The organism is Anabaena sp. UHCC 0187, assembly GCF_009712035.1.
In the GTDB taxonomy this organism is placed as follows: domain Bacteria; phylum Cyanobacteriota; class Cyanobacteriia; order Cyanobacteriales; family Nostocaceae; genus Dolichospermum.
On sequence record NZ_VILB01000013.1, the window covers coordinates 655,769 to 713,439 of the forward strand.

At 37.8% G+C, this 57,671-nt stretch carries 47 protein-coding genes and 1 pseudogene (2 of these 48 running past the window's edge); 30 read left to right on the top strand and 18 right to left on the bottom strand.

The genetic code is table 11. The features are described from left to right. Both uvrC and FJR11_RS15925 read left to right on the top strand, forming a co-directional pair. Positions 1 to 1,603: the 3' portion of an excinuclease ABC subunit UvrC gene (uvrC, locus tag FJR11_RS15920; RefSeq protein ID WP_168505332.1), read on the top strand. 275 nt of this gene lie to the left of the window's left edge; only the last 1,603 of its 1,878 coding nucleotides appear in the window; the start codon falls outside the window, past its left edge; it ends in the stop codon at positions 1,601 to 1,603. A 136-nt stretch (positions 1,604 to 1,739) separates the two neighbouring features. Beyond that, the gene (locus FJR11_RS15925; protein WP_168505334.1) at positions 1,740 to 3,023 is read left to right on the top strand and encodes a glycosyltransferase; all 1,284 of its coding nucleotides are present in this window, start codon (positions 1,740 to 1,742) and stop codon (positions 3,021 to 3,023) included. A gap of 35 nt (positions 3,024 to 3,058) precedes the next feature. Here FJR11_RS15925 and FJR11_RS15930 read toward each other — a convergent pair whose 3' ends face one another. Next, positions 3,059 to 4,225, bottom strand: a complete 1,167-nt coding sequence (locus tag FJR11_RS15930) for a pyridoxal phosphate-dependent aminotransferase (RefSeq protein WP_168505336.1) — start codon at positions 4,223 to 4,225, stop codon at positions 3,059 to 3,061. A 526-nt stretch (positions 4,226 to 4,751) separates the two neighbouring features. Then, on the bottom strand, positions 4,752 to 5,600 hold the full coding sequence (locus tag FJR11_RS15935; RefSeq protein WP_168505338.1) for an Rpn family recombination-promoting nuclease/putative transposase: 849 nt from the start codon (positions 5,598 to 5,600) through the stop codon (positions 4,752 to 4,754). Between the two features lie 822 nt (positions 5,601 to 6,422). Here FJR11_RS15935 and FJR11_RS15940 point away from each other — a divergent pair. The 6 genes from FJR11_RS15940 (at position 6,423) to FJR11_RS15965 (ending at position 14,006) form a co-directional block, all read left to right on the top strand. After that, positions 6,423 to 7,229, top strand: coding sequence for an ADP-ribosylglycohydrolase family protein (locus FJR11_RS15940; RefSeq protein ID WP_168505340.1), 807 nt, complete (start codon positions 6,423 to 6,425; stop codon positions 7,227 to 7,229). A gap of 273 nt (positions 7,230 to 7,502) precedes the next feature. Continuing rightward, the gene (locus FJR11_RS15945) at positions 7,503 to 7,868 is read left to right on the top strand and encodes a VOC family protein (RefSeq protein ID WP_168505342.1); all 366 of its coding nucleotides are present in this window, start codon (positions 7,503 to 7,505) and stop codon (positions 7,866 to 7,868) included. A gap of 68 nt (positions 7,869 to 7,936) precedes the next feature. Continuing rightward, positions 7,937 to 8,818 (top strand): ribosome biogenesis GTPase YlqF, encoded by an 882-nt coding sequence (gene ylqF / locus FJR11_RS15950; protein ID WP_168505344.1) that lies wholly within the window; start codon positions 7,937 to 7,939, stop codon positions 8,816 to 8,818. A 207-nt stretch (positions 8,819 to 9,025) separates the two neighbouring features. Next, a complete protein-coding gene (locus FJR11_RS15955) occupies positions 9,026 to 10,681 on the top strand; it encodes an adenylate/guanylate cyclase domain-containing protein (RefSeq protein WP_168505346.1) in 1,656 nt (551 codons plus the stop codon). Between the two features lie 153 nt (positions 10,682 to 10,834). After that, positions 10,835 to 12,202, top strand: coding sequence for an NAD-dependent succinate-semialdehyde dehydrogenase (locus FJR11_RS15960; RefSeq protein ID WP_168505348.1), 1,368 nt, complete (start codon positions 10,835 to 10,837; stop codon positions 12,200 to 12,202). Positions 12,203 to 12,362: 160 nt separating this feature from the next. Continuing rightward, on the top strand, positions 12,363 to 14,006 hold the full coding sequence (locus FJR11_RS15965; RefSeq protein WP_168505350.1) for an acetolactate synthase large subunit: 1,644 nt from the start codon (positions 12,363 to 12,365) through the stop codon (positions 14,004 to 14,006). A 95-nt stretch (positions 14,007 to 14,101) separates the two neighbouring features. On the opposite strand, the gene FJR11_RS15970 is transcribed toward FJR11_RS15965, so the two are convergent. Then, positions 14,102 to 14,653 carry a protoglobin domain-containing protein gene (locus tag FJR11_RS15970; RefSeq protein ID WP_168505352.1) on the bottom strand — a complete coding sequence of 184 codons (552 nt, stop codon included), beginning with the start codon at positions 14,651 to 14,653 and terminating at the stop codon, positions 14,102 to 14,104. 425 nt (positions 14,654 to 15,078) lie between these two features. On the opposite strand from FJR11_RS15970, the gene FJR11_RS15975 reads away from it, so the two are divergent. Further along, positions 15,079 to 16,917 (top strand): bifunctional serine/threonine-protein kinase/formylglycine-generating enzyme family protein, encoded by a 1,839-nt coding sequence (locus tag FJR11_RS15975; protein ID WP_168505354.1) that lies wholly within the window; start codon positions 15,079 to 15,081, stop codon positions 16,915 to 16,917. 5 nt (positions 16,918 to 16,922) lie between these two features. Here the strand turns inward: FJR11_RS15975 and FJR11_RS15980 are convergent, their stop codons facing one another. From FJR11_RS15980 to FJR11_RS15990, 3 genes are all read right to left on the bottom strand, one after another. After that, positions 16,923 to 18,149, bottom strand: a complete 1,227-nt coding sequence (locus FJR11_RS15980) for an MFS transporter (protein ID WP_168505356.1) — start codon at positions 18,147 to 18,149, stop codon at positions 16,923 to 16,925. 44 nt (positions 18,150 to 18,193) lie between these two features. Continuing rightward, entirely contained in the window at positions 18,194 to 19,168 is a 975-nt protein-coding gene (locus FJR11_RS15985; protein ID WP_174763062.1) for a glycosyltransferase family 2 protein, read from the bottom strand. Between the two features lie 148 nt (positions 19,169 to 19,316). Beyond that, positions 19,317 to 20,021, bottom strand: coding sequence for a C40 family peptidase (locus tag FJR11_RS15990; RefSeq protein ID WP_168505360.1), 705 nt, complete (start codon positions 20,019 to 20,021; stop codon positions 19,317 to 19,319). A gap of 401 nt (positions 20,022 to 20,422) precedes the next feature. Between FJR11_RS15990 and FJR11_RS15995 the strand changes: the two genes are divergently transcribed. Together FJR11_RS15995 and FJR11_RS16000 are read left to right on the top strand one after the other, a co-directional pair. Then, on the top strand, positions 20,423 to 21,361 hold the full coding sequence (locus FJR11_RS15995) for a serine hydrolase (RefSeq protein WP_168505362.1): 939 nt from the start codon (positions 20,423 to 20,425) through the stop codon (positions 21,359 to 21,361). Between the two features lie 565 nt (positions 21,362 to 21,926). After that, entirely contained in the window at positions 21,927 to 22,799 is an 873-nt protein-coding gene (locus FJR11_RS16000) for a DUF4388 domain-containing protein (protein WP_168505364.1), read from the top strand. Positions 22,800 to 22,812: 13 nt separating this feature from the next. Here the strand turns inward: FJR11_RS16000 and FJR11_RS16005 are convergent, their stop codons facing one another. After that, positions 22,813 to 23,157, bottom strand: a complete 345-nt coding sequence (locus tag FJR11_RS16005; protein WP_168505366.1) for a type II toxin-antitoxin system PemK/MazF family toxin — start codon at positions 23,155 to 23,157, stop codon at positions 22,813 to 22,815. Beyond that, the gene (locus FJR11_RS16010; protein WP_168505368.1) at positions 23,154 to 23,429 is read right to left on the bottom strand and encodes a ribbon-helix-helix domain-containing protein; all 276 of its coding nucleotides are present in this window, start codon (positions 23,427 to 23,429) and stop codon (positions 23,154 to 23,156) included. Before FJR11_RS16010 ends, FJR11_RS16005 begins: the two co-directional genes overlap by 4 nt. Positions 23,430 to 23,679: 250 nt before the next feature. Between FJR11_RS16010 and ispG the strand changes: the two genes are divergently transcribed. Next, complete coding sequence (gene ispG / locus FJR11_RS16015; RefSeq protein ID WP_168505370.1) at positions 23,680 to 24,930, top strand: (E)-4-hydroxy-3-methylbut-2-enyl-diphosphate synthase; 1,251 nt, start codon at positions 23,680 to 23,682, stop codon at positions 24,928 to 24,930. Between the two features lie 131 nt (positions 24,931 to 25,061). Beyond that, complete coding sequence (ctpC, locus tag FJR11_RS16020; RefSeq protein ID WP_168505372.1) at positions 25,062 to 26,345, top strand: carboxyl-terminal processing protease CtpC; 1,284 nt, start codon at positions 25,062 to 25,064, stop codon at positions 26,343 to 26,345. A gap of 165 nt (positions 26,346 to 26,510) precedes the next feature. On the opposite strand, the gene FJR11_RS16025 is transcribed toward ctpC, so the two are convergent. Together FJR11_RS16025 and FJR11_RS16030 are read right to left on the bottom strand one after the other, a co-directional pair. Beyond that, positions 26,511 to 27,611: a serine/threonine-protein kinase gene (locus tag FJR11_RS16025; protein ID WP_168505374.1), complete on the bottom strand. Its 1,101-nt coding sequence runs from the start codon at positions 27,609 to 27,611 to the stop codon at positions 26,511 to 26,513. A gap of 818 nt (positions 27,612 to 28,429) precedes the next feature. Further along, positions 28,430 to 29,269, bottom strand: a complete 840-nt coding sequence (locus FJR11_RS16030) for an FAD-binding domain-containing protein (RefSeq protein WP_168505376.1) — start codon at positions 29,267 to 29,269, stop codon at positions 28,430 to 28,432. A gap of 82 nt (positions 29,270 to 29,351) precedes the next feature. Between FJR11_RS16030 and FJR11_RS16035 the strand changes: the two genes are divergently transcribed. Continuing rightward, positions 29,352 to 31,262 (top strand): lipoxygenase family protein, encoded by a 1,911-nt coding sequence (locus tag FJR11_RS16035; protein WP_168505378.1) that lies wholly within the window; start codon positions 29,352 to 29,354, stop codon positions 31,260 to 31,262. Between the two features lie 87 nt (positions 31,263 to 31,349). Here the strand turns inward: FJR11_RS16035 and FJR11_RS16040 are convergent, their stop codons facing one another. Then, positions 31,350 to 31,934, bottom strand: a complete 585-nt coding sequence (locus FJR11_RS16040) for a hypothetical protein (RefSeq protein ID WP_168505380.1) — start codon at positions 31,932 to 31,934, stop codon at positions 31,350 to 31,352. A gap of 110 nt (positions 31,935 to 32,044) precedes the next feature. Here FJR11_RS16040 and sipA point away from each other — a divergent pair, with 110 nt between their 5' ends. The 6 genes from sipA to FJR11_RS16070 all read left to right on the top strand — a co-directional run bounded on the left by sipA (position 32,045) and on the right by FJR11_RS16070 (position 38,568). Next, a complete protein-coding gene (sipA, locus tag FJR11_RS16045; protein WP_168505382.1) occupies positions 32,045 to 32,287 on the top strand; it encodes a regulatory protein SipA in 243 nt (80 codons plus the stop codon). Between the two features lie 57 nt (positions 32,288 to 32,344). Then, on the top strand, positions 32,345 to 32,902 hold the full coding sequence (locus FJR11_RS16050; protein WP_168505383.1) for a peroxiredoxin: 558 nt from the start codon (positions 32,345 to 32,347) through the stop codon (positions 32,900 to 32,902). Positions 32,903 to 33,021: 119 nt separating this feature from the next. Then, positions 33,022 to 33,891 carry a polyphosphate kinase 2 family protein gene (locus tag FJR11_RS16055; protein WP_168505385.1) on the top strand — a complete coding sequence of 290 codons (870 nt, stop codon included), beginning with the start codon at positions 33,022 to 33,024 and terminating at the stop codon, positions 33,889 to 33,891. 124 nt (positions 33,892 to 34,015) lie between these two features. Next, positions 34,016 to 34,606 carry a chemotaxis protein CheB gene (locus tag FJR11_RS16060; protein WP_254444762.1) on the top strand — a complete coding sequence of 197 codons (591 nt, stop codon included), beginning with the start codon at positions 34,016 to 34,018 and terminating at the stop codon, positions 34,604 to 34,606. A 519-nt stretch (positions 34,607 to 35,125) separates the two neighbouring features. Further along, positions 35,126 to 37,024, top strand: a complete 1,899-nt coding sequence (locus FJR11_RS16065) for a CheR family methyltransferase (protein WP_168505389.1) — start codon at positions 35,126 to 35,128, stop codon at positions 37,022 to 37,024. Positions 37,025 to 37,185: 161 nt separating this feature from the next. Next, entirely contained in the window at positions 37,186 to 38,568 is a 1,383-nt protein-coding gene (locus tag FJR11_RS16070; RefSeq protein WP_168505391.1) for a cobyrinate a,c-diamide synthase, read from the top strand. Here the strand turns inward: FJR11_RS16070 and FJR11_RS16075 are convergent. Beyond that, a complete protein-coding gene (locus FJR11_RS16075) occupies positions 38,565 to 38,987 on the bottom strand; it encodes a cyclic nucleotide-binding domain-containing protein (RefSeq protein WP_168505393.1) in 423 nt (140 codons plus the stop codon). The two genes, FJR11_RS16070 and FJR11_RS16075, sit on opposite strands and share 4 nt — an antisense overlap. A gap of 267 nt (positions 38,988 to 39,254) precedes the next feature. Between FJR11_RS16075 and FJR11_RS16080 the strand changes: the two genes are divergently transcribed. The 3 genes from FJR11_RS16080 (at position 39,255) to FJR11_RS16090 (ending at position 44,113) form a co-directional block, all read left to right on the top strand. Then, positions 39,255 to 42,209, top strand: a complete 2,955-nt coding sequence (locus FJR11_RS16080) for a UPF0182 family protein (RefSeq protein ID WP_168505395.1) — start codon at positions 39,255 to 39,257, stop codon at positions 42,207 to 42,209. 211 nt (positions 42,210 to 42,420) lie between these two features. After that, positions 42,421 to 43,299: an XDD3 family exosortase-dependent surface protein gene (locus tag FJR11_RS16085; protein ID WP_168505397.1), complete on the top strand. Its 879-nt coding sequence runs from the start codon at positions 42,421 to 42,423 to the stop codon at positions 43,297 to 43,299. 418 nt (positions 43,300 to 43,717) lie between these two features. Next, entirely contained in the window at positions 43,718 to 44,113 is a 396-nt protein-coding gene (locus FJR11_RS16090) for a hypothetical protein (RefSeq protein ID WP_168505399.1), read from the top strand. Positions 44,114 to 44,157: 44 nt separating this feature from the next. Here FJR11_RS16090 and crtH read toward each other — a convergent pair whose 3' ends face one another. Continuing rightward, positions 44,158 to 45,663 (bottom strand): carotenoid isomerase, encoded by a 1,506-nt coding sequence (crtH, locus tag FJR11_RS16095; RefSeq protein WP_168505593.1) that lies wholly within the window; start codon positions 45,661 to 45,663, stop codon positions 44,158 to 44,160. Between the two features lie 264 nt (positions 45,664 to 45,927). Between crtH and upp the strand changes: the two genes are divergently transcribed. The 3 genes from upp (at position 45,928) to FJR11_RS16110 (ending at position 47,375) form a co-directional block, all read left to right on the top strand. Beyond that, positions 45,928 to 46,581 (top strand): uracil phosphoribosyltransferase, encoded by a 654-nt coding sequence (gene upp / locus FJR11_RS16100; protein WP_168505401.1) that lies wholly within the window; start codon positions 45,928 to 45,930, stop codon positions 46,579 to 46,581. Positions 46,582 to 46,657: 76 nt separating this feature from the next. After that, positions 46,658 to 46,984, top strand: a complete 327-nt coding sequence (locus FJR11_RS16105; RefSeq protein ID WP_168505403.1) for a hypothetical protein — start codon at positions 46,658 to 46,660, stop codon at positions 46,982 to 46,984. Positions 46,985 to 47,096: 112 nt separating this feature from the next. Further along, positions 47,097 to 47,375 (top strand): YggT family protein, encoded by a 279-nt coding sequence (locus FJR11_RS16110; RefSeq protein WP_168505405.1) that lies wholly within the window; start codon positions 47,097 to 47,099, stop codon positions 47,373 to 47,375. 51 nt (positions 47,376 to 47,426) lie between these two features. On the opposite strand, the gene FJR11_RS16115 is transcribed toward FJR11_RS16110, so the two are convergent. From FJR11_RS16115 to FJR11_RS16135, 5 genes and pseudogenes are all read right to left on the bottom strand, one after another. Further along, the gene (locus tag FJR11_RS16115) at positions 47,427 to 47,858 is read right to left on the bottom strand and encodes a hypothetical protein (RefSeq protein WP_168505407.1); all 432 of its coding nucleotides are present in this window, start codon (positions 47,856 to 47,858) and stop codon (positions 47,427 to 47,429) included. 96 nt (positions 47,859 to 47,954) lie between these two features. After that, positions 47,955 to 49,196, bottom strand: a complete 1,242-nt coding sequence (gene argJ / locus FJR11_RS16120; protein WP_168505408.1) for a bifunctional ornithine acetyltransferase/N-acetylglutamate synthase — start codon at positions 49,194 to 49,196, stop codon at positions 47,955 to 47,957. Positions 49,197 to 49,790: 594 nt separating this feature from the next. Beyond that, positions 49,791 to 51,272 (bottom strand): Asp-tRNA(Asn)/Glu-tRNA(Gln) amidotransferase subunit GatB, encoded by a 1,482-nt coding sequence (gene gatB, locus FJR11_RS16125; protein WP_168505410.1) that lies wholly within the window; start codon positions 51,270 to 51,272, stop codon positions 49,791 to 49,793. 76 nt (positions 51,273 to 51,348) lie between these two features. Beyond that, a pseudogene (locus FJR11_RS16130) lies at positions 51,349 to 51,468 on the bottom strand (toxin-antitoxin system HicB family antitoxin); the annotation flags it as partial. 562 nt (positions 51,469 to 52,030) lie between these two features. Further along, on the bottom strand, positions 52,031 to 52,675 hold the full coding sequence (locus FJR11_RS16135; protein WP_168505412.1) for a DUF3386 domain-containing protein: 645 nt from the start codon (positions 52,673 to 52,675) through the stop codon (positions 52,031 to 52,033). Between the two features lie 103 nt (positions 52,676 to 52,778). Between FJR11_RS16135 and FJR11_RS16140 the strand changes: the two genes are divergently transcribed. The 4 genes from FJR11_RS16140 to rlmN all read left to right on the top strand — a co-directional run. Beyond that, positions 52,779 to 53,447 carry a LuxR C-terminal-related transcriptional regulator gene (locus tag FJR11_RS16140; protein WP_168505414.1) on the top strand — a complete coding sequence of 223 codons (669 nt, stop codon included), beginning with the start codon at positions 52,779 to 52,781 and terminating at the stop codon, positions 53,445 to 53,447. Positions 53,448 to 53,493: 46 nt separating this feature from the next. Continuing rightward, entirely contained in the window at positions 53,494 to 55,674 is a 2,181-nt protein-coding gene (locus FJR11_RS16145) for a DEAD/DEAH box helicase (protein ID WP_168505416.1), read from the top strand. 219 nt (positions 55,675 to 55,893) lie between these two features. Continuing rightward, positions 55,894 to 56,724: a metallophosphoesterase gene (locus FJR11_RS16150; protein ID WP_168505418.1), complete on the top strand. Its 831-nt coding sequence runs from the start codon at positions 55,894 to 55,896 to the stop codon at positions 56,722 to 56,724. A 96-nt stretch (positions 56,725 to 56,820) separates the two neighbouring features. Continuing rightward, positions 56,821 to 57,671, top strand: the 5' portion of a protein-coding gene (gene rlmN / locus FJR11_RS16155) for a 23S rRNA (adenine(2503)-C(2))-methyltransferase RlmN (RefSeq protein ID WP_168505420.1). The gene runs 220 nt beyond the window's last position; the window shows 851 of its 1,071 coding nt (coding positions 1-851); its start codon is at positions 56,821 to 56,823; its stop codon lies off the right edge, out of view.

Here is a 57,671-nt window from a genome sequence, read left to right on the forward strand (position 1 = left end):
AGCCAATTTAATTAAACAGCATCAGCCCTATTTTAACGTTTTACTCAAAGATGATAAAAAATATCCTTATCTCTGCATTACTTGGTCAGATGAATATCCGCGAATTTTCATTACCCGCAAACGTCAATTAGGAAAAGCCAAAGATAAATATTACGGTCCCTATACAGATTCTGGGTTATTGCGGGAAATCGTCCATTTATGTAAAAAGATTTTTCCTTTACGACAAAGACCACAACCCCTATTTAAAGATCGTCCTTGCTTAAATTATGATATTGGTCGTTGTCCCGGAGTTTGTCAAAAATTAGTTTCCACAGTTGAATATGCAAAAATTGTCCAAAAAGTAGCAATGGTTTTTCAAGGTAGAACTCAAGAACTAATTGATATTTTAACAGCACAAATGGAAACGGCTGCCGAAGAATTAAATTTTGAAAATGCAGCAAAAATTCGTGATCAAATTTTATCTTTAAAGTCTCTCAATGCAGCCCAAAAGGTATCCTTACCTGATGATACTGTATCACGAGATGCCATTGCTTTAGCTGCTGATGACCAACACGCCTATATTCAATTATTCCAAATTCGTGCGGGTCAATTAGTTGGACGTTTGGCTTTTGTTGCTAACTCTCACCCTGAACCGGGAGCAATTTTACAACGAGTTTTAGAGGAACATTACCAAACAGCCGAAAGTGTGGAAATTCCTAGCGAGATTTTGGTACAACATGATTTACCTGATAGTGATATTTTGGCAGATATTTTGACGGAACGCAAAGGCAGAAAAGTAAATATTATTGCCCCTTTGCGACAAAGTAAAGCTGAATTAATAGAAATGGTCGAAAAAAATGCCCAATATGAATTACAGAGAATGCAAAAATTGGGAGATAGTAATTTACAAGCAACCCAAGATTTAGCGGCTATTCTCGACTTACCAGATTTACCAAAACGCATTGAAGGTTATGATATTTCTCATATTCAAGGGACTAATGCGGTAGCTTCCCAAGTTGTATTTATTGATGGTTTACCAGCAAAACAACATTACCGACATTACAAAATTAAAAATCCTGATATTAAAATTGGCCATTCAGATGATTTTGCGAGTTTAGCAGAAGTTATTAATAGACGATTTCGGAAATATATAGAAGATCCTAAATTAGCAAGATTGGGTAATTCTGACTGGCCTGATTTAATTATGATTGATGGTGGTAAAGGTCAATTATCTGCCGTTGTGGGTATTTTACAAGAAATGAATTTATTAGCAGATTTGCGAGTTGTCAGTTTAGCAAAAAAGCGGGAAGAAATATTTTTACCTGGGGAATCTAAAGCTTTAGGAACTCACGCAGAACAACCAGGAGTACAGTTATTAAGAAGATTGCGAGATGAAGCACACAGATTTGCTGTGAGTTTTCACCGTCAGCAAAGAAGTGATAAACTAAAGCGATCTCGTTTAGATGAAATTCCCGGTTTAGGACAAAATCGGCAAAAGTTACTATTATCTCATTTTCGCTCAGTTGATTATATTCGTCAAGCCACTCCTACACAATTAACTGAAGTTCCCGGAATTGGTTCACAATTAGCGCAAGATATTTATGATTATTTCCATCCTGTTTAAATATATTTTTTTCAGAAATACGAACCACAGAGGACACAGAGGACACAGAGGGAAAACAATTTCTTACTTGAATTGTATTGGTTTTTGACTTCTGCTGTATTATTAACCAAATTTGTAAATACCATAGTTTTACCAGATGAAAATTAGCCTGTGCATGATTGTGAAAAATGAAGAAACTACCTTGCCAAAGTGCTTAGGAAGTGTTAAAAATTTTGTTGATGAAATTGTAGTTCTCGATACGGGTTCAACTGATAAAACGCCTCAAATTGCTGCACAATTTGGGGCTAAGGTGCATTATTTTGCCTGGAATAATAACTTTAGTGCGGCTCGAAATGAGGCTTTAAAATATGTTACAGGTGATTGGATTTTAGTTTTAGATGCTGATGAAACTTTGACACCAGAAATTATTCCCTTACTCAAATCAGTTATTCACAAAGAAGAATATCTTGTGATTAATCTCGTGCGTCAAGAAGTCGGTTCTACACAATCACCTTATTCTCTCGTTTCTCGACTATTTCGTAATCATCCAGATATCTATTTTGATCGCCCTTATCATGCTTTAATTGATGATAGTGTGATGGCGATTTTAACTCAAGAACCAAATTGGCAAATTGGTTATTTACCAGGGGTAGCAATTCTGCATACTGGTTATCAAAAAGCTGTAATTAATGAACAGAATAAATCTGCTAAAGCCGCAGCCGCAATGGAAGAGTTTTTTGCCAATCATCCCTATGATACTTATGTTTGTAGTAAGTTGGGGGCTTTGTATATGCAAATGGGCAAAATTGATGCGGGTATGGAGTTATTAAATCGGGGATTAAATCAAATCATTGGTAATCAAGTTAATCAAGATAAAAAACCTTTGAGTAACTTAAAATGTTTGCAATCACAGAAAATTGAAGTTTCTGTTGATGAAGATATAAATTATGATATTTTATATGAATTGCATTATCATTTGGGTATTGGTTATGCAAATTTACAAGATTTACCTCTAGCTATTGCTCATTATCAAGCTGCGGTAAAATTGCCTATTTATCCTTTATTGAAATTAGGAGGATATAATAATTTAGGAAATTTACTCAAAAATATGGGAGATTTTCCGGGAGCAAAAACTGCTTATGAAACGGCTATAAAAATTGATCCTAATTTCGTGACTGGACATTATAATTTAGGGATGGTATGTAAAGTAATGGGGTTATTTGCTGAGGCTATTGATGCCTATAATAACGCCATTAATTTAAATCCTGATTATGCAGAAGCTTATCAAAATTTAGGGGTTGTACTGTTGAAAATTGGTGATGTTCCCGGTAGTTTAGAAGCTTTTGAATATGCCATTTCTCTCCATGAACTAAACAACCCTGAAGAAGCACAAAGACTTCATCAGGGTTTAAAGGAGATGGGTTTGTTGAATAGGGAATAGACAAGTAAATAATATTACCAATCACCTATTACCAATTAAATTCGAGAACGGACAAATTTCTCTAATCTATCCATTCCCTTTTCAATTGTCGCCATATCCGTAGCATAGGAAAGACGAATGTTTTTATCAGCACCGAAAGCGACACCGGGAATAAGTGCAACTTGATGTTCTGCTAATAAAGCATCACAAAATTCCAGAGATTTCAAGCCGGTTTTGCTGATATCAGGAAATAGGTAAAAAGCACCGTCTGGTTTAGCGGTACTCAAACCCGGAATAGCTTTGAGTCTTTCAAACATTACCTGACGACGTTTAGCGAAAGCTTGACGCATTTCCTCTACACAGTCTTGGGAACTTTCTAAAGCTGCGATCGCTCCATATTGAGCAAAAGTACACACATTTGATGTACTATGTCCTTGGATGGTGCTGGCTGCTTTGATAATTTCCAGGGGTCCAGCTAAATAACCCAAGCGCCAACCGGTCATGGAATAACCTTTAGCGAAACCGTTACTAATTAAGGTGCGAGCAAAGATTTCCTCACCTAAAGAACCTATGCTGATATGTTCTGCACCATCATAGAGAATTTTTTCATAAATCTCATCAGAGACAACATAGATACCTGCATCAACTATTACCTGCGCCAGAGCCTTAATTTCCCCTGGCGTGTATACCATCCCTGTGGGGTTAGAAGGGGAGTTAAGGACAAATAACTTAGTTTTTGGGGTAATAGCTTTTTTTAGCTGTTCTGGGGTGATTTTGTATCCAGTGGAAGCATCTGTTTCCACAATCACTGACTTACCACCAACTAAAGTTACCATTTCGGGATAACTTAACCAATATGGTGAGGGAATAATTACCTCATCACCTGGGTCAATCAATGCCACAATTAAATTGTAGAGAGAATGCTTACCGCCATTGGTGACAAGGACATTCTCTGCCTTATAATTAAGACCATTATCATTTTTTAGCTTGTGTGCGATCGCTTCCCGTAATTTTGGTTCTCCAGCGGCGGGGCCATACTTGGTTTTGCCTTCATCCAAAGCCTTTGCGGCTGCGGCTTTGATATGCGCTGGGGTGTCAAAATCCGGTTCACCCGCGCTAAAACTACAAACATCTATACCCTCGGCTTTCATAGCCTTAGCTTTAGCTGCGATGGCTAAGGTGATGGAGGGTGTTACCTGACTTACTCTTGCTGCCAGCTTCATTCTACTTTAATTTCGCCAATATCCTTTCTATCTAAGGATATCCCAGAATCATATCCGATATTTGCCCTTTCTAAATTCTTTTCTCACCCAGGTGAGGACAATTTAATTTACTTCAAGACTTGACAAGGCGAAAATTTTGGTTTACACTTATGTTAGGAGTGGAAATCTGTCCGTGCATATATATAGGGTTGTGGATTGTCTGAATCAGGATTTACAGGATGGTAATTTTTAGATGGTTTATTGGTGATGAAAGTTGTATTTGTCAGAATCAGGATTTACAGGATTAAAGGATTAATCAGGATGGTAATTTTTAGATAGTTTAAATTATTCAAAAATAATCATTCAAAAACATCCTGAAAAATCCCCAACTCCCCACCAAAAATCATCCAATAACATCCTGTAAATCCTCAAATCCTGTAAATCCTGATTCAGACAAAAAAAATCCCCAACCTCCACCAAAAATCATCCAACAACATCCTGTACATCCTAAAATCCTGTAAATCCTGATTTAGACAATTAAATAAACCTACTTGTCTATCTCAGATTCTAACCATGTGTCCAAATCATTAATATCTGTAAAGTCTAATAATGCTTCTCCTAGCTTTTCCAGTTGTTCTATATTCAAACTGTTGATATTTTCGATGTAAATATCTTTCAATTTTCCAAATCTTTTTGACAACTGACGTATCAACAAAATCATTTCACCATTCTGCCTACCTTCTTCTCTCCCTTCCTGCTTTGCTTCTTGATATACTCTTGTTTGCTTAATATCACTCACTAAAAACATTGCTTCTATCTCCTGACGGCTTAATTGTGAAAACTTGGACAATAAAACAGTCTCCAACAATTCTATAATACCTTGTTTTTCCCTGTCATTCTCCACTTCTGTTTTAGTTCTTGCCATGAGGGTTTTAACTAATTCCGGCGCTTGTGCTTCCTTACTGACAATCAACTCAATTAACCCCATACCAATTGAACCTGGTGGTAATTCATCTAAATAAATTCGTTTAATTCTCCCACTATTAATCAATTCCTGTTGATAAGCAGTCAATTCTCCTACATCTAAACTCCGTTTCGCAAATAACGCTACCCCCTGCCAATCTTGTACAGGTTTAAATTGATTGAGATAGATATTGATTTCAGCGATTAATTCCCAGTAAAAGTCCGGTTTTGGTTGAAATTGCACTTCTACAAAATAGATGGGTTTTTCTAGACTATCTGCCATAAAAATTCCATCAAATCGAAATGCCTTTTCTTTCACTTCCACAGATGTAAATTGATAATCTCTGGCATCTTCTATAGGTTCTCCCAGAATTTCAAATAATAGGGTATGGAAAGTGAGGAAGATTTGGTAGAATATCGTGTCTGTGTGCATTATTCCTGATATTGAAATTACTTATTCATCTGGTGATTTTAACCATGTTTCCCAGTTCTACATCTACTGTAATTGCATCTTCATTCTGAGATACAAGATAACATCTTGGTATTTTGGTTATGAGGACAAATTTTATTTTCTTATTTCCCTGCTTCTGGGATTTATTTTGGAAATTATGATGTTGATAAATAAAAACTCTATATATATGGGCGCACACTTTTCCACTCATATCATAAGCATAGCGAAAACTCGAAACACTGTCAACCCCCCTAGCTGAAATTACCAAAACTCGTTACATTATTGATAAAATTCTCAATAATAATGAGAATAAACCCTCAATAATTGAGAATGTCCTTTTTTCCCAAAATCCCATATAAATAACTTATGCCCTAATAACAAGATCCTCGACTTCTTTGATTAATCTTGTAATTTATGAATATTTAATTTAGAAGTCGGGGATCTAAATCCGTTGAGAAAAAAGCACAACCCCACTATAATATTTATGGAAAAATAATATTTTTATTACCAATGTCAACGGTGAAATGGTTGTAAAAATAGGCGATTATGGTATATCAAAAGCTTTTGATTTAGATGGTTTGAGTGGGCTTAATAACATGATGGTTAAAATATAAAAAAGAATATAATTAAAATCCTATTATCTGTGATTTTTCTGATTACTGTACTTAAACTGCTACATAACAACTACTAGACATTACTCAAAAGATAATATTTTATCAGAAAAAAGTCAACGATCGCTCACAGTTGTGCAAGACTAGAGAACAGTAATATGTTGAAAAAACTGATTTAATTTAATAATTAATTATGCTGGGTGCGATCGCTGGTGATATCATTGGCTCTATCTACAAATTTAACAATATCAAAACCAAGGATTTTCCTTTGTTTGATGAAGAATGCACTTTCACAGACGACACAGTGCTGACCATAGCCGTCGCAGAAGTCATTCTCAATGCTGATACATTTCCTGATAACACTAAGTATATTGACCAACTGCAATATACTGAAAACTTTAAATTGTACTACTCTGAATATCCCGAAGCTGGTTATGGTGATAAATTTCGAGAATGGGCAAAATCCAACAGCACCGAACCATACAACAGTTGGGGGAACGGTTCAGCCATGCGAGTTAGTCCCATAGGATCTGCCTTTGATGACCTGAATACTGTATTACAAGAAGCTCAAAGCAGTGCCGAAGTTACCCACAACCATCCGGAAGGCATTAAAGGCGCACAAGCAACCGCAGCCGCCATATTTTTGGCAAGGACAGGGCATGATAAATCCAGTATTAGACATTATGTCCAGAACTCCTTTGGTTATAACTTAAAGCCCAGCCTGAACGAAATTAGACCAACCTACGAATTCAGCAAATCTTGTCCAGATTCCGTTCCCCAAGCCATTATTGCTTTTTTAGAATCTACAGACTTTGAAGACGCAATTCGTAATGCTATATCTATTGGTGGTGATAGTGACACCATAGCTTGTATTACAGGTAGTATCGCCGAAGCTTTTTATGGTGGTGTACCTCAAGAAATTGCCGAATGGGCATTATCAAAATTAGATGAGCCACTTTGGCTTGTTATTGATAAGTTTATGTCACAGTATTATTCGTGAACTACCCTGCCGGAAGACAGACAGGGCTTGCCAATTCATCGGGAATAGCCTCCAGAACTTCCTAGTTCTAGGGTTACAAGGCCAAAGGCAAAAGGTATAAGTTTCATTGGCTTTTTTTGCGTAGGGGACGGAGAGAATTCCTACTTGCTGAGTGAGCTTATCGAAGTGTCATTTCCCTCTCGGTCTAAAGACACGCTCGTTTTCCACTGAGCGCGAGGTTTTATGAGTGCGAATTAACTCCGCTTCTATGGTAAATCTATGGTAAAAATAAATATGCAATATAATAGTGTAATCCTCACCATAGCCACATTCAATTTTGACAATATAGTTAGTTTCTATACTCAATTACTAGAACAAGAACCAAAAAAACTCATTCCTGATGTTTATGCTGAGTTTCAAATTACTAGTTTGAAATTAGGTATTTTTCAACCCAAACAAGCAAACAAACCGGAATTTGACGCTAATGCTCAAAGTCCACTCAGTTTGTGTTTAGAAGTGAATCATTTAGAAACCGCTATATTTTACTTGACATCTTTAGGTTATCCCCCACCCGGAGTAATTTCCACAGCTTCCCACGGTCAAGAAATTTACGCCTACGATCCTGACGGAAATCGTTTAATTTTACATCAATCTCATTAAGAGGGAACAGGGAACAGGGAACAAGCAAATATTATTACCACTGACAACTAACAACTAACAAACAATAAATGTCAATAACTAAAAACTACAAATTAAATCTGATTCAATGGTATCCCGGCCACATCGCCAAAGCTGAAAAAAATCTGAAAGAACAGCTAAAACGGGTAGATGTGGTTTTAGAAGTAAGAGACGCTCGCATTCCCTTAGCGACAAATCACCCACAAATGAATGAATGGGTGGGGACGAAAACACGGATATTGGTACTCAACCGAGTAGATATGATTTTGCCACAAGTGCGATCGCGCTGGATAGAGTGGTTTAAAAACCGAGGCGAAGTTCCATATTTTACCAACGCTCAACATGGTCAAGGTGTTACCGCCATTGCCAAAGCTGCCCAAGCAGCGGGCATAGAACTTAACCAACGCCGCACAGACAGGGGAATGTTACCCCGTCCTGTGCGGGCTGTCGTCATTGGTTTTCCCAATGTCGGTAAATCAGCTTTAATTAACCGTCTGATAGGCAAGCGAGTCGTAGAAAGCGCAGCCCGTCCCGGTGTTACCCGTCAACTGCGGTGGGTAAGAATTTCTGATCAGCTACAATTATTAGATGCTCCTGGTGTTATCCCTGCTAGACTAGACAGCCAAGCCGCAGCCATCAAATTAGCTATTTGCGATGATATCGGTGAAGCAGCTTATGATAATCAACTCATAGCCGCAGCATTCGTAGATATACTGAATGAACTCCAAGAAACCCATTCTCATTCATTACCACCACACCCATTACTTACACGGTATGATCTTGACTCCATCGTCCATACAGGAGAAGAATATTTACAAGCTTTAGCAGAACATCGTTATAAAGGAGATGTAGAACGGGCAGCCAGACAAATGATTACTGATTTTCGCAAAGGATTTTTAGGGAATATCTCCTTAGAATTACCAAAAATTTAACCGTTAATTTGTATCCGCATTTATCCGCGCTGTGCAGATTTTCAATATTACCATTGTTATTCCCCAGGAAAAGCGAAATTGCAAATGTCTCTTGTCTCCTTTTATATTCGCCAGGGATACGGATAATCTAGGATTTGGCATAACATAGCCTTTTTATCTATTTTGTAGCTTTGCGCCCCTAGCTTCCAGTCTGAATGTATAACACTCATGAATCAACTCACGCTTATCCTCCAACAAGAAGGAACTACCGAAACATTAGTTCCAGTAGATAAAGACATATTTACTATCGGACGGTTGCCAGAATGTAATTTATTATTACCTTTTGGAGGAATTTCCCGCAACCATGCGCGAATCGTCAAAATTGCTGAGAGTGTGTGGACTATTGAGGATCTAGGCAGTAAAAATGGTACACAAGTTAATCAATATATTATTACTAACACCCAAGAATTAGCTAATAACGATGTGATTTGTTTGGGTAATATCAAATTAGTAGTCAAATTTGTAAAATCTGAAGAAGATGAATATCAAGATGGATTTTCAACCCAAGGACATGATTATCCACAAAGAACAATTTTTCGTAATGTTGAGCAACTACAAAAGCAATGGATAGATGCTAGTGGTATTAATGGTAAAAGCAATGATAAGGACAAAACTATTGCTCGTCTGAAAGACTTAGTAGATATAGCTAAAAATCTTTGTGCTGCCACATCTATTGAGGAAATTTTCTCTCAAGTACAACAAGTTGTTTTTCGTTATCTTGATAGTATTGATAGGTTAGCACTATTAGTTCAAATTCATGATTCTGGTAATTTAGAGTTAATAAATTCAGCCACGAGAGATGTTTCTGATCAGGAAACTTTAGCCACAGATGGTAGTTGGATTAGTCGGAGTATTTGTCAGAAAGTATTTGCCGAAAAAGTTGCTGTTCAAAGTGCTGATACTCAATCTGATGAACGATTTTCTAGTGAGCAAAGTATTTTATTTAAAGGTATTCGTAGTGCCATGGCAGTGCCATTATGGGATGAACATAATGTCATTGGCGTTCTCTATGCTGATGCTAGTCTTTCTTCATATCATTGGGAAAGTGAAGGTGAAGAAGAACTGAGCTTTTTTTCGGCTTTAGCAAATCTTGTGGCTTCTAGTGTGCAACGGTGGTTATTATTAGAAAAGCTGAAAACAGAAGAAGTAATTCGTCATCGCTTAGAACGATATCACTCTCCCGCAGTTGTCCAACAATTAATATCTGTGGGTAGTTCACCCGATGGGCGTTTAGCTCCTGCGGAAAATGAAATTAGTATTTTGTTTGCAGATTTAGTAGGTTTTACGGCAATTTCGGAACGACTGACTCCTACGGAAATTGCTCAATTATTAAATAATTTATTTGAAGAAATGTTGCAAGAAGTGTTTTTATATAGTGGCACTTTAGATAAATATATTGGTGACTGTATTATGGCTTTTTTTGGCGCTCCTGAACCAGATCCAGGTCATGCAGATCGGGCAGTTGCATCGGCCAAGGGAATGCTAACTCGGTTACAACATTTAAATGCCAATAATTTTTGGCAAGAACCTTTACAACTACGCATTGCTATTAACAGCGGTAAAGCTGTTGTTGGTGATGTTGGTAGTTCTCAACGAGTAGATTATACTGCTTTGGGAGCAACAATTAATTTAGCAGCCAGAATGGAAGGAATTTGTTCTCCTGGTGAATGTGTAATTAGTGAAGTTACTTACAATATGTTGTCACAAAAATCAGATTTTTATGATATAGGCGACTATCGTTTTAAAGGAATTGATCGTTCTGTTAAGCTGTATCAAACCAAAATGTATGAACCATCAGGATTAGATGTGCTAGACCATGGGTAACAAGTGAAAAAGAATCGAGGTAATTGTATTTATGACTCCTCTATTCTGCTGAAATTATTTTGTCCCCAATCCAATTTTTATGGTAGCTTCTATGATGAATATGTGTAACACTAGTAAGCTACCTCAAGCTATTTTTTAATGGGAGGTCAGATCATGGCTATAGCTACCATTAATCCCACTACAGGGGAAATGCTCAAAACTTTTGAGCCACTTAAAAATGCAGAAATTGCTGTTAAATTAGATGTGGCAGGACAGGCTTTTGCAGAATATCGTCAGACAAGTTTTATAGAGCGATCGCAGTGGTTAGAACAGGCCGCGACCATTTTAGACCAAGAAAAGGCAGATTTAGGGAAATTGATGACGCTGGAAATGGGTAAACCATTAAAAGCTGCGATCGCTGAGGTTGAAAAATGCGCCCTTGTTTGTCGCTATTACGCAGAAAATGCTCCTAGTTTTCTCGCTGATGTCACCATCAAAACCGATGCTAGTCATAGTTTTGTAAAATATCAGCCTTTAGGGGTAATCCTCGCCGTCATGCCTTGGAATTTTCCATTTTGGCAAGTTTTCCGGTTTGCTGCACCAGCACTCATGGCGGGCAACGTGGGATTACTAAAACACGCTTCCAATGTACCACAGTGTGCATTGGCAATTGAAGATATTATCAACCGTGCGGGCTTTCCTACGGGTGTATTTCAAACATTGTTAATCGGTGCTACCCAAGTTGCCGATTTAATGGCTGATGATCGAGTCAAAGCTGCCACTTTAACAGGTAGTGAACCCGCAGGGATATCCCTCGCTGTTGCATCTGGGAAACAAATCAAAAAAACTGTTTTAGAATTGGGGGGCAGTGACCCATTTATTGTTTTAGAAAGTGCTGATTTAGAAACAGCAGTTAGTACCGCAGTTACAGCACGGATGTTAAATAATGGGCAATCTTGTATTGCTGCGAAACGGTTTATTATTGCTGAAGCTGTTGCTGATCAATTTGAAAAACTGCTATTAGCAAAATTTCAATCTCTGAAAATTGGTAATCCAATGGCATCAGATACAGATTTGGGACCATTGGCAACTCCTGATATTCTCCAAGAATTAGACGAACAAGTTAAAAATGCCGTTAAAAGTGGGGGTAAAGTCCTCACAGGTGGACATCCCTTAACAGAAATGTCGGGGAACTTTTATCCGCCCACAATTATCATAGATATTCCTGTAGATACACCAATTGCCCAAGAAGAATTTTTTGGGCCTGTAGCATTATTATTTCGAGTTCCTGATATCGCAGCGGCAATTAAATTAGCCAATGATAGTCCCTTTGGTTTGGGTGCAAGTGCTTGGACAACCAATACAGAAGAACAAAATCGCCTAATTCAAGAAATTGAAGCGGGTGCAGTATTTATTAATAGCATGGTCAAATCTGATCCCCGTCTACCTTTTGGAGGGATTAAGCGTTCTGGTTACGGACGAGAATTGAGTATTCAAGGTTTACATGAATTTGTCAATGTGAAAACTGTTTGGGTGAAGTAAGGAGTCAGGAGTCAGGAGTCAGGAGTCAGGAGTCAGAAGAAAGAAGAAAGAAGAAAGAAAAAAGAAAAAAGAAAAAAGAAAAAAGAAGAAAATTAACCAATCCCCAATCCCCAATCCCCAATTACCAATTACCAATTACCAATTACCAATTACAAAATTTATGAATACCGCAGAATTGTTAGTACAGTGTTTAGAAAATGAAGGAGTTCAATATGTTTTTGGACTTCCTGGTGAAGAAAATTTGCACGTTTTAGAAGCTTTAAAAACATCCTCAATTCAGTTTATTACTACCCGTCATGAACAGGGTGCAGCCTTCATGGCTGATGTTTATGGCAGGTTAACGGGAAAAGCGGGAGTATGTCTTTCTACCCTGGGGCCTGGGGCAACTAATTTAATGACTGGGGTGGCAGATGCTAACTTAGATGGTGCGCCATTAGTAGCAATTACTGGTCAGGTGGGAACAGATAGAATGCACATTGAATCCCATCAATATTTAGATTTAGTGGCAATGTTTGCGCCAGTTACTAAGTGGAATAAACAGATTGTCAGACCGAGTATTACACCGGAAGTTGTGAGAAAAGCCTTCAAGCGATCGCAAACAGAAAAACCTGGTGCAGTTCACATTGACTTACCAGAAAATATTGCCGCTATGCCCGTAGAAGGCAAACCTTTAAATAAGGATAATAGCGAAAAAACCTATGCTTCCTTTGCCAGCATTCGCGCCGCTGCTGGGGCAATTTCCCAAGCCGTTAATCCCATCATATTAGTCGGAAATGGAGCAATTCGCGCCCAAGCTAGTGATGCAGTTACGCAATTTGCTACCCAAATGAATATTCCTGTTGTGAATACTTTTATGGGTAAAGGTGTGATTCCCTATACTCATCCCTTAGCACTTTGGTCTGTGGGATTACAACAACGAGATTTTATTACCTGCGGCTTTGATAATACAGATTTAGTGATAGCCATTGGCTATGATTTAATTGAATTTTCTCCCAAGAAATGGAATCCTGAAGGGAAAATTCCTATTATTCATGTGGCAGCAACTTCTTCGGAAATTGATAGTAGTTATATTCCCCAAGTAGAAATTGTTGGCGATATTTCTGATTCCCTGAATGAAATCTTAAAATTAGCAGACAGACAAAATAAACCCAATCCCTATTCTATCAGCTTGCGTTCTAACATTCGCGCTGATTACGAAGAATACGCCAAAGATGACGAATTTCCCATTAAACCGCAAAAATTAATTTATGATTTGCGGCAAGTTATGGGCCCAGATGATATTGTGATTTCTGATGTTGGCGCACATAAAATGTGGATTGCTAGACATTATCATTGTCATAGTCCGAATACTTGCATTATTTCCAATGGTTTTGCCGCCATGGGTATTGCTATTCCTGGTGCATTAGCAGCAAAATTAGTCTATCCAAATCGCAAAGTTGTCGCTGCCACTGGTGACGGTGGTTTTATGATGAATTGCCAAGAATTAGAAACAGCTTTGCGAGTCGGAACACCATTTGTGACTTTGATTTTTAATGATGGTGGCTATGGCTTAATTGAGTGGAAACAGGAAAATCAATTTGGTGCTGGTAACTCATCTTTTGTCCATTTTGGTAATCCTGATTTTGTCAAATTTGCCGAAAGTATGGGATTAAAAGGTTATCGAGTTGAATCTGTGGCAGATTTCGTTCCCTTACTCAAAGAAGCCCTCGCGCAAGATGTTCCAGCAGTCATAGATTGTCGGGTAGATTATCGGGAAAACCGCCGTTTTACCAAAAAAGCCGGCGAACTAAGTTGCGAAATTTAGACACTTGATTATGGGGTAGACTTTTTGTCTACCCTGAGACGGACTAGAAGCCCATCCCACAAGATTGGATAATTTATTTATTTTTTGGTATTATCCTAATTTATTGATGCTGCACCTGTGCTAATTAAACGTTTTAATAAAGCGGATGACCAACCAGTTTCTTTTAATACTGCCGATGCTGAAACATCTACATAAGACTGTTCAATAAAAGCTAAATCAATCATACAAATTCGCCCTAAAGCATCTTTTAATTCTTCTGGTTTGCCCTCAGCTTTCAGCTTTTTTCCAACTTCATGAATAACAGTGGACATCCCTGGAACAATATGCTGGGGTTGAATTCCCACCTTCACATGAACAACCCCAATTTGCCAACGTCGTTGGGCATAAACAGCACTCCAATCATCAATTCCTGTAAACATTTCCGCAAACCATTTCACGAATGTATCTTTAAGCCGCTGCATTCTGCCTTCAGTAGAATTAAGAATGCCATTCATTTCCGCATCACGCCCTAGATATCCATAAAAATGTTCCGCCATTTCCGCTGCAATCTCCTCACCCCAGGCAGCATTGGCTTTTAAAATAGATTTATCTTCAGCAGTGAAACCAAATCTATTTTCCATTGTCGTCATAAATGCCAGAGTATCCATAGCCCTAAGTTATCCTTAATATCAGTATTTTTTGATCTGCCTGTCTTGTGAATAGTTCCATACTATCTACCTTTAGATTAAATCAAAAGTTTGAGGAAGTTGTGAGGATAGTTATAAAATGATACATATTTCTGGCAATTATCGGGCAGCTACTCAGTACAGAGTCATAGAGGAAGGGAAAAAGCCAGAATGTGTGCAACAAACATTACAGATTTTTCCAAGTCAATAGTGTTATTTATAAATAAATCATCTAAACTGTGATTTTTGTGATGAAGATGATTTTTTATGATTACCTATAATTTTAATCACAATAATCATTGAAATCAAATAAATCATAGTTTAGACAAATATAGTAATAAATATCATTTTGACAACTTAATAATATTGGGGATGAATTTTGACAAGATGCTATTTTCCCAAAGTTCATGCAAATTTGCCAAAATCCCAATTGTTCCAACCCCTTCAACCCGAAAACCTCTAAATCTTGCCTGAGTTGCCACGAAAGTAACTTTGGAGAAATGCTGCGAAACCGCTACCGGGTTTTGAGGTTACTAGGTGAAGGTGGATTTAGCAGAACCTACGCTGCTGAAGATGTAGATAGACTAAATGCACCTTGCGTAATTAAGCAGTTTTTCCCCCAAGTTCAAGGAACTGGACAACGTGCTAAAGCCGCAGAATTTTTCAAAGAAGAAGCTTTTAGATTGTATGATTTGGGAGAAAATCATTCCCAAATTCCGCGACTTTTGGCTTACTTTGAACAAGGTTCTAGTTTGTATTTAGTGCAGGAATTTATTATTGGTAAAACTCTTCTAGAAGAAGTTCAAAATCAAGCTTATAATGAAGCGGAAGTTCGTCAACTTTTAGCTGATTTATTACCGATTCTAGACTTTGTTCACAAACACAATGTGATTCACCGCGATATCAAACCAGAAAACATTATTCGTCGGGATAGTGATCAAAAACCCGTATTAATTGATTTTGGTGGTGCGAAACAAGTTACTCAAACCAGTTTAGCTAGACAGGCAACGGCTATTTATACCCTTGGTTATGCACCAACAGAACAAATGGCTGGGTTTGCTTGTCAAGCGAGTGATTTGTATGCTTTGGGTGTCACTTGTGTACGGTTATTAACTCAAGACTTACCATTACAAGATGATTATGGACAACTTCAAGATCATCTTTATGATGCCATGAATGCTAAATGGTTATGGCAAGAACGTTTACGACTCAAAGGCATTACTATTAGTGATGAATTAAAACAAATATTAGATAAACTACTTCAACATTTTGCTAGTGATAGATACCAGTCAGCAATAGATGTTTTGGATGATTTGAATTTTGCTAAATATCCCGTTGCTATTAAATTTTCTTCTCTTCCCAAACCACCATTAATATCACCACCTCCCACAAAAAATACTGTTCCCTTACCTCTCTTGTACAACTTTGATTTTTATGTAATTACCGTAGATACTTCCGGGAGAGAAGTTAACCGTGATAGACGTAATACCAAATATTTTGCCGAGGAATTAGGCAGAAATACAACTTTAGAAATGGTATCAATTCCTGATGGAACTTTTATCATGGGTTCTTTGAGTTGTGAAGGTGATGATGATGAACGTCCCCAACATAAAGTTACAGTTTCACCTTTTTTTATGGGGAAATATCCCATTACTCAATTGCAGTGGAGAACAGTAGCAGCTTTACCTCAAGTTCAACAATCATTGCACCCTAACCCATCAAAATTTAAAGGTGCAAATCTGCCTGTAGAAAATGTTTCTTGGTATGAAGCTGTGGAATTTTGTGCGAGATTATCCATGAAAACTGGGAGAAAATATCGTTTACCCAGTGAAGCAGAATGGGAGTATGCTTGTCGTGGGGGAACTACTACCTCTTTTCATTTTGGAGAAACAATTACTTCTGATTTAATTAACTGTAGTGGTAGTGATACCTATTCTGTAGAACCAAAAAGTAGATTTCGGAAAGAGACAACTAATGTTGGTTATTTTGAAGTTGCTAATGCTTTTGGTTTATATGATATGCACGGCTTAGTGTGGGAATGGTGTGCAGATCCTTGGCATAATAACTATCATGGCGCACCTACAAATGGTAGTATCTGGGAAGATGGTGGTGATCAACATCGTCGGGTATTAAGAGGTGGTGCATGGAATTTTAGTGCGGAACTTTGTCGCAGTGCTAGTAGAAGCTGGAATGAAGCAGACGGGGGTTTAAGACTGTGCGGTTTTCGGGTAGTATTTTCAGTTTGAACAACTTACGGAGTCAGCTTATAAACATCCTCAGTCTGTCCAAAGGCAAAACGCATAGATTCGGAGATACTGCGGCTAGACTGGGTCAGGAAAATTATCATTGCTAAGACAGTTAACCCCGTAGTTAAACCAAACATACTCCGATAACCAAGGGTTTCGGCAAATGTACCAAAAATGGGCCCAGCCATAGCTAAACCAATATCAAATCCCATTAAAGAAGCACCAAAAATTCTGCCCCGTTCATGGGGTAATGCCCTATCTGTCATTAATACAGAAATCATGGGAATAAGTGTACCAGAAGCCGCGCCTTCCATGAATGCTCCTAATAGGAACATAAAAGAATTATTTGCTTGCCAAATGCAGATGATAGAGAGTGTGTAAGCTATCAAACTCATGGTGACAAATAAACCCCGTCCGTATTGATCTGAAGCTTTACCAGTAAATAATCTACAACTAAAACTGGAAACAGCCGCAGCGGTGAAAAAGAAACCTGGATTTAAATCAACTCCCGTTGATTTGATGAATAGGGAGATGAAAGTATGTAAACTGCCTAAAGTCAAACCACTTAGGAGTAAAACAATAGCTGGAATCCGCACGCGAGGACTTTTTAATATTTGCCAAAAGTTGTCATTTTTGCTGTTATTTGGTTTCTTGATAATAGGTGGATTCACAATGGGGATAATACATAATAAACCCAGAGAACATAAAGCCGCAGATGACAGAAATAATGGGGTATAACCAACAGTTGCTTGCAAAAATCCCCCGATAGCTGGACCTATACCCACACCCAAAGGACTCACCAAACTCATGTAACCGACGACTTCACCGCGACGGTGTTCTGGTGCTAAATCGCTGACTAAGGCAATGTAAGCTGTAGCAAAGGCAGCAATACTAATGCCATGAAAGGCACGAATTACCATCAAGGGAATAATTGATTTGACAAATAAATATCCCAAAGGGGCGATCGCAGCCACGGACATTCCAATCAATAATACTATTTTGCGACCCCGTATATCTGCTAAAGCTCCCATTGACGGTCTAAATAGTAACATTCCAATGGCAAAGCTACCCATGACAATGCCAATTTCTTGCTTAGTAGCACCAATATGTTCAATATATAAGGGTAAGGTGGGCAATAATGATGCCAAACCTGACCAGAAAAACAAACCCGCTGCAAATAACATCAGCAGGTTTTTTCGCAGATTAGCGTCAAAAGTATCAAAGGCTTTCACGGCAGATGCAATAATGCGAAAAGTATTATTTCTCTATTGTTACGTTACTTAACATTTTTTGCCACAACTTCCCGCACTCGATAAATTGGTCGTCCTTGAGATTCATGATAAGTCCGCATCAGTAATTCTGCCAAAAGACCGAAGCAAAATAGTTGAACTCCTGTTACTAACAACAATACCGCCAAAATTAACAAAGGACGGTTGCCAATATCTACATGAAAAGCCAATTTGACGAAAGTTAAATATATGCCGATTCCCCCACCAGAAACCATAGAAATTAAGCCTAACAGCCCAAAAACGTGCATGGGACGGGTGAGGAATTTTTTCATAAACAGGATAGTTAATAAATCCATCAATACCCGAAAAGTGCGGGAAATACCGTATTTACTTTGTCCAAACCGCCGCGCATGATGACGTACAGGTACTTCTGTAATTCTTGCCCCTTCAATATATGCCAAAGCTGGTAAAAAGCGGTGTAATTCCCCGTAAAGATTCATATCTGCCACCAACTCAGCCCGATAAGCTTTCAGAGAACAACCATAATCATGAATATAGACGCTAGTAGCCCGACGAATTAACCAATTAGCAATTTTAGAAGGAAGCAACCGATTTAATGCCCCATCTTGGCGATTTTGCCGCCAACCACTCACTAAATCATAACCCTCATCTAGCTTTGCTAATAACATAGGAATATCAGCGGGGTCATTTTGCAAATCAGCGTCTAAGGTAATAATTACCTTAGCTGTAGCATAATTAAAACCCGCAGACATAGCCGCAGTTTGTCCATAGTTACGGCGCAAAATTACCGCTTTTAAATCAGTGCGCGTTTGGGCTTGTGCTTTGAGAAATTCCGCTGTACCATCGCTAGAACCATCATCTACAAAAATAATTTCATAATTTAATTCACTAGCTGTGAGAGTAGAAGTAATAGCTTCTAGTAATAAAGGTAAACTTTCTACTTCATCTTTGATTGGGACAACTACGGATACATCTAAAATTGGTGATTCATCATTGGTCATGGGCATATTACAGCGATTTTCGGGTAAATGAACTACATTTTCATGAAGGTTTCGCGCAGAGACGCAAAGGGGCAAAGGCGCAAAGTCAAGAGTTTTGACTGTTAAGGCAAGAGAATTTTATACCTGAATTTAGCAACATCAATATTTTTTATTTGGGACTCCCATTACCAACATAACTTTTCACAACTCTACCAGCACCGCGTAATTGTTGATAATAAGTCTGACTAACTCTGTCTCCCTGTTCCGAAAGTTGGTCAATGCCAATACCGTTGCGTCCTTGTTCTTTTCCTGAACTGTGGATATAGCAATTATCACCTAAATATAAACCTACGTGGGTGGCTTTTTGAGGAGTGCCAAAAAAGATTAAATCTCCTGGTTGTAATTCTGTAATCTCAATTGATTGGGTAAAAGCTTCTTGTTGATAAGCATCTCTTGGTAGCCACACACCTACAGATTTAAATGCTGCTTGCATTAAACCGGAACAATCATAATTTGGTGCAACTGTGCCACCCCAAAGGTAATAATTATCTTGTTGTTTTGCTGCTTGAGTAAAAGCGATAATTGCGGGTATGTGTTGTTGAATTTCTGCTGTTGAGATGAATTGAGGTTGATATATTGTTTCTGTGGGTTGGAGAAACTGCAAATCTTGAAGTGATAACCATCCTGGATAGTCATCTTCACATAAACAAACTTCTATTGCTTTATTTTGATGATTTGATGTGATTTTTAAATGTCGTCCGGTTGCGGCTTGGGTGGATAAACGGACACATTCAGGGGAATCATAGATATTTAGGTTAGTTAAACATTGATATTCTGTTGTTGGGGAATGGGGAATTAGTAAGTTTATTGACATAAGTAATATTGTCTGATAGCGAAGCGTGGCGTTAGCCATATCAGGATGTCTAGGATTTGAGGATGTACAGGATGGTAATTTTATCATTTTTTTAGGTGAATGTTTAGATTAATTTTCCTATTCTTTAAAAATCCCTACTTCCCATCAAAAATCACATCCTGAAAATCCTTAAATCCGGGACATCCTGATATGGCTAACGCCACGCTGCGCTATCAGACAATTTCCTATCATTGAAAAAATTTTGTGAGGATTGCAAGCTTGATAAAATCTTTTTAAATCAATTGTCATAATCAATTACCCAGAACTAGCCTAATCATCATCATTGCCTCAGTAATTATACAGGTAATGATAGGATTAAGCCAGAACCTAGACTCCTAATAGCATAAGGAAATTATTTACAAATGGTTTTTTTTAATCAAGATCAACAACTAGAAAATATCGGTAATCAAATTTTAGAGGCAACTTGGGCAGAATTTCCGACTTTAGCAGCAAATCAAATTGCTTTAACTTGGGTTGTTTATGATCCTCCTGCACCAGTCAATACAGGTGGTGCGTTGACTCCCAATGCTTTTTGGGAACACCCAGTGCGGGGTTTTAGCTATCGAGGAGGAGAACGGATTTATCCTGCGAGTGTGGTGAAATTGTTTTATTTGGTGGTGGTGCAGGAATGGCTAGAAAAAGGCATGAGTCACAATTCGGGAGAATTAAACCGGGCTTTGACTGATATGATTGTTGACTCTAGTAATGATGCTACCAGTTTAATTGTTGATATCATCAGTGGGACTACTTCTGGTCCACAATTATCCCCTGGGCCTTTTGAAACCTGGAAATATCAACGTAATATTATTAATCGCTATTACCAGTCCTTGGGTTGGGAGGAAATAAACGCGATTAATGTCTGTCAAAAAACCTGGGGTGATGGTCCCTATGGACGGGAAAAGGCGTTTTATGGGGAGATGTTTGAAAATCGGAATATGTTAACCACCGATGCCACTGCGAGATTGTTACATAGTATCGTGGGTGGGGTGGCGGTGTCTAGCGGGCGATCGCAAGTTATGATGAATTTACTCAAACGTAACATTAACCCAGAAGAGTTACCCGAAGATGGGGAAGAAGACCAGGTTACAGGCTTCTTAGGCAGTGGATTGCCGGAAAATAGTCAAATCTGGTCAAAAGCAGGTTGGACAAGCACAGTCCGTCATGATGCCGCTTATATTGAATTACCAGATCAACGTCCTTATCTGTTAGTGATATTCACAGAAGGGAAAGCCCAAGCTAAGAGTCGGGAAATTTTACCTTTTGTTTCTGGGAAAATTGCGGAAGCGATCGCTAGGCTATAAATATGATATAGGTGGTGCGTTAACAGAGTTTAACGCATCCTGGGCAGCTTCTGACAATCAGCGAGATACCTCATGGGATACCTGTATCAATTTAAATAAGTAATTTAGTATTTATACTGTATCCTTTTTAGCTTGAGTTCAGCATAATGACTTAAGTGAATGCGAGGTAGCAATAACTTAATGCTTGCGTATTTATACTACATAAACGCCATTTAAGAACTTGTTTAGGAACAGGATTCTTGCTGATCTATCGGACAACTGTAATCTTATTAACTGCATAAAGTTTTATGTTACTCCATCAAATTTTTAAAATCTGGGGTTATATCTTTGTGATATTTAAAAGCCAAGAAAGGTTAATATTTGACAAATCAAATAGTACAAAATACTACTTTTTTATTATTAAAAATTACTATGTAAAAAATATAAATTATCCTTAAATTATCTTATTTTCTCCTGCCTATTTTATATGAAATAGGATAACTTACACCCACAAAACCAAACATAGTTTGATATCAAGGTGCAGATAGAAACGAATGTTTAAATTATGCTATTAAGGAGATTAATCATGTCTACAACTGGGAATTTTGCCGATTTTTCCCTGCCAGAACTGCTGCAATTTTTAGATCAAGGGAAGAAAACAGGACTACTTTATATTGAATTTGTACATGAAACACTAGAAAAGAGTAGCCAAAAATCCTACTATATTTGGCTACATCAAGGTTGTGTAATTGCAGCATCAGAACGTTCAGATCAACAAGGTTTGATGTTAATGATTGCTAAACGCGGTTGGATAAATCACAGTGATATGTCTAAAGTGACTCAAACTTCCCCCTGTTTCATTGACTCCCCTATGGGGTTATGTTTGAAATCTCAGGGACTGTTACAAACAGAACAACTGAAATTGCTATTTAATAGCCAAGTATTGCGGCCAATATCGGCTTTATTGCAAGTGACGGATGGTTTTTTTAAATTTGAGCCGATCCCATTTTTGCCATTGGGAGAAATGACAGGTTTGAGTATGTCTGGAATTGAAGTAATATTGATTTGCTTGCGAGCGCTCAAAAACTGGAAAGCTTTTGAACATCAACTTCCAGATCCGACCTCAGGATTATCTACTTTAATGGATAAACATCAACAGAAGTTACTTAATCCCCAAGAATTGCAAGTATGGAAATTTGCTAACTCACAAGTTTGTTTACAGGACATTGCCACTAAACTGAGAATAAGCATAAAAACTGTCCAACAAATTGCCTTTTGCTTAATTGTCATCGGTTTAGTAGAAGAAAATTTTCTGGTTACTGCTTCTATCCAATCCGATAACTCCCAATTTACTCCTGTACCCAATTTCATCAAAGCATTACCTGATCTAGCTCTTGAGCCAGCTATTAGTCAATCGTTCCTCAAAAATTTAGTCAGTTTTCTGCGGGTGAAAGTGTGATCATGATTCCGATTTACCCTGGTAAATCTAAAGCAATTAATAATGCTTGCTCCAAATGTGCCATCACAACCTCAGAAAGTATCCCTCTTAAACGCAAAAAGCGGGTTTTAGATAACACCCGCACCTGATCTGCCATTGCAATCGAGTCTTTCTTCAGTCCGCCATCTGGTGATAAAATTAAAACTTGAGTAGGGTAAACTCGCTTGCCGTCTTGATAGGTGGTACAGGGTACTGCTAAAACCACTGGGCTGGACAGATTAATCACATCACGACTAACAATTATCACTGGGCGAGTTCCTCCCTGCTCCGAGCCTTCAGTCATTTCTAGACGCGCATCATAAACCTCACCCCTTCTCATCTTGGCGATTCCCCTAACTGCAACGCCTCCCACTGCGCCGTCGCAAATTCCAACTCCAGTTTTAAGACCTCTGCTTGATAATCTGGATCATTAGCCATTTCTGCCAATGCGGCATCAATTTCGGATCGCTTTTGTGAGGCTAGTTCTCTTCGTAAAGCCTGAGCGACAAAATCATTGCGATTTTTAGCCTTTCCTTCCATAACCGCTTTATCTGTAGCTTCTAGCAGTTCTCTGGGAATGGTTAACGTCGTGCGAACGGTTTCTGTTTTCATAAAGCGTTCATTATTTGATGACTGAAGTGATGTCTTATATCATATCGTTTTACGCATCAATTAGTAAATGCAAATTGGCCGTTAAAATTTAAAACTTATTCAGTTGTTCGTCGTCAGTTGTAAAACTCTGGACTCTTTCTGATCTACTTTTCCAATTTATCACCTAAAATACCCTCAATTGTGGCAATCTGAGAAGTATAAGCCCTGGCAATCTGATATTTTAGCTACAGAAAATCTACCTATTTAGATTATGCAAACTCTGCCGACTCTGGAAATTACCAACATTGCATCTAGTCAACCTGCCTTTGATACCACCATCAAACGCCGCAAAACCCGCGCTGTACAAGTAGGAGATGTCACCATTGGAGGGGGATACCCAGTGGTGGTACAGTCAATGATTAATGAAGATACCCTAGATATTGATGGTTCTGTGGCGGGTATTCGTCGTCTCCATGAAATAGGCTGTGAAATTGTCCGCGTCACAGTTCCCAGCCTGGGACACGCTAAAGCATTGGCGGAAATTAAACAAAAATTAATCAAAACCTACCGTGATGTGCCAATTGTGGCCGATGTCCATCACAATGGCATGAAAATCGCCTTGGAAGTCGCCAAACATATCGAAAAAGTGCGAATTAATCCAGGATTATATGTATTTGAAAAACCGAATACCAGCCGCACCGAATATACAAAAACTGAATTTGACGAAATTGGCGAGAAAATCCGCGAAACCCTAGCACCTTTGGTAATTTCCTTGCGTGATCAAGGTAAAGCCATGCGAATCGGCGTAAATCATGGTTCTTTAGCCGAAAGAATGCTATTTACATACGGTGACACCCCCGAAGGGATGGTGGAATCTGCCGTAGAATTCATTCGTATTTGTGAATCTTTGGATTTTCACAATGTGGTAATTTCCATGAAAGCCTCACGAGTTCCTGTCATGGTGGCTGCATATCGGCTCATGGCTAAACGCATGGATGATTTGGGTATGGACTATCCTCTACATCTGGGCGTAACAGAAGCTGGTGACGGTGAATATGGCAGAATCAAATCTACTGCTGGTATTGCTACTCTACTAGCTGACGGCATTGGCGATACAATCCGTGTGTCTTTGACAGAAGCTCCAGAAAAGGAAATTCCTGTTTGTTACAGCATTCTCCAAGCTTTAGGTTTGCGGAAAACCATGGTTGAGTATGTCGCTTGTCCTTCTTGCGGACGGACTTTATTCAATCTCGAAGAAGTGCTGCACGTAGTTAGAGAGGCTACCAAGCATTTAACAGGTTTAGATATCGCTGTCATGGGTTGTATTGTTAACGGGCCCGGAGAAATGGCTGATGCTGACTATGGCTATGTTGGTAAAACTCCCGGTTACATTTCTTTATATCGTGGTCGGGAAGAAATTAAAAAAGTCCCCGAAACCCAAGGTGTAGAAGAATTAATTAACCTCATTAAAGCCGACGGACGTTGGGTAGAACCTGAAATAGGAACTGAAGACAGGAAATAGGACTTACAGGGAAATGGGGAGGCTGTGGGAGAAATTCTTCCCAATTACCCATTACCCATTACCCATTACCAATCCCTGTGTTAGATTGAGCATACTTGATATATATTTTTTCCTTTGACACAGCCGTCATTATGGTAATTACAAAAAGTAAACTGGTTTTGAGTGCTACGGTAGTAACGCTTTCGACAATCGCTGTTACTGGTCTGGGTATTCACTCAATTGGTAAAGCTTCATTTAAAGATAGTCACAAGGATTTAGTAGATGAAGTTTGGCAAGTTATTTACTACCGATATGTAGATGGCACTTTTAATCAGGTGGATTGGCAAGCTGTTCGCAAGGAATATTTAAGCAAGTCCTATACTGATGACAAAGCGGCTTATAAGTCCATTCGGGAAATGCTGAAAAAGCTAGAAGATCCTTACACCCGGTTTATGGACCCAGAGGAATTCAAGAATATGCAGGTTGATACCTCTGGTGAACTGACAGGTATTGGTATCACTATTAGTCAGGATGAGAAAACTAAACAACTGGTTGTTATTGCTCCCATTGAAGATACACCAGCATTTAAAGCCGGGATTTTAGCTAAAGATATCATTCTCGAAATTGATGGCAAAAGCACCAAAGGGATGGATACTAATGATGCAGTTGCCCTAATTCGCGGAGAAGCAGGCAGCAGAGTGAAGCTGACAATTCTGCGAAATGGTCAGAAAAAACAATTTAATATTCAACGGGCGCGCATTGAAATTCATCCTGTCCGCTTTTCAGAAAAGAAAACTCCAGCGGGAAATCTTGGCTATATTCGTCTGAATCAATTCAGCGCCAATGCCAGTAAAGAAATGAAAAATGCTATTCAGAAATTAGAAGCTAAAAAGGTTTCTGGATATGTTTTAGATTTGCGGGGTAATCCTGGGGGGCTGTTATACGCGAGTATAGAAATTGCTCAAATGTGGATGAATAAAGGCACAATTGTTTTTACTATTGACCGTCAAGGTACACAAGATAAACAAGTTGCCAATGGCTCGGCTTTGACTGATAAACCTTTGATGATATTAGTAGATAAAGGTTCAGCTAGTGCTAGTGAAATTCTTTCTGGTGCATTACAAGATAATAAACGGGCAACTTTGGTAGGAAATCAAACTTTTGGTAAGGGTTTAGTCCAATCGGTACAACCTTTAAAATCTGGTTCTGGTTTGGCTGTAACCATTGCTAAATACCATACTCCTAGCGGAAAAGATATTAATAAACATGGTATTGATCCAGATGTGAAGGTAGAATTAACTGATGCCCAACGCCAAGAGTTATGGTTAGGTGGACGGGATAAATTAGCGACTCTTGAAGATCCTCAATTTGCCAAAGCTGTGGAATTATTAGGTAAAAAAGCTGCTCAAAATACCAATACAATCAAGAAAAATTAAATGATTTTCGTTTATCTCGTTCCCAGTCTCTGACTGGGAATGCCTTCGCAGAGGTTCTACCTCCCATCTTAAGAGTTATTTTTATACTAGTAGAAGGCAGAGCCTTCTAAACTGCATTCCCAGGTAGAACCTGGGAACGAGGGAACGAGGGAACGAGAGATTTGTTTAGCTATTACCAAGAAATTTAGCTTTCATTTCTTCTAATTCTTTATCTATGGGATTATTGCTAGGAGATTGTGATTGAGAATTAAGGTTTTGAGGCTGAGGTTTACCACCTGTAAATTGAGTTTTCAGTTCTTGTAATTCCCTGTCTATTTGACTGGAAGTTTTGACTACAGCCGAAGGTTGAGAACTGGGTGGTGTTATTTGTGTGGGGGTTACAGATAATTGTGGAAAATTTAAATCTTTGATTACTTCATCAACTGTTTGGTAACGATGACTAGGGATACTTTCGACCATTTTGTCAATCACCCGACTCAATTCTTGACTAATAGGAGTTTTCAGATATTGTCCCCATACCCAAGCTGCATTATGGGTATCGTAGGAGTCGAAAGGCGATCGCTCTGTTAACAGATTAATACAAGTTACCCCTAAACTATAGATATCACTGGCAAAAAGTGCCTTCCCGCGCATTTGTTCCGGGGCGACATACTCTGGACTACCTATACTTGTTCCCGTGCGGTTTAGGGCTGTTCCTGTGGCGGATTTGGCTGCTCCAAAATCAACAATTACTAATTTGTGATCGCTGTTGCGACGAATTATATTTTCTGGTTTAATATCTCGGTGGATAACTTGTTTACTATGACAAAATTGCAGCACTGTCAATAAATCATTTAGTAATTGTCGAATCTGCGGTTCATTGAAAGCTCCATTTTGTCCTAGTTCTTGGTGTAAATTTAGTCCATCAATAAACTCCTGAACTAAATACTGTCTGTCATCTTGGTTACAATATGCCAAAAGTGCAGGAATTTGGGAATGTTGTCCCAATTCATCCAACTGTACAGCCTCTTGATTAAATAACTCTACTGCCTTTTGTACCGTATTTGTCCCTTGAGCTTGGGGGTAAAATTGCTTAATTACACAGGGTGGCTTTGAGGGTTTATCCTCATCTACAGCAAGAAAGGTTCTGCCAAAACCACCCTGTCCAATGGGCTTAATTGCCCGATAACGTTCTTTGAGAAATAATTTTGTCCCACAAGTTTGACAAAACTTAAGATCATTAGGGTTTTCTGGGTGGGAACAATGGGGATTAAGACAATAACTCATAAATATTATTATTGACTAAGTTGGGCATGATGCCCATTTGGTTAAGTAAATATGAAGTTTGCAAGGGAATTTGATAAAGTTATTAACTATCGTGATTGCAGTTCAATCAAATGAATATAAATTTGTATTATCAAAAGTAACAATCTTATAAAACTTATCGTTTAAACAGTTACTTGAAAAATGTTTTTTAACACTTTAGTTGCACGTAGAGTTAGACAAACAAATGGAAAATAGAATCGTATCTTTCATTTTCAATGGTCGCACTGTGGGTATAAACCTCAACCATGTTACCCATTATATCGTAAGGGAGGAACTTGTAGAGTTGTTTGTGATCGGACAAGAACTGCCTATAGCTGTTCCCTTATGTACGGCTCTTGTTGATCTACTTACAAATATGGCTATATGTCTCTACAGCGATATGGAGTATTAATAATGTTCAATAATATAAACATCTAAAAACCCGATCAAGGTTGACCGGGTTCTAGCGAATTTGCAGGTTTCAAATAATTAAACCAAGTAAGTGAATTTAAGTTACTAAGGGTTGACTTTCCAAAACGCAAACACAGCATCTCTACGTCTTTCCGCTCTGGGATTTGGCTTCGCCATTCACAACTGGCTATTTGCCACTTCATTACCAATAATGCTGTAATTTGTTGGGCTGATGACAGGGGACACAATATCACTTGCCCTTTCTTTTAGTCGGTTTCTTATCGACTTAGTGTCCTATGGATTCAATATATCATTTGATTTTGGAGATGGAATCTGTTCTTTACATTTATTAACAAATAGGTGAAAAGGAAGAGGTGAAAAGAAAGTGCTTATTTGCGTTTATTGCCTTTTTGCCAACTTTGACTATTGGGTTGTTTGCTAAACTCTGCTTGGGGGAAAAGTCGCTGTTCTATTTGTTCATAACTTCCTTCAAAGTCACATTTACCGAAATGGGGACATTGACGACAATAAACACCTTTGCTGTAACGTTCTAAATTCTCGCGGTTGAAAAAATAGGGTTTATGACTAAATGTACTCGCTACCCATTGCCATGACATATTGTTACTTGCTGGATCACCGTCGAGTAAATGTTGCAGAAACCATTTTGCGCCGGCTTGCCATTGAATCCGTCGCCAATGGATAATATAAGCTGCTAACCACATTCTGATATGGTTGTGGAGGTAGCCTCTTGCTCGTAATTCCTGACTGAAGCTGTCAATGCAAACTAACCCTGTCGTTCCCGTTGTAATATCTTCGGGTAGTTGGGCTGCGTAGTCTGTGGATTTATAACCGGTTTTGGATTCTTCCTGATTTTGCCAAATCCCATTTCCTAGTTTGACATATAATCTTTGCCAGTAATCGCGCCAAGCTAACTCGTTAATTAGTTTATTAGCATCATCAGAATTTTCAACTCGTTCAAGTATGTATTCTCGAATTTCCCGCAAACTCAAGACACCATGACGGATATAAGGTGATAATTTAGTAACGTCACCAGTTAAGAAGTTGCGTGTTTTTGCGTAAGCTATAGGATCAATTTTCTCTAGTGCTTGCTGTGCTGCTTTTCTTCCTCCTAGAATATCGCTAATCTGATCATCTTGGGCTGCGGCTTCGGGAAACTGTTCCCGGAGATATGTGACTAATTCAGTTCGATTTTTAAAATCACGTAACATAAAATTGGTATTAGTAGTCTACAATCAGATGTGGTTTTATACCGCAAATAATTGATTTATACCCTAACTCATTCTATCTATTATGACAAAACAGCCATCTTTAAGTGAACAACGAGGTTATTATCGCTATCATCCCAGCGGTTTGGAGCAGAAAGGGGCTGCGCGTTTATTTCCCTATACGGGGGAAGATGGGACAATACGCTATATTTTAACTAAATTATCTCACAATTTATTAGCACAAGGGAAATTATCTGCTCCTTGGAGTTTGTTGTTAACGGAGTTAGAAAAGAAAGTTAGTAAGTTGGAGGAAGATTGGCTAAATATAGCGACTTTGTTGGTAGATTGTGAGGTGTTTCAGTCGGGATGGTTTAATTTTGATTTACCACCTAATGAACAGTTTAATAGTAGTTATATTCAGGAAAGAAAGAAGTTACTAAAAAGGTTTTGTGCGGCAAAAATAGCAATTTCTAAGTTAGATAAAAATTTACCTGTTCGTCAACAAAATGAAGAACAAAGAAAGTTATTTTTTGCGGCTTTCACTAAAGTTGATGGCACGAATCCTCCCGTAATGAGTGTAATTCATGAACGAGATGGAGGATTAAGTGATCATGAATTTGCTCGACAAAGATTAGCTGGTGCTAACCCGACGGTAATCAGACGAGTACAAGCCACAGATCAAGGTTTAATTCAATCTTTGGCAACTCAGCTTTATAAATTAGCAAATAATGGGAATATTGATTTAATTAAAGCCGCTGGTGAAAACCGTTTATTTGTTGCTGATTATCCATTACTAAAAGATTTACAAGTTACTGATTTACAACCGGGGAAATATGTTGGTAGCCCCACAGCTTTATTTTACCGCACTGATAAAGGACTAGAACCTGTATTAATTGAAGTTGAAAAAGGTAGGGTTGTTACTCCAGCAATTAGTGGAGGTGCGGCTGATGATTGGATGCGAGCAAAGTTATATGTGCAAACTGCTGATGCTACTCATCATCAATTAATTGCTCATGGAACTTATACTCATTTAGCAATGGAAGCTTTAGCTATTGCTACTCCCAGACAGTTACCATATAATCATCCGGTTTATCAATTACTTTCTCCCCATTTTCAATTTTTAATTGCGATTAATAACCGAGAAAATAGTATATTATCAGCAATTGATCATCTGATTGCTCCAACTTTACAAACTTCTAAAAGGTTGATGAGTAAGGCTTATCGAGAAAAGTCTTTTTGGTATTATTCTTTGTTGAATGATATTGAATTACGGGGAATTGAACCGAAGTTTTTACCAGATTTTCCCTATCGTGACGATGCTTTGTTATTATGGGAAGCGATCGCTAAATATACAACTCGTTTTCTCCAACGTTACTATCCAGATGACAAAGCTGTACAACAAGATCCCTATTTACAAGCTTGGGCTGAAGAATTAGCCGCACCTTTAAATACTCGCCCCAAATCAGATTTTCCCCAAGTTCCTGCATGGCTACCCAAGGAATTAGTTGCAGAATCAGGAATTGAACCCCAAGAATTACCTGCTTATCCACGGATTCCTGGTTTTACTAAAATTGGTAGTTTGCAACAATTAATAGATATTGCCACTATTACCATTTTTACCTGTGGTCCCCAACACGCAGCGATGAATTTTAGTCAGTTTGATTATTTGACTTATGTTCCCAATGCACCTTTTGCTAATTATAGCCGTCCAGAAACACCAGCAAGTTTAGAGGAATTTTTACCCCCAACTGATCAAGATTTACTGCAAATGCAATTAACTTCGGCTTTGAGTGGGATTAATTGGGGTAATTTAGGAAGTGCTGATTTAATTCAATTTGCTCAAAAAAGTGATTATCAAATCCTTACTCAATTTCAGAATGATTTATCATTAATTGAAGCAACAATTAAAGGACGTAACCAACAACGCTTTATAGATAGCGGTGTCGAATATCCCTATCTGTTACCTTCTCGTATTCCCAACAGTATTAATATTTAAGGAGTCAGGAGTCAGAAGGAAGAAAGAAGGAAGAAGGAAGAAGGAAGAAATTATAGAGACGTTTCATAAAACGTCTCTACATCTTTTTTACTTGGAAGATACATTAAAAGAACTTAAAAATCCTTCGATACTCTTAGTTAAAAACTTCTGTCTTTTTTTGGTAGTTTCCACACTTATTTGATATAATCGTTTATCAACCAAATATATTCTTTGTTTGACAATTTTTTCTCCAGGTTTGCTATAGTTAATTTCCCTGCCAGAATAACTACCTAAAGTAATTTTTTGTTCACTAATCAAAGTTCCTTTCGCTTTTTTTACCACACTATCGCGGCCATTGTCTAAAGCTTTTTCCACAAGATTATTGCGATTTAATAATTCAATATATTCAGATGAATAATCAACATAGCCCACGGCATATTTAACTTCCTCTTGTTGGCGTTCAACTGTAAACATATTTAATTCGATGTTTCCAGATTTCGCATTTACTGTTTGTTTGGCTTCCTCTGGTTTACCTGGCATTAAAATCCGAAAACTACCGTCAGGAGCAGAAAATAACTTCCAGATAGATTGAGCTACTTTGACCGGTTGGTTAGCTGATACAGGTTGAGTAGTTATGTATCCACCACATAAAACCAATACTGCAAGGGAATAATTTAGAAATCTAGTTTTCATAGTTATCAAATTTGATCTAAAAAAGCCACTGTAATTAAAGCATAATTCAGAATTTAGGAGTAAAATAAGCTTGATATTTGCCTTTATTCAAAATTACAACCTGTTGCAAAATGTCCTCAGAATTCCCAATTGGTAGTAAAGTCCGTGTGGTAGCATTACCACCCTATGTGAAAACCGCTGAACCAATGCCTATGTTACGTCCTGCTGATGTCATTCATATTGGTGAAGAGGGTATAGTTCTTGACCGTCGCCCCGGTGGTTATTGGGGTGTCCGCTTTACTAGAGGTGCTTTTCTCATAGATAGCCAATACATTGAAAGTATCGAAAAACCACCCGCACCTCAGTCAGATTGAAAATAGCGGCCAACAAAAATGTAAACTTATATTAAGTTATTTTTTGGGTTTTTGAAAATGGTTTCCCGTCGCCCTTTTATTAGCATTTTATTTGCCACTTGTTTGGCTGTTATCAGTTGGTTAAATTTTACCCCCCATGCTCAAGCTTTAGGTGGTAAATTACCGACAATTAATCAACCTGCACCGATGTTTACTTTACCAACTAATACGGGTAATGGTAAGGTTTCCCTGGCTGATTTTCGGGGTAAATGGGTAGTTCTTTATTTTTACCCGAAAGACTTTACTTCTGGTTGTACTATTGAAGCCAGACGGTTTCAGCAAGATCTACCTAAGTACATTGAGAAAAATACTGAAATTATTGGTGTCAGTGCTGATGATATTGATTCTCATGCAGAATTTTGTGACTCAGAAGGGTTAAAATTTCCTTTGTTAGCTGATATTAAGGGTGATGTTAGTAAGGCTTATGGTTCTTGGATAGGTGTTGTCTCTATGCGCCATAGTTTTATTATTGATCCTCAAGGGATTTTACGCGCAACTTTTGTTGGTGTTAATCCTAGTATTCACAGTACAGAAGTTTTAGCAAAGTTAACAAAGTTGCAATCTTCTGTTTCTTAGAAATAAGTTTTCACTCTGTCTCTCTGCGGTTAGAAGGTATTTTTATCTAACCACAGAGGCACAGAGGACAAGGAGAAAAGAGGCTAAATTAAATTTTTTTAGGAGTGCTAATTTTTTATATGAATCATGATCCTTATCTTGTTAAACCAGGTGATCAAATTTCTTTGATAAAGGACTATAACCCAAGTTATAGATGTGAGTTTCACCCGAAAACTGATGCGGTGAAAAAATTAAAAACAGGTATTTTACAATTATCGAAATATCAAGATGTTCTCTATGCTCAAAATAGTTATTCTTTGTTAATTATTTTTCAAGCTATGGATGCTGCTGGTAAGGATAGCACCATTAAACACGTGATGTCGGGGGTGAATCCCCAAGGATGTCAGGTATTTAGTTTTAAATCTCCTAGTGAGGAAGAGTTAGATCATGATTATTTATGGCGTTCGATGAAGTCTCTCCCGGAAAGGGGCAGAATTGGTATTTTCAATCGTTCATATTATGAGGAATTACTCATAGTCCGTGTCCATCCAGAAATTCTTAAAAAACAACAATTGCCCAATTTTTCTCAAGGTAATCAGATATGGAAACAGCGTTTTGAGGAAATTAATAATTTTGAAAAATACTTAGTCAATAATGGGGTGATTGTCCTCAAGTTTTTTCTAAATGTCTCAAAATCGGTGCAAAGAAAGCGGTTTTTAGCACGGATTGATTCACCAGAAAAACATTGGAAATTTTCTGCTAGTGATATCCGAGAAAGGGGTTTTTGGAATGACTATATGGATGCCTATGAGCAAGTTTTTAACCATACAAGTACAGAATTTGCACCTTGGTATATTGTTCCTGCTGATCGTAAATGGTTTACACGGTTGGTGGTAGCGGATATTATTTGCACAAAATTACAGGAGTTGAATTTGCAATATCCTCAAATTAGTGATGAATCTAAACAGCAATTGTTAGCAGCGAAAAAATCTTTAGAAGCAGAAGATTAATATGGTCTTTTCTCCTTCTTTTTTCTTCTTTCTGACTCCTCTTCGATATGTCTATAGGTACAGGGAATGAATTGAAAATTTTGATATCTTGAAGGCTGGAGAAACTATGATCTTTAGGATGAATATGTCAAATCTGCCTAATTTTGATATTGTGGCTTTAGCCGCTTCTGCCGGGGGGTTAACGGCTTTAATTGAGGTGCTGGCAAATTTACCCGCAGATTTCAAAGCAGCAATTGTTGTTGTTCAACATTTAGACCCTCGTCATCCATCCCTCATGGCAGAAATTCTCAGTCGTCGAACTCCACTGAAAGTATTACAGGCAAAGGAAGGAGATGAACTCATTCCAGGGACTGTTTATATTGCTCCTCCTAATAATCATTTGTTGGTAAATAGTGATGGTACAGCTTCTTTATCTCAGTCGGAAATGGTGCATTTTCTCCGTCCTTCGGCTGATTTATTGTTTGAATCTGTGGCTGGAAGTTATAAAGAAAGAGCGATCGCTGTTGTGCTAACAGGAACTGGCAGTGATGGGGCAATGGGTGTAGAAGCAATTCAAAAAATGGGTGGGACGGTAATTGTTCAAGATAACAAGAGTGCTGAATTTCCGGGAATGCCGTCCGCAGCCATTAAGACTGGGAATGTGGATTTTGTCCTCCCGTTGGCAGAAATTTCTTCAGCTTTGATAACTTTAGTCATGCCGCATGGTAGTTCGTAATAATATATCACTAATTTAGGTTATTATGAAAAACCGACTATATATAAAAAATGGTTTTGCAAATTTAAGGCTTTAAGCACATACTTAAGTGTGTTATTAATAGACCGGATCTGCATAGATTTTAATTTAGTCTACAATCGTTAAATTATTTATAGGACTGATATTTTATTTTTGAAGTATAGGTAGAGTGGGCATTACCGATAGTTAGCGAGTTTTGGTGGGCAATGCCCACCCTACTGAAAATTTTTCCAATATCATTGACAATTCTTATATAGTGTCTGCGGAATAAATCTAGAACTGAGATATATCAAGAGTTGGAAGGTAAAAAAGGTGAAACAAGTGCAAGGAATAAGCGTTGAAATTACCAAAACCCTATCACTTGACCAAATTCAAGACTATTCTTCTCTTCTTCTAATTCTGACTCCTGACTCCTGACTCCTGACTCCTAGCCCTCACAGATAACTTTTTCAGCAAGCCCTATATAGTGTCTCTATTTCTTGCAAAATGCTAACTGATTCTATGAATACTCCACATAAAGACATTGACTTTGAAAATCTCCTGCAATATTTGAAAATCAACCGAGGTTTTGATTTCACAGGTTACAAACGTTCAACCTTAATGCGTCGTGTTATTAAAGAAATGGAGACTTTAAATATAGATACTTTTGCAAATTATCAGGATTATTTAGAAGTTCATCCAGATGAGTTTAAAGATTTATTTAATACTATTTTAATTAACGTGACTGCTTTTTTTAGAGATAGTTCAGCTTGGGAATATTTAGCCAAAGAAGTTATCCCTAATATCATCAAAAATAAACAAAAAGATGAAATGATTCGGGTCTGGAGTGCTGGTTGTGCTTCTGGACAAGAGGCTTATACTTTATCAATGTTGATAGCAGAAATATTGGGAATAGAAGAGTTTCGTCGTCGGGTAAAAATCTATGCGACAGATGTAGATGAAGAAGCTCTCATCCAAGCTCGTCAAGCTAGTTATTCAGCCAAAAATATTAATGAAGTCCCCTTAAAACTACGCGATAAATATTTTGATTTAGTGAATAAAAATTATGTTTTTCGCCAAGATTTGCGTCGTTGTGTGATTTTTGGTCGTCATGATTTACTTCAAGATGCACCAATTTCTCGGTTAGATCTATTGGTTTGTCGCAATACCTTAATGTATTTTAATTCGGAAACCCAAGGAAAGATTATCAATCGTTTTCATTTTGCTCTTAATGATCATGGCTATCTGTTTTTAGGGAAAGCAGAGATGTTAGTCATGCACTCTAATTTATTTATACCTATACATTTAAAAGATCGTGTATTTGCGAAAGTCTCTTTGACAAACATCCGCAATCGGCAACTAGTTATGACAAATTTACAAAATCAAGAAACAGCTAATCATTTTTCTGCTGAAGAAATACAAATTAGGGAATTGGCTTTTGATACAGCATCTAGCGCCCAAGTTGTGATTGATAATCACGGAATATTAATCATGATTAATGAACAAGCGCGGAATTTATTTGGTTTAACAATTAGAGATTTAAACCGCCCCTTTCAGGATTTAGAATTATCCTATAGACCTGTAGAATTGCGATCATTAATTGAACAGGTGTATAATGAACGCCATCCGATTACACTCACAAATGTTGAACGTTATCAACCTAATGCGGAAATTCAACATTTAGATGTGCGGATTATTCCTTTACAACATTCTGACCAAACTATTCTTGGTGTGACAATTTCCTTTAATGATGTCACCCGTTATCTGAAACTTCAGACAGCATTACAACGTTCTCGACAGGAGTTAGAAACAACCAATGAAGAATTACAATCTACCAATGAAGAATTAGAAACAACCAATGAAGAACTCCAATCAACAAATGAAGAATTAGAAACAACCAATGAAGAACTCCAATCAACAAATCAAGAAATGGAGACAATGAATGAAGAACTCCAATCTGCTAATGAAGAGTTACAAACAATTAATCATGAACTAAGTGATCGCACCTGTGAACTTGACCAAAGTAATATTTTTCTTGCTTCTATTTTAGGCTCTCTGCAAATGGGAATGGTAGTCTTAGATAATAATTTTAATATTTTAATTTGGAATCATACAGTTGAAGATATGTGGGGTTTACGCAGTGACGAAGTAGTTCATAAATCCTGGTTTAGTTTGGATATCGGTTTACCTGTAGAACAATTGCGGAATCCCATTCGTGATATTATATCTGGTAAGAAGAAATTCCAGGAAATACTTCTTAATGTCACTAATCGTCGTGGTAAAAACATCCAATGTTATATTGCCTGTAGTCCCCTAATGAATGAAACAGTCCAAGGCATTATTATGATGATGACAGATATTGAAAAAATCAATAGTATGATTTCTCCTACGGAAATTGAATCAAGACAACGGGAAGGATAAGTAGGTTGGCGTTAAAAATAGTCGTTGGGGCAAGGCAGGGGGCAGGGGGAAAAAGGGTTTCAGGAATATTTACTTTTCTTCACACATTTTGGTGATCTCACGCCCACCTACTTATAATCTTAGTTTTTAATTGTTAATTTTGAATTTTTAATTGTTTATCTATGTCTATAATTATTGCTGGAGAACGGAGCGGAGTCGGGAAAACAACAGTTACACTTACCCTATTAGCATCTTTACGTCGTCGTGGTGTGAAAGTGCAATCTTTTAAAGTTGGGCCAGATTATATTGATCCCATGTTTCATCAATATGTGACTGGTCTTCCCTGTCGAAATTTAGATACTGTATTAACTTCAGAAAGTTATGTGCAGAAATGTTTTAACCACCATTCTCCCCAGTCTGAATATACTTTAGTTGAGGGGGTAATGGGTTTATTTGATGGTATTGGCCAATTGTCAAATACAAACGGCAAAACAGATTTTGCGAGTACAGCCCACGTTGCCAGATTATTAGATATACCGATTATATTGGTAATTGATTGTAGTCGTTTATCCGGTTCAGTAGCTGCAATTGCTCACGGTTATTGTTCTTTAGATAGTAGAATTAAAGTTGCTGGTTTAGTCTTAAATCGAGTCGGAAGTGATCGCCATTTGTCATTATTAAAAGCCTCCCTTGCCCCTCTACAATTGCCCATACTCGGTGTCTTACGACGACAAGATAATATTACCATTCCTGACCGTCATCTGGGCTTAATTCCCACAGCAGAATTAGCAGAATTAGATCAAATAGTTAATCGGTTAGCAGATATAGGTGATGTTTACTTTGATTGGGATCAACTTTTACCACTTTTAAAATCACCATCTTCCCCAATTTCCCATTCCCAATTCCCAACTCCCAATTGCTCAGTAAAAATTGCCGTAGCGCGAGATCAAGCCTTTAATTTTTACTATCAAGATAACTTAGATTTACTAGAACAATTAGGAGCAGAATTAGTATTTTGGAGTCCATTAAATGATGATCAATTACCAAAAGATATCCAAGGAATGTATTTTGGTGGTGGTTTTCCCGAAGTATTTGCACCACAATTATCTGCAAATATTAGCTTAATTCAAGCAGTCAAAAACGCGATTTCAGCAGGAATACCCACAATTGCTGAATGTGGGGGACTAATGTATTTATGTGAGCAAATTATTGACTTTGACGGTAACTCTTGGCCAATGGTGGGAATATTACCCACTCATGCACAAATGGATAAAAGATTAACTTTAGGATATCGTCGTGCAGTAGTTTTAGAAAATACCTTTTTAGTTGATAGCAATAAAAATATTTTTGGCCATGAATTTCATCGTTCTCATTTAATCACTAATTCTCCACAACCATTATTTAATACCTATCGCTATGATTGTGATGAAAATACAGGTTTTGAAGGTTGGTATTTACCTAATGTTCACGCTTCCTATATTCATCAACATTGGGGAGAAAGTAGCGAAATTCCCCAAAGATTTATTCAAGAATGTCTAAAAAATAAACTAACAACTGACAACTAACTAATATTTTCATTCAGTTTCCGAATTAAACGAGATAATTCACGAATAATATTCACCGCAATTTCTGGAGTTTCCTCAATAGCATCATAAAGTTGTTCTTGGGTAAGTTCCAAACATTCACAAGATTCTAAAGTAGTGATAGCAGCGGAACGAGGTTGAGTATCAAATACTGCCATTTCACCGAAGTAATTTCCCTTTTCAACTTCTGCCAACTTAGTATCACCAATATGGACTTTAACGCGACCTGATACCAGTATATAAAGCGATCGCCCTTCTTGTCCTTGCTGAAAGATTGTATAATTAGATGGATAGGATAACTCATTCATTACAGAAGCGAGTCTAACAATGAAATCATCCCGCAATTCTTTAAAAATGGGGACTTGTCGAACAAACAATAACCGATCAACACTAGTAAGCATAATTACTGATTTTTAATAAATCATTTACACAATTAACGAAATGCAGCCTAAGTGCTAATTAAATCAGCATCTAGATTTATCTTATACCAAATAATCATAAAAATGATACATATAAGATTTTTCAGCCAAAAGTATCTTCAAGTCAATTACGATTTACTGGGTTGAGTTAGATAGTTAGTAATTCATAGTTACTCCTGATTAGCTATTCCCTATTTCTGTAAATAGGATTAGTATAATCACAAATTGATATTAACAAGCATTAAAATTATGTTTTGGAAACAGTGGTTACGAATATTACTATTAGTTCTTGGACTGTGGCTATTCTTAGATATAGCAACATATCTAGGTGCAGAATTTTTTTGGTTTCAGGAAGTTGGTTACATAGAAGTATTTCTAGTGAGATTATTAACGCAGGGTAGTTTATGGCTAGTTATTGTAAGTTTGAGTGCTGTTTATCTATTGGGAAATCTGACTTTAGCCCAAAAGCTGAAATATCCCCAGTCTGCTGATTCCACGTCCGAGAGAGAAATCAAACTAAGTCGCAGATTAACCACTTTTCTTAGTCCCCAGCATGACAGAATTAATCAAACTTTTAAATGGCATAATTACACCAGCAAAATCAAATTAAAATGGCTTTTACCTTTAATATTAGGATTAAGTTTGTTACTGTGTATAATGTTAGCACAATATGGAGAAATTACCCTCTCATACTGGCTAAATAAAGGTAATCAGTCCAATTTATCTGTACCATTGCTATTTCGATCAGAGATAATTTTGCAATTGGGAAAAAAGATTATTGCTCAAAATTGGTATTGGGGATTAGTGGGGGGATTGTCTATTAGCATATTAATTTATCCCACATTTTTGCTCAGAGTAATTGCAATAATTTTTAGCCTGAATTTTGGGTGGATGCTATCTCAATTTTGGTCAAAAATTCTCTTGTCTTTTCACACTACTTCCTTTCATAATTCTGAACCATTATTTGGCAAAGATATTAGTTTTTATATTTTCTCCCTGCCTCTATGGGAACTTTTAGAATTTTGGTTAATAGGATTATGTTTATATGGATTTATTAGCGTTACTCTCACCTATTTATTATCAGGAAATAGTCTGAGTCAAGCCATCTTTCCAGGATTTTCTTCCTCACAAATGCGCCATTTGTCTGGTTTAATGGGCTGCTTAATGTTGGTAGTATCTTTAACCTATGGGCTAAGTCGTTATCAACTTCTTTACTCTGTCCGTGGAGTGAGTTATGGTGCTAGTTATACCGATGTTAAAGCACAATTACCAGCAGATACAGGATTATGTATTCTATCAGTAGCTATAGCCATTTATTTATTATGGTTAACCGCATTTTGGCAGCCAAAATCATCAAATTATCGGCGGATAAAATTTAGTTTAGCTATTTTTGTAACTTTTATATTTATAGGTAATTTTATTCTACCTGTAGCAGTACAAAACTTAATTGTTGAACCAAATGAATTACAAAGAGAACAACCTTATATCACCCGAAATATTGCCCTAACTCGTCAAGCTTTTAATTTAGATGTCATTGATTCTCAAATTTTTAACCCCACAGGAAAACTCACAGAAGCAGATATTAAAGCCAATGATTTGACAATTCGGAATATTCGGCTTTGGGATCAAGAACCATTATTAAAAACTAACCGTCAATTACAACAAATTCGCCCTTATTATAAATTTCCTGATGCTGATATTGATAGATATTTAATAAAAAATCAGGGTAATCAAGAAAAACAACAGGTACTAATTGCCGCTAGGGAATTAAATTATCAAGATGTTCCTCCCCAAGCACAAACATGGATAAACAAAAATATGATTTATACTCATGGTTATGGCTTTACCATGAGTCCAGTTAATACCGTTGCTGCGGGTGGATTACCAGAATATTTCATCAAGGATATTAGTCAAAATGGTAGCGTCTTAAATACTTCTAGTTTAGATATCCGGGAAACTATTCCCATCGGACAACCACGAATTTATTATGGAGAAATTAGTAATACTCACATCATGACCGGGACAAAAGTTAGAGAATTAGACTATCCTAGTGGCAGTGATAATGTTTATAATACCTATGATGGATTAGGTGGAATTAATATCAAATCTCTATGGAAAAAATGGCTATTTTCTATATATTTAAAAGACTGGAGAATGGTATTTACAAGGGATTTTTTACCAGAAACTAAAGTATTATTTCGCCGAAATATTAACGAACGTATTCGCACTATTGCCCCCTTTCTAAAATTTGATAGTGACCCTTATTTAGTTGCTGCTGATGCCTATACAGACAATCAAAATCAACAATTTTCAGACAAAGAAAATTATCTTTATTGGATAGTAGATGCTTACACAACAAGTGATCGCTATCCCTATTCAGATACAGGCAAAGACGGTATTAACTATATCCGTAACTCTGTGAAAATTGTCATTGATGCTTACAACGGCACAGTCAGATTTTACATTGCAGATCCCTTAGATCCAATCATTACCGCTTGGTCCAAAATATTTCCGAAAATGTTCCAACCCCTGGAAGATTTACCGCTTAATCTCCGCAGTCATCTCCGCTATCCAGTAGATTATTTCAAAATTCAATCTGAACGCTTAATGATCTACCATATGACAGATCCCCAAGTGTTTTATAACCGGGAAGATCAATGGCAAATTCCCAATGAAATCTATGGAAACGAAACCCGGAAAGTTGAACCTTACTATTTAATTACCAGTCTCCCCAATGTCCCCTTTGAAGAATTTATTCTCTTACTTCCCTATACACCAAAACAACGCACAAATTTAATTGCTTGGTTAGCAGCACGTTCTGACGGCGAAAATTATGGAAAATTAATATTATATAACTTTCCCAAAGAACGCTTAATTTATGGACAAGAACAAATTGAAGCCAGAATTAATCAAGATCCAGTTATTTCTCAACAAATTTCCCTGTGGAATCGGCAAGGTTCTAGAGTAATTCAAGGTAATCTTTTAATAGTTCCTATTGAGCAATCTTTACTATATGTTGAACCAATTTATTTAGAAGCCACACAGAATAGTTTACCCACTTTAGTTAGAGTAGTTGTAGCCTATGAAAATCGCATCATTATGGCACATACATTAGAACAGGCACTACAAGGCATTTTTCAGCCACAACTCGTACCACCACCAGTAATTATTCGTCCCGTTGAAGAGGAAGTCCCTGGTACATAAACAAGCTTTTAATTGCAAAGCCAACCATAAGTAATTTCATCACTAAAGTAACCCATCGTCACAACAGATTTTTTCCAATTACGTAGGATTAAAGGTATAATATCTTCAACTTGAAAATTTACATTAATTACACAATAATTTATCTATTCTTTATAAAAGAAGTATAGAAATTAACTTATATTGTTGTTATCCAAGATACCTGGTTTTTTTAATGTCTACCTTAAAAACTTTCCTTTGTGCCACAGCAGCTACCCTTACTCTCCTGTCAGTAGCTGGACAACAAGCAAACGCAGGACAAATTTATCAAGATTGGAACTATGGTATTGACTCCTTTAGCGATGGCTCAGGTGGCTCTAGCTATGAGATCAAAGGTATAGCCACAAAACAAGTTGGGGATCAAATTTACGTTGCTCTGACTGGTGGTATGCCTTTAGCAGGAGTGGACGACGGTGGCACTAATATCGGCTGGAGTGACTTATTTTTGAATTTCTCCGGCAAAGATTTCCAAACTGCTAGTAACGATAAGGATCTGTTTGCAGTTAGATTTGTCAATAATAACAATACCAGCATTGCCACAGGAGTTTATACAGGAGTAGATGCAAAAAGTATCACCGCATCTCATCATGGTTACGGTAGTTTAAAGCAGTATTACAATAGTGGATATGATAGAACTGATACTCAAGGCACAGATTTTTCAACTCAACAATCTGTATATAACTACTATCAACCAAGTGCAGTAGCTAATAATCCAACCACCAGCAATACACCTATACTTAACGCCATTAATTCAGGTACTAAGGTAGGTAATATATCTATGTTAAGTGCGCTGAATTTAAGTGCAGCCGGATTAGATTTTGGATATTTTAATGCTCTAGGAACTCAAACCATTGGGTTTAGCTTTGATAAAAATTTAATTGCCAATGGTAACTACATTGCCAATATATTCTTAGACTGTGGTAATGATGCAGTTGCACTGAAAGGTAACGTCAAATCTACACCTGAACCTACTACTACTGCTGGCTTATTTGTTGTAGGGTTAGTTTTTGGCATGACTCAAATACGGAAGTCTCGCAAAACAGCCTTGTCTTAATCACTCCCCTGTGACTTTTAAAATTAAACTTCAATATTATTAAGTCCACACTAACTTTTTTACCAATTAAGTGTGGGCTTATTTTAATTTCAGTGAATAAAATTATCTAAGCAATACTCATCTTCCGTACTTTTAATCAGTTCAATAGAACTCAGATATACAACTATAACTTTCGGTATATATTTACATCATAAAAATCAAAACTATTGACAGAGATAACCAAGCTTTTCTTTTGCTAAACCTATAATTGGAAACCTATCAATATTTAGCTTTACCCAGACATCTCAGAGACTTAAATTAAACGCTCCCAAATCAAACATCAGTCATCATGAAAACAGACCTGATCTTGAGAGGATTACAACCTGGTTATGTCACTTTTGTCAATTAAGAACCATTATAGATAACTAAGGGAAATAAGATGTATATAGAGCAGGTATTGGAAAATACACTCATAGCTGACAATACCAACTTTGCCCTTGCACAAAGTGCCATTCAACAAGAAAAAGTACAAGTCGAATATCATAACATCGAAATACCAGATTTAGCCCTATCTTTAGCACCTCTGGGATTTATTTTTGTTTGGGCTATTTTTCTGATACTTTTTCATAAGATCCGCACCAATACTGATGATAAGGTATGCTTACAAAGCAAAGTTTTACAAAAAGTCCCCTGTAAAAAATGTCAATTTTTTGCGAATAACCATTATTTAAAATGTGCCGTCAAGCCGGATACTGTTCTCACAGAAGCAGCCATGGATTGTTCTGAATATTCACCTAAAAAAGTCAGTTTTCCCCATAAAAATTTATTTCGCTAAAGACCAAAAGACCAGATTCCCGACTTCTTTAAGAAGTCAGGGATCTATTTTCTGAGTTTCAAATCTACCGCAATGCGGTGAGCGCAAGCAAACCCGGAAAAAGCGACTGCATTCAAACCTTGTCCAGGGAATGTACTATCTCCTACACAATATAAATCAGGAATAGCAGTGCGATTAAAAGGCATTCCTAACAACCCCCACAACTTGCGTTTAGGTATGGGTCCATAAGTACCATCCATGCGATTTAAGAAGCGACGGTGGGTGCGGGGAGTGCCTATTTCTAAATAATCTAACCCTGCATCTAAACCAGGAAAAATTGCGTCTAGTCTGTCAATAATTTGCCCCGCTGCTATTTCCTTTTTAGCTATATACTCGCTTTCTGAAAGTCCCTGCCAATTACTCATCCAGTCAGGTGTAAAAGCATGAATAATATGATATCCTGTTGGTGCTAAATCTGGGTCAAGTAAGGTAGGAATAGAAACAAAAATTGTCCCTGTTGGTGCAGTCATTTGTTCCCAATCTGCTAATAAAATATGATGGCATTCTGTTCCTACTGGCAAAACTGATGCTTTTACGCCTATATGCAAACTTAAAAAACTGGGCGATTTTTCATATCGTTGTTGCCAATTTTTTTCATTAGTTGGCATATTTTCTGCTGGTAGTAATTTTGTAAAAGTATCCCATCGAGTAGCATTAGATACTATTTTTTTACCATGATAAACTTGACCATTCGCTAATTGTACACCTACAGCTTTTCCCTGTTTTGTAATGATTTTTGTTACTCTAGCCTTGTATTGAATCTTACCACCAAATTGTTCTAAACCTGTCACCAATTTTTCGGCAATTTGACCAACTCCACCCCGAGGATAATTAACTCCGCCATAGTGTCTATCGGAAAAAACCATGCCAGCATTAATCATGGGGGTCATAGCCGCTGGAACTACTGACCAGCAATAACACTCTATATCAATAAACTTTAATAACTGAGGATCTTGAATATAACGTCGTGCTACATCTCCCACGTTTAAGGGTAAATACTTAGCCAAACCCAGACAAGCTAACGGATTTTGCAGAAATACCCGCAGGAGATATTTAGGTTCTTCTAATGATAATAATTCAATATTATTCAGACAATTAAAAACTCTTTGACATTCATTATAAAAGCTCCGAATTCCTTTAGCTTCATGGGGAAAATAAGCAATCAGACTTTGGATAAATTTTTCATAATCTCTATCAACTTTCAAATCTAAATTATCAGGTAAATGATAATGAATCTGTACAGGGTCAGCAATGGTTTCTAAGTTGACATTGACTGCATCTAAAGCCTTTGTTAGTAGGTTAGTTGTCCCTTTATTTCCCATGCCAAAAATCATGGATGCACCCACATCAAAGGTGTATCCTTGGCTTTGAAAATAACCTGCACTACCACCAGGAATTAGATAACTTTCTAGGACTATAACTTTTGCCCCTTTCGCTGCTAATTGGGTGGCTGTGACTAAACCACCAATACCAGAACCAATAATAATGACATCAAATAATTCGTGATTGATCACTTGTAATAACTCTCTGTTCTATTTTCCCTATGCCATTATACAAAAAAGAGGGAAAAGCCTGCTGCTGCTGACTAATCCCGCTGCCGATCCTTTCAAGAGAGGAGAACACTTGAGAATAAATATAACCTTGATTGAGAATAGTTGTCAACTACTAATAAGAATTTTTCTTAATAACTGATTATTGACTTTCAGCCGAAGCTGGGAAGGAGTATGATGATGTTTCAGTAAAAAGATAATTAATAAAGTCGGCTATTTTTAGTTATGACGCAACAACAACTGCGTGTTTATGTTCCACCCCATCCCCTAATTCAGCACTGGTTGGGAGTTGCCCGTGATGTAGCTACACCATCAGTATTATTTCGTTCTGCTATCACTGAGTTAGGTAGGTGGCTAACTTATGAAGCTGCCAGAGAGTGGTTGCCAACCCAAGAAACAACTGTCCAGAGTCCCTTAGCTACTTGCCCAGCCACTTTTATTGATCCTCACATACCTGTGGCGGTTGTGCCGATTTTGCGGGCTGGTTTAGGCTTATTAGAGGGAGCGCAGGGTGTACTACCTTTAGCATCAATTTACCATTTTGGCTTGGCACGAAATGAAGAAACTCTCGAACCTACTTGTTATCTGAACAAATTACCAGAAAAATTTGCTCCCGAAACACGGGTGTTAATTACCGAGCCGATGTTAGCTACTGGAGGTTCTATAATGGCAGCAATGGCGGAATTGACCGCAAGAGGCGTTGATCCTGCCTTAATTCGGATTATTTCTGTAGTTGTTTCCCCCCCAGCTTTGAAAAAATTGGCTGCTGTCTATCCCGGCTTAATCGTTTACACCGCTACTATTGACGAAACGCTTAATGATCAGGGTTATATTGTCCCAGGATTAGGTGATGCGGGCGATCGCATCTTTGGGACTTAAACTAGGCGTACAGCTAAGAACGGAAAATAGCTGAAGTATTGTCAAGGTTGCTTATTTTCTAGAAGGTGGTAAAAATATGAGTCAGCAAGATGGTTTTGCGAGTGGGTTGCTATTGGGTTCATTGATTGGCGGTGTCGTTGGTGGTGTTTTAGGGGCGGTGATTACTTCGCGCTTAGATGCTAAACTAACAGATGAAGAGAATGAAGGCTTAACTGGTGGTGAAAATGATAGCCAGACGGGAGCTAAAAGACGGCAAATGAGAGCCTCAGTTAATGAGAATGTGGAAATAGAAGCAACAAGGCGATCGCTTGAAGATAAAATTGCCCAACTCAATGCCACAATTGATGATGTGCGGAAGCAGTTGGGAAATGTCAATAGCAACTCATCTGTTGAAAATGAATGAGCCATCTTCAGCCTTTCCTTCGTTATATTGACTAGCCACACAATATGACATGAGCTAAATTAAAATCAATGATGAATCTATGTTTGACATTTAACAGGAAAGTTACCCATCCATGAATTTACTAATTACAACCCTAGCCACCTTTGTCTCCCTTTACAGCTATTTGCTACTGATTCGGGTTTTATTAACTTGGTTTCCCTCTGTTGACTGGTCTAATCAACCATTTGCAGCTTTAAGCCAAATTAGTGATCCCTATTTAAATTTGTTTCGCTCTATAATTCCCCCTTTGGGTGGGATGGATTTCTCCCCTGTCCTGGCATTTGTAGCTTTGAACATAGTTGGTAGTGTACTGGATAGTTTAGCTCGCGCTACCTTAGTACAAGGGTTTTAAGCCCCAAATTACGATTTTTCATGTAAGGACGTTCCTCGGAACGTCTCTACATCATCTTCTGACTCGTCCGCTGAAACCAGAAGCTTTAAACTGTTTAAGTTGCAATGGTAAGGGCTGATTACTGGGGACAGTAATTCTGAATTCAAAATCACTAACTCCGGGGGGAACTTCCGCTATTAAACCCAACCGGGTGCGATTTTGTAAGGTTGAGTCGCCGTTAGCATCATATATGCGCCCAAAAATATCTGCATCATATACAGTTTTATATGTGCTGTTTTCCGCCTTGCCTGTGACTATAAAGCAAGCAGCAGAATTTGAACCACTACTACCCACTGTTCCCGTTGCTAGTTCTAAGGGACAATCGTGGTAGGAAATATCAAATAATTTAATCTGTGTTAAAGCTAAAGCTGTGGGTGTCCATACCCAGGAAAGTAACCCGATTAGTCCAGCTATAATAATTAACTGCATTGAGCGTAACCGCATAAAATACACCTTTGATTGGAAATTTACGCTGATTCTGACAGTGTGAGCTATTTTTTTGGCGTTGCGACTCAGAGTAAAGCAGCAACGCCGATTTTCCTAAGTCGTATACTCAGCGTTAATTTTCACATAATCATAACTCAAGTCACAACCCCAAGCCTGACCGCTACCGTGACCATTACCCACACCAACAGAAATTAACACTGTGTCTGATTGCAGATATTCACCATGCGCGGCGGCTTTTAAATATCCACTAGCTGCGGCCTTATCAAAAGCTAAAGGTTGACCATTTTCAAACAGTAAAATATCCCCTAATTTAACAGAGAGGTTTTCCTGTTCAAATGGAACTCCAGCCCGCCCAGCAGCCGCAGCAATCCGTCCCCAATTGGGGTCATGACCGAAAATGGCGGCTTTGACTAAAGATGAACCAGCAATGGTTTTAGCGATTTGACGGGCTGATAATTCATCATGAGCGCCACTGACTTGGACTTCTATTAAACAAGTTGCACCTTCGCCATCACGAGCGATCGCTTTTGCCAAATGCTGACATACGTATGTTAGCATAGCTTCTAGCTTCTGGGCTTCTGCCCCCATTTCGGTAATGGCTGGAGTGCGAGATTGACCGTTTGCTAAAGCGATTAAACAATCATTTGTACTTGTATCACCATCAACAGTGATAGAATTAAAACTTCTATCCGCTGCTCTAGTTAACATTTGTTGCCAAAGCGTAGAAGATACCGCCGCATCACAGGTAACAAAGGCTAACATTGTCGCCATGTTGGGGTGAATCATCCCTGAACCTTTCGCAATCCCACCAATTCGCACTGGGCGATCATGTATAGTTGTTTCTAAGGCGATGGATTTTGTGACTAAATCTGTAGTCACAATTGCTCCTGCTGCTGTGTCTGAGCCTGTTTCTGACAGGGCTGCAACCACCTTGGGAATACCACTCCGCAAAATATCCATTTTAATCCGTTGACCAATTACGCCGGTGGAAGCTAATAAAATGGATTCGGGATTAATACCTAATTCTTGACCTAATAAGTCTGCACTTTCTTGAGCATCTTTAACACCTTGTTCACCTGTAGCAGCGTTAGCTTGTCCCGCATTACAAAGGATGGCTCTAGCACTATGTTTCCCTTGTAACACTTGCCGACAATAATCTACACAGGCTGCTTTGACATGGCTAGTGGTAAATACACCAGCAGCGATCGCCTCCACATCTGATACTATTAAGGCTAAATCCGGTAATCCTGAAGCTTTCAAACCCGCTGTAATTCCCGCTGCTTTATACCCTCTGGCTGCTGTCACACCACCAGTTATTATTTGCCAGTCTGCCATAATTTTGCTCACAATTAATATATATGTGTCTACTTTCCCCGACTTATCCCCTTTTGGTTTTCTGTCAGGGTTCAGTATTGATGTCTATTGTGAGTTTATCTGTTGATGACAATCTTTTTTTTGCTGACGAAAATTAAACTTAAAATAAAAGAGAGCCACTTGGATAGCTCTCTAAAATCATCAGGGTGCATCTACTTAGCACACTATATCATTCTAGCACCAAGGGGTCACACCCCTTATTTAAATTTTGTGTAAATAAATTAATAAGTTTTGACTTGTTATACTAAACACGGTTGGGAAATGGACTTTTACGAAATCATGAAAAACCTAGATTTGTAGGGGTTTAGCAGTGCTAAACCCCTACCCACAGAATCAAATAATTAAGCCGTGTTGAGTATAGCAAGTCAAATATAGGATTAGCCTGAAAAATATTTTAACGAACCACAGAGGCACAGAGAACACGGAGGGAAGAAGGAAGAGAAGATTTTTTACTCACCCATGGAAGGAAGGAGAGCTAATTGAAACTAGCTCTCTTGATAATCAAGTTGCGTCTTATTATCACATTATAGCGTTATGAGGGTGAGGGGTATTACCCTACGCTGGTGCATTGAGTTTCTCTTCTAGCAATTGATTGGTGAGTTTGGGTTCTGCGCGTTTATCGGTTTTTTTCAGGACTTGTCCCACGAAAAAGCCTTTGAGGTTGGTGTTACCTTTGCGGTATTTTTCGACTTGTTGGGCGTTAGCAGCCATGATTTCATCAATGATCGGTTCAAGAATGGTACGATCTGAAATCAGTTCTTGACCTGCAAAGGCTTCTTCAGGTGCAACTCCATTTAATAAATCTGTGAGTTTTTCCTTAGCTTGAGCGTTACTTATTTTACCATTTTCAATGCGAGTAATCACCTCTGCCAGGTTAACCGCAGTCAGTTTAATTTCGGAGATGGTGAGTTTTTGTTTATTTAAGTAAGCTGCGATATCTTGAGTAATCCAATTAGCCGCAGATTTGGGATTTGCACCTTTAGCAATCGCACTTTCAAAATAGTCTGCAACTGGTTTATCCTCAGTTAAGACCCGCGCATCATAAGCCGAAAGTCCCAACTCATTTTCATAATGATGGCGTTTTATCGCAGGTAGTTGGGGTAATTCACTTAACCATGAATCTAATTCTGTTTGGGTGACTTCAATCGGTGCTAAATCTGGTTCTGGGAAGTAACGATAATCACTAGAACCTTCTTTAATCCGCATACTGCTGGTGCGTTGTGAACCTTCTTCCCACAGCCGGGTTTCTTGAACAATCTTTTCTCCTGATTCAATGGCTGCAATTTGGCGTTCAATTTCATAATCAATCGCTTTTTGAATTGCACTAAAGGAGTTCATATTCTTGATTTCTACCTTAGTGCCAAATTGCTCTCGTCCCACCGGACGCACAGAAATATTCACATCACAACGCAGAGAACCTTCTTGCATATTCCCATCACTGACACCAAGATAGCGGACAATCCGCCGCAGTTCTTGGGCATATTCAGCGGCTTCTTGTCCTGTGCGTAAATCAGGTTCAGAAACAATTTCTACCAAGGGAATACCAGCCCGGTTATAATCTACAAGGGAATAGGTAGAACCGGAAAGCCTTTCACTCCCCGCATGGACGAGTTTTCCCGCATCCTCTTCCATGTGCAAGCGGGTAATACCAATGCGTTTGCGGCTGGGATTTCCCGCATCATCTACCAATTCAATTTCTATCCAACCATGTTCCGCTATGGGTAAATCATATTGAGAAATTTGGTAATTTTTGGGTAAATCAGGATAAAAATATTGTTTGCGGTCAAATTTACTATACCGAGCGATTTGACAATTGAGAGCCAAACCAGTTTTAACGGCGTATTCGAGAACTTTGGCGTTAAGTACGGGGAGAACTCCTGGTAAACCCATGCAAACAGGGTCAATATTAGTATTGGGGTCAGCACCAAAAGCTGTGGAACTGTTGGAGAAAATTTTGGTGTTGGTACTGAGTTGACAATGGGTTTCTAAGCCAATTATCGCTTCGTATTCAGTTTTTACGGGTGTAGCTGTGGTCATATCTAGATTTTATTGTTTTTCTGATTTGCTACTATTTTAGCTGTTTTGTTCTGATCTTAAGGGTAGGGCGATCGCGCTATTCTGTGAGATTATCAAGTTTATCTAGTATTCTTAAACCTGCTTCTGGGTTTCCGGTTACAGCCATTGCTTTAAATCGGGTATGAGCATCAAATTCTGCTAAAGCTATAGTAGACATAAATTATAATTAAAACTTATAAAAATATAATAATACTTTTAATATTCATAACTCATCACAATTCAAGTTTAGATTTTCTTAATAATTAATTGAGAATAATTTTTATTTAGTAACGAGCTTGCAATACTTTCGGCGATTTGCTATAATCATGGAGATTTTCATAATTGGGTTTATATTGTCAATTTTATATCTGTCTGACAAAATGATATTCAAAACCCTTTATTTATAGTTGTTTCAGAAATCAATACCAAAAAACAATACAAAACTTCATAAATTAGCAGGAATTTTTGAGAGAGGTTTAGACAAAAATTATCCAATAAATTATGTAATTTACGTGGGAGAACAAATGTCCTATTGACAAATAACTTAATTTATGGTATCTGAGGGTAGTTTTTGGTAGTAGGTAGGGAAAGTGGTGACTAACTAGAGGTTCAGGTAAAACATATACCCCGTAAGGAAATAAATTTCCTTGATAAATAACAAGAAATAAATAATCATATCCCCGACTTCTTAAAGAAGTCGGGGATATGAAGAATTTGGGTTTTATGGACTATTGAAAAATCTAACCTAACAATTCAATGTTAGAAAAGATAAAATCTTGAATGGAAATATTTCCGGCTATTTCCGTGCGAATTTCTCGACGGTTGAGAATGTAGTAATTTCCTACTTTTTCATATTCATCAGTAAAATCGCTTTTACCGCCCTTTTGTGCGCCGGTTTCCGGGTCATGATAGACAGAATCATAAGTGTGAGAAAGATATCCTTCCCCTGTATCGTGACTGCTAAAGGTGTCAATAGTCACAAAAGTACCGTGAATTAAACGGTGAACGTGGCAAACTTCATTGTTACGCACTTTGTATTTATCTCCTTCTCCCTTACCACCAACAAAAATCTCTACTGCGCCGCTTGCGTCAGATGCTCCAGGTCTAAAAGTATTTGCGCCGTGAGTCTGTTCAAAAGCCCGACGGACACGGTGAACGGCGATTTCCCAAGCTTGTCCGTGAATGGCTTTTTTAGCGGCTTCGTCTTCTACGTTCAACACTTCCGCTTTCATATTCGCATCAATCCGCACTTGACCTTTAATCACTTGGTCATCATACTTATAAGTAATATCTGCGGTATAACCGGGGAAATTTTCATCCCAGGTATAACGGTTTTGATATGCAGCCTGAAAAAGTTCTTGGGCTGAGATTTGAGTAACTGTCATAGTGCTTCTCCTCTGGTTACAAGTTAAAATAGCTTTTTATCGTTGCTGGTATTAGCATAGAAGTAATTATCGAGGTTCGCATAGACCCCAAATGGGTACACTTATGGCTAAAACTCTCCACGCCATTTTTCAAGCGATCGCTAATGTCCAAAATGAGCCAGAATTAAAACTAGCTCTCATGGATACCATTGGCGACCATTTTGCAGTGCAACATTGGGGTATTGATCTCCTAGATGACCAATTAAATACTCAAATTGAAATTCCTGAAATTCCCGCTGTCTGCTTAGAAGCTAACCCCCTTGGGCGCTATGTTGTGGAACGTCACGCTCCCACCCATGAGCAGTTAATTTTATCACCAGAAGACTGGAAAAACTATTGCACTCGTCATGAACACGTGATGACTGGCCCCATAGTTTGTAATGGTCAATTAGTGGGGACTTTAAATTTTGCTCGTGACCCCGGAAGTCTACCTTTTGATAGTAATGATTTGGCTGATTTAAGTGCTGTCTGTTTGCATTTATCGGCGAAAATGGCCACACTCCAAGCAACACCAAAAACCTTTTCCTCTACTGATAGTTGTCCCCTCACAGCGCGGGAATTGGAAATTGCCAAGTTAGTTGCTCAAGGTTTAACTAATGGGGAAATTGCGGTTAAATTGTGGATTACTCAAAATTCTGTGAAGCAAGCTTTGAAAAGAATGTTTCGGAAGTTGGATGTTTCTACTCGTGCGGAAATGGTGGCAAAATTACAAGCTAGGTTGGTTTCAAAATAGATCCGCGACTTCTTAAAGAGGTCGTGGATCTGAGTCAGGATTCGTTATGAACAATAAAAACACATTTTCTCTCCTTGCACCTTTTATTCAAGAATATATTTATGTTCACAATTGGACGGAATTACGACCTGTCCAAGTTGCCGCTTGTGAAGTTATTTTTAACACGAATTCCCATTTACTTGTTACTGCTGCTACTGCTGCGGGAAAAACTGAAGCAGCTTTTTTACCTGTTTTAAGTTTATTGCACGAAAATCCGGCAAATACTATTGGCGTTTTATATATTAGTCCGATTAAGGCTTTAATTAATGACCAATTTACCCGACTGAATGATTTGTTAAAAACGGCGGATATTCCTGTATATTCTTGGCATGGGGATATTAATCAAAGTCGCAAAAATAAACTTTTGAAAAATCCTCAAGGGATTCTGCAAATTACACCAGAATCTCTGGAAAGTTTATTAATTAATAAACATCAAGAGTTAATTCGCTTATTTGGAGATTTGCGATTTATCATCATTGATGAAATTCACGCTTTTATGGGTTTAGAACGGGGTGATCAAATTATTTGTCAATTACAAAGATTAGAAAAAATTATCCCAATTCAACCCCGACGCATTGGTTTATCTGCAACTCTTGGTGATTATTCAATGGCTGAATCTTGGTTAAGTGCGGGAACAGATAAACCTGTAATTACTCCTAAGCTAGAATCAGAAAAACGCCAAATTAAATTAGCTATAGAACATTTTTATCTTGACAATGAATCCGAAGAATCAGAATATGATCAATATATTTTTAATATTACTAAATCTCGAAAATGTTTGATATTTGCTAATAACCGCACACAAACAGAATCTATTATTTCTTCTTTGCGTCAAATAGCTAAAACGACAGGATTTCCAGATATATATCATGTTCATCATGGTAGTATATCTGCTAGTTTGCGACAAGCTGCGGAAAATGCCATGCGTGAACCCCAGACTCCCGCTGTCACTGCTGCAACTTTAACTCTAGAATTAGGAATAGATATTGGTGAGTTACAACGAGTTATTCAATTAGAATCCCCTTTATCTGTTGCCAGTTTTTTACAAAGATTAGGACGCAGTGGGAGACGAGGTGAATCTGCGGATATGCGGTTTATTTGTGGAGAAGAAAAACCATTATTAGATGCTTCTTTACCGGAACAAATTCCTTGGCAACTTTTACAATCTATTGCCATTATTCAACTTTATTTAGAAGAACGTTGGCTTGAACCAATAACACCTATTAAATATCCTTTAAGTTTATTATATCATCAAACTATGAGTATTTTAGCAGCAACGGGAGAAATTTCACCTGCTGCACTTGCGAAAGAAGTTTTGAACCTTGCACCATTTACTAATTTTTATAAAGATGATTATTTGTTATTGCTACGTTATTTAATTGATATTAATCATCTTCATAAAACAGAACAAGGTAAATTAATTATCGGTTTAGCTGGGGAAAAGGTGGTAAATAAATTCCAGTTTTATGCTGTTTTTGCTGATAGTCAAGAGTATACAGTTAAAGAAGCAGGAACAGAAATTGGAAGTATTGTTATTCCTCCTGCGGTGGGTAATCAATTTGCTTTAGCAGGGAAAAGTTGGGAAGTGGTAGAAGTTGACTTTAAAAAAAGAAATATTTTTGTCAAGCAAGTTGAAGGTAAAGCTACTATTTATTGGCGTGGTGGAACTGGGATTATTCATGGTAGAATTATCCAAAGAATGCGACAGGTTTTATTAGAAGAGACAAATTATCCCTATTTACAAAAAAATGCTCAACAACGACTATCTCAAGTTCGGGAGTTAGTCAGAAAATCAGAATTAGCTAAAAATAATATTCTGTTATTGGAAAATGGTAAATGTTGTATTTTTCCTTGGTTGGGAACTGTCGCTTATCGAACCTTAGAAAGATTACTAAATTCCTGTTGTCGAGAATCTTTAGAAATTAGAAGTATTGGTGGAGTAAATCCCTATTATTTGACTTTAAAATTAGGAAAGAATAAATTTAAATCTGTTTATCCAGAAATTGCTTCTTTATGTGAACAAAGAATTTCCCCAGAATCTTTAGTTAGTGAAGCAGAAGCACCAGAAATTAATAAATATGATCAATTTATCCCTCACGCACTTTTAAGAAAAGCCTTTGCTTATGATTATTTAGATATTCAAGAATTGAGACAACAAGTTAAACTTTGGAATAATCATAAATTGTAAATATATTACTGTTTTTATACAGCTAATATCAAAATTTTCTGTTAACGTATAAATAAATACGATTCTATTCTGAAAATCGTAGGTTGGGTTAAGCGACAGCGTAACCCAACAAAAGTCCTAAAATATTGGGAAAATGTTGGGTTTCCTTGCGTCAACCTAACCTACACAATTAAATATTTTAGAATTAAATGAACTGTATTAACTTATAAACATAATATTATGCACAGGTTATTATCTGGAGATTTGAGGACAGAAAAATTGACAGTAAAAATTCCCAAATTACCTCTATCATTAGCAGGATTAAAGCTGGTACAAATGTCAGATTTTCATTATGATGATGGTCTATTATCAGAAAAAATGTTAACAAAAGCAATTGCGGTTAGTAATGCAGCAAAACCAGATTTAGTAATTTTAACTGGTGACTATGTTAACACAAAAGCCAAACCAATTCATCAACTAGCAACACGACTGAAAAATCTCGAAAGTCGCTATGGTATTTATGCGATACTTGGGAATCATGATATTTATTATCCCAGTTCAAAATTAGAAATTATAGATGCTTTAACTCAAGTGGGAATTAATGTACTGTGGAATCAAATTGCTTACCCCTTGGGAGAAAAATTACCCATAGTGGGATTAGCAGATTTTTATTCACGAGAATTTAACCCAGAACCAATTATGAATCAACTCGATTCTAGTAAACCTTGTATTGTCTTATCCCATAACCCAGATACAGCCGAAATTCTGAAAAAATGGCGGGTAGATTTACAATTATCTGGTCATACTCACGGGGGACAAATCGTAATTCCTGGTATGGGACCGGCAATTATGTACTATATAAAAATGATGGAAAAAATACCGAATAAAATTCGGCGTAAATTGCCATTTTTACAGAAAAAGCATCCTATATTAAAACACTGGAAATGGTCACAGGGTTTACACCAAGTGGGAAACAATCAATTATATGTAAATCGGGGTTTAGGAACTTATTTCCCAGGACGGTTATTTTGTCCACCCGAAATTACTATCATTACCTTAGAAGCCCCTTAATCTATTTCTTCCTTTGCGCCTTTGCTCCTTTGCCCCTTTGCGCGAAACAAAAACAATATAGTAGAATAGGAAATTAGCATCAACTTGTGATTTTTTATGTCTGCTACCCCGTTTGTATCTCAGGTGGATTCACCTAACCCCGTAAAATCTGAACTTCTTCCCCCCCTTCTCGGCGCTTCGGTAACGGAGTTAACTGCTTGGGTACAGCAGCAGGGACAACCTGGATATAGGGGTAAGCAATTGCATGATTGGATCTATAATAAGGGTGTGCGATCGCTCGCTGATATTTCTGTATTTCCAAAAAACTGGCGTTTAGAAGTTGCAGATATTCCCATTGGCCGCTCTTCTCTACATTACCGTTCTGTTGCCCCCGATGGTACAGTTAAATATCTCCTCAAATTAGCTGACGGGGAAATTGTGGAAACTGTGGGTATTCCCAGTGATAAACGCTTAACCGTTTGTGTTTCTACTCAAGTTGGTTGTCCCATGGCTTGTGATTTCTGTGCGACTGGGAAAGGTGGTTACAAGCGTAATCTTACCCGTGCGGAGATTGTTGATCAAGTGCTGACTGTCCAAGAGGATTTTCAAGAACGGGTGAGTAATGTGGTATTCATGGGCATGGGTGAACCATTACTAAATACGGAAAATGTGCTTTTAGCGATTAAATCCATTAATCAAGATGTGGGAATTGGTGCGCGATTCATTACACTATCTACTGTAGGCATCCGCGATCGCATTTTGCAAGTAGCCGCACACGAATTACAAATTACCTTGGCTGTCAGTCTCCACGCACCCAACCAAGGATTACGGGAACAACTCATTCCCAGTGCTAAATTTTACCCCATAGAAGACTTGCTGGCAGAATGTCGAGAGTACGTAGAAATAACGGGACGCAGAGTTAGTTTTGAATACGTTCTTCTGGCTGGAGTTAACGATTTACCTGAACA

What these genes read in the sequence shown, in the direction of transcription:
- FJR11_RS15925 (WP_168505334.1), top strand. Translation starts at nt 1,740, where the DNA reads ATGAAAATTAGCCTGTGCATGATTGTGAAAAATGAAGAAACTACCTTG.
- FJR11_RS15930 (WP_168505336.1), bottom strand. Translation starts at nt 4,225, where the DNA reads ATGAAGCTGGCAGCAAGAGTAAGTCAGGTAACACCCTCCATCACCTTA.
- FJR11_RS15935 (WP_168505338.1), bottom strand. Translation starts at nt 5,600, where the DNA reads ATGCACACAGACACGATATTCTACCAAATCTTCCTCACTTTCCATACC.
- FJR11_RS15940 (WP_168505340.1), top strand. Translation starts at nt 6,423, where the DNA reads ATGCTGGGTGCGATCGCTGGTGATATCATTGGCTCTATCTACAAATTT.
- FJR11_RS15945 (WP_168505342.1), top strand. Translation starts at nt 7,503, where the DNA reads ATGCAATATAATAGTGTAATCCTCACCATAGCCACATTCAATTTTGAC.
- ylqF (WP_168505344.1), top strand. Translation starts at nt 7,937, where the DNA reads ATGTCAATAACTAAAAACTACAAATTAAATCTGATTCAATGGTATCCC.
- FJR11_RS15955 (WP_168505346.1), top strand. Translation starts at nt 9,026, where the DNA reads ATGAATCAACTCACGCTTATCCTCCAACAAGAAGGAACTACCGAAACA.
- FJR11_RS15960 (WP_168505348.1), top strand. Translation starts at nt 10,835, where the DNA reads ATGGCTATAGCTACCATTAATCCCACTACAGGGGAAATGCTCAAAACT.
- FJR11_RS15965 (WP_168505350.1), top strand. Translation starts at nt 12,363, where the DNA reads ATGAATACCGCAGAATTGTTAGTACAGTGTTTAGAAAATGAAGGAGTT.
- FJR11_RS15970 (WP_168505352.1), bottom strand. Translation starts at nt 14,653, where the DNA reads ATGGATACTCTGGCATTTATGACGACAATGGAAAATAGATTTGGTTTC.
- FJR11_RS15975 (WP_168505354.1), top strand. Translation starts at nt 15,079, where the DNA reads ATGCAAATTTGCCAAAATCCCAATTGTTCCAACCCCTTCAACCCGAAA.
- FJR11_RS15985 (WP_174763062.1), bottom strand. Translation starts at nt 19,168, where the DNA reads ATGACCAATGATGAATCACCAATTTTAGATGTATCCGTAGTTGTCCCA.
- FJR11_RS15990 (WP_168505360.1), bottom strand. Translation starts at nt 20,021, where the DNA reads ATGTCAATAAACTTACTAATTCCCCATTCCCCAACAACAGAATATCAA.
- FJR11_RS15995 (WP_168505362.1), top strand. Translation starts at nt 20,423, where the DNA reads ATGGTTTTTTTTAATCAAGATCAACAACTAGAAAATATCGGTAATCAA.
- FJR11_RS16000 (WP_168505364.1), top strand. Translation starts at nt 21,927, where the DNA reads ATGTCTACAACTGGGAATTTTGCCGATTTTTCCCTGCCAGAACTGCTG.
- FJR11_RS16005 (WP_168505366.1), bottom strand. Translation starts at nt 23,157, where the DNA reads ATGAGAAGGGGTGAGGTTTATGATGCGCGTCTAGAAATGACTGAAGGC.
- FJR11_RS16010 (WP_168505368.1), bottom strand. Translation starts at nt 23,429, where the DNA reads ATGAAAACAGAAACCGTTCGCACGACGTTAACCATTCCCAGAGAACTG.
- ispG (WP_168505370.1), top strand. Translation starts at nt 23,680, where the DNA reads ATGCAAACTCTGCCGACTCTGGAAATTACCAACATTGCATCTAGTCAA.
- ctpC (WP_168505372.1), top strand. Translation starts at nt 25,062, where the DNA reads ATGGTAATTACAAAAAGTAAACTGGTTTTGAGTGCTACGGTAGTAACG.
- FJR11_RS16025 (WP_168505374.1), bottom strand. Translation starts at nt 27,611, where the DNA reads ATGAGTTATTGTCTTAATCCCCATTGTTCCCACCCAGAAAACCCTAAT.
- FJR11_RS16030 (WP_168505376.1), bottom strand. Translation starts at nt 29,269, where the DNA reads ATGTTACGTGATTTTAAAAATCGAACTGAATTAGTCACATATCTCCGG.
- FJR11_RS16035 (WP_168505378.1), top strand. Translation starts at nt 29,352, where the DNA reads ATGACAAAACAGCCATCTTTAAGTGAACAACGAGGTTATTATCGCTAT.
- FJR11_RS16040 (WP_168505380.1), bottom strand. Translation starts at nt 31,934, where the DNA reads ATGAAAACTAGATTTCTAAATTATTCCCTTGCAGTATTGGTTTTATGT.
- sipA (WP_168505382.1), top strand. Translation starts at nt 32,045, where the DNA reads ATGTCCTCAGAATTCCCAATTGGTAGTAAAGTCCGTGTGGTAGCATTA.
- FJR11_RS16050 (WP_168505383.1), top strand. Translation starts at nt 32,345, where the DNA reads ATGGTTTCCCGTCGCCCTTTTATTAGCATTTTATTTGCCACTTGTTTG.
- FJR11_RS16055 (WP_168505385.1), top strand. Translation starts at nt 33,022, where the DNA reads ATGAATCATGATCCTTATCTTGTTAAACCAGGTGATCAAATTTCTTTG.
- FJR11_RS16060 (WP_254444762.1), top strand. Translation starts at nt 34,016, where the DNA reads ATGTCAAATCTGCCTAATTTTGATATTGTGGCTTTAGCCGCTTCTGCC.
- FJR11_RS16065 (WP_168505389.1), top strand. Translation starts at nt 35,126, where the DNA reads ATGAATACTCCACATAAAGACATTGACTTTGAAAATCTCCTGCAATAT.
- FJR11_RS16070 (WP_168505391.1), top strand. Translation starts at nt 37,186, where the DNA reads ATGTCTATAATTATTGCTGGAGAACGGAGCGGAGTCGGGAAAACAACA.
- FJR11_RS16075 (WP_168505393.1), bottom strand. Translation starts at nt 38,987, where the DNA reads ATGCTTACTAGTGTTGATCGGTTATTGTTTGTTCGACAAGTCCCCATT.
- FJR11_RS16080 (WP_168505395.1), top strand. Translation starts at nt 39,255, where the DNA reads ATGTTTTGGAAACAGTGGTTACGAATATTACTATTAGTTCTTGGACTG.
- FJR11_RS16085 (WP_168505397.1), top strand. Translation starts at nt 42,421, where the DNA reads ATGTCTACCTTAAAAACTTTCCTTTGTGCCACAGCAGCTACCCTTACT.
- FJR11_RS16090 (WP_168505399.1), top strand. Translation starts at nt 43,718, where the DNA reads ATGTATATAGAGCAGGTATTGGAAAATACACTCATAGCTGACAATACC.
- upp (WP_168505401.1), top strand. Translation starts at nt 45,928, where the DNA reads ATGACGCAACAACAACTGCGTGTTTATGTTCCACCCCATCCCCTAATT.
- FJR11_RS16105 (WP_168505403.1), top strand. Translation starts at nt 46,658, where the DNA reads ATGAGTCAGCAAGATGGTTTTGCGAGTGGGTTGCTATTGGGTTCATTG.
- FJR11_RS16110 (WP_168505405.1), top strand. Translation starts at nt 47,097, where the DNA reads ATGAATTTACTAATTACAACCCTAGCCACCTTTGTCTCCCTTTACAGC.
- FJR11_RS16115 (WP_168505407.1), bottom strand. Translation starts at nt 47,858, where the DNA reads ATGCGGTTACGCTCAATGCAGTTAATTATTATAGCTGGACTAATCGGG.
- argJ (WP_168505408.1), bottom strand. Translation starts at nt 49,196, where the DNA reads ATGGCAGACTGGCAAATAATAACTGGTGGTGTGACAGCAGCCAGAGGG.
- gatB (WP_168505410.1), bottom strand. Translation starts at nt 51,272, where the DNA reads ATGACCACAGCTACACCCGTAAAAACTGAATACGAAGCGATAATTGGC.
- FJR11_RS16135 (WP_168505412.1), bottom strand. Translation starts at nt 52,675, where the DNA reads ATGACAGTTACTCAAATCTCAGCCCAAGAACTTTTTCAGGCTGCATAT.
- FJR11_RS16140 (WP_168505414.1), top strand. Translation starts at nt 52,779, where the DNA reads ATGGCTAAAACTCTCCACGCCATTTTTCAAGCGATCGCTAATGTCCAA.
- FJR11_RS16145 (WP_168505416.1), top strand. Translation starts at nt 53,494, where the DNA reads ATGAACAATAAAAACACATTTTCTCTCCTTGCACCTTTTATTCAAGAA.
- FJR11_RS16150 (WP_168505418.1), top strand. Translation starts at nt 55,894, where the DNA reads ATGCACAGGTTATTATCTGGAGATTTGAGGACAGAAAAATTGACAGTA.